Below are 56,324 nucleotides of genomic sequence, written 5' to 3' on the forward strand. Positions count from 1 at the left end.
CAACAATCGCGGCATTTTCCGCACCGGACCGGATGGTCGCTACGCCTTTCGCGGGATCAAGCCGGTCGCCTATCCGATCCCGGACGACGGGTCCGGTCGGCAAGATGTTGGCGGCGGTCGGGCGCCATCCCTGGCGCCCGGCGCACACGCATTTCATGGTCACGGCCGACGGTTTCCGCAGGGTTATCACGCATGTTTTCGTGGCGGGCGATGAATATCTCGCATCCGACGCAGTCTTCGGCGTCAAGCAGTCGCTGATCATTCCATTCGAGCGGGTCGACAGCGCAGATGAAATGTGGCGCGCCGACTTCGACTTCGTGCTGTGCGCGACCGGGGAGGCGAAGGGATAGGCAATTCCTGTGCGGCCGAATTGTCGCGGTGCGATAGTTTTGCGCTTGATAAATAGCAAATTCACGTGAACGATCACAAAAAATCGCGCAAAGCGAGGAGGGTGAACACCATGAAAATCGCGCAACCCGACAGTATTGTCGAAGAGGTGTCCGCCGAGGTGACGGCCTTTTTGGCCGCGCCCAAGGCGTTGATCGCCGGCAAGTCTCATGGGGCTGCATCGGGCGAGACCTATCCGGTCTACAACCCCGCGACCGGAGGCGTTCTGACGCATGTGCCCGCTTGTGGAGCGGTCGACATAGACCTCGCGGTCACGGCCGCGCAAGCCGCCTTCGAAGGTCCCTGGTCGAAAATGCTGCCGGTTCAGCGGCAGGGGCTGTTGCTCAGGCTCGCCGACCTGATCGAGGCTCATGGCGAGGAGCTTGCCCAGCTCGAAACTCTGAACCAGGGCAAGTCGATCATGCTGTCGCGGCTGATCGAGGTGCAGTCCTCGGCCGAGTATTTCCGCTATATGGCCGGTTGGGCGACGAAGATCGAGGGTTCCACGCTCGACGTGTCGATCCCGATCCCGCCCGGCATGAGCTACCAGGCTTTCACCCGCAAGGAGCCGGTCGGTGTCGTCGCGGCGATCACGCCCTGGAACTTCCCGCTCAACATGGCCAGCTGGAAGGTCGCCCCGGCGCTTGCCGCCGGTTGCACGGTGGTGCTCAAGCCCGCCGAGGAAACACCGCTCACCTCGATCCGCCTTGCCGAACTCTGCCTCGAGGCGGGCTTTCCGGAGGGCGTCGTCAACGTCGTCACCGGCATGGGCGAGACGGCGGGCGCCGCGCTTGTTTCCCATCCGGGCGTCGCCAAGATCACCTTCACCGGCTCGACCGAGACCGGAAAGCTGATCGGCATTCAGGCGATGAAGGATATGAAGCGCGTGACGCTGGAACTCGGCGGCAAGGCGCCGATGGTCATGTTCGATGACATGGACCTCGACCTTCTGGGCGCGGCTGCGGGTATCGGCAGCTTCTTCAACACTGGGCAGACCTGCTGCGCGGGCGTGCGCATTTATGCGCAAAAGGGCATTTACGACAAGGCGCTGGAGGTGATCGCCAACGTGACACGCAGCCTCGCTATCGGCTCTGGTCTCGATCCGCGCAACCAGATCAACCCGGTCGTCTCCGCCCGCCATCAGGCTCATGTGAAGGCCTGCATCGCGCGCGGGTTGGAGGACGGAGCAAAGCCGGTGATCGGCGCCGAGGCGCCGGCCGAAGGCTTCTTTGTCGCGCCGGAACTCTTCATCGACGTCCGCCAGGACATGGCGCTGATGCAGGATGAGGTCTTCGGCCCGGTCATCACCATGACGCCGTTCAGCGATCCGGACGAGGCGATCGCCATGGCCAACGACACCCGCTATGGTCTCGGCGCTTCCATCTGGACGAACGATCTCAACAAGATGATGCGCTATGTGCCGAAGATCCAGGCCGGTACGGTCTGGGTCAACAGCCACAACATTCCCGATCAGAACATGCCCTTCGGCGGCGTCAAGCAGTCGGGGATCGGGCGCGAACACGGGCGCGGAGCACTCGACAATTACCTTGAGACCAAATCGGTCTGCGTGGCCTATCGATAATACGAAAAGGGCGGTCCTGACGACCGCCCTTTTCGTTTCCGCTGGGGACGAGGCCTTCGCGGCATCCCGTCATGTGGGGTAGGGCTCAGGGCGCGGCGACATGATGCGCCGCGCCGACCTTGATCAGGGCTTCAGCAGAACCGACTTCGATGGATAATCGGAGGCCCAGGTTGGCGACAAGGGCGCAACGAAAACGTTTTCGGTGCGGGTGCGGGTAATCCTCCACACGCCATCGGGCTCCTTGCGGAAGGTGTTGTTGAGGCGCGAGGAGCGCAGCAGCGCCTTGCCGTCGGAGAAGAGCCAGGGCTGCATGTGCACCCACTGGCCGTCCGCCGTGGTTCCGTTCTCGTGGACGTGAATCTGTTCCGATGTCAGGTAGTGGCAGTTGAGGATCAGTGCCGGATCCTGCTTGCCGCCCCAGAATCCCTGAAAGTGCTTGCGGATCGCGGCGGCGCCTTCGGCTCGGCCGAACTGGTTGTCGTAGTATTCGCCGACACCCTCCCAGACGGCATCCTCAGTATAGAGCTGCATGATCAGGTCGATCCGCTCCATGTCGTCCTTGACGCCATATTCCGGAATCGGCGTATCGCAGAGGAACATGTAGCGGGCCTGAATGCGGCGGATATCCGCTTCGGCTTCCAGCGTTTCGATGCGGCGAACCAGGGCCGCGATGTCGGTTTCAGTCGTCATAGAAGTTCCCCCGTTCGGAAGCGTCATCAGCCACTTCCGTCGTTCTGGTCAGTGTTGCGCTTTGGTGCGGCTGCACGGTCGCGTCATGCGCGTTGCCCGGCTGTCAGGCGGATAGAAGGGTAATACCGGACCTTCTTCGGTCAAGCGGTAATATTCACGTAATTTCTCCAATACTCCCGACGGGCGCCTAAGTGCTTGTTCCGCCGCATGTCCGACTTGACGGAAAACAGTTTTGCGGACGGCGCAAAACTGATGCGTGACAATTCATGTTATAGCTCCCGCTGGTAAGTCGACCCGTCGCGAGTATGGGTCCAGCACTTCGCATCGCGAGAATTACTGTAACGGCTCCGCACCGGTTGCGAAGCCGCGATTTCCTTTTTTAAGCATTTGATTTTTAACGATAAAAATAGACGTTCTTGCGAATTCTCGATTGACAACGTCCTTTGTTACGGTAATTTTCACGTAAAAGGGGACGGGAGAAATCTCCCGCTAAGAACAAGATGACGACAGACATGCAGCCCTTGGCCGGGGATACGGCCTTTGTCTCGACATTCGCGCTTGGCGCCGAGGGCGGTCCGACCGTGGCCGTGAAGGATTGCCTCGATATCGCCGGCATGACGACGCGGTGCGGATCGGCGGCCTATGCCGGTGCCGCGCCCGCCGCAACCAATGCCGTCGTCATCGACCGGCTGCTTCAGGCCGGATGCAGGATTGTTGGCAAGACGCGCATGCACGAAATCGCTTACGGCATGACGGGCGTGAACCTGTTCGAGGGCACCCCGGTCAATCCGAAATGGCCCGATCGCATTCCCGGCGGCTCGTCCTCCGGTTCCGCCACGGCGATCGCCGCAGGTCTGGTCGATTTCGCCATCGGCACCGATACCGGTGGTTCGGTACGTCAGCCCGCCACGTGCTGCGGCGTCATTGGCCTGAAGCCGACCTTCGGCCTGGTCGATCGCACCGGCGCTCTGCCGGCCGAGAGCTCACTCGATTGCATCGGCCCCTTCGCTAACGGCATGACGATGATCGAACGCGCTATGGCGGCGATCGCTCCGGGCTTCAAGGCGGAGATCCTTGACCGCGCTCCGCGTTTCGGACGTCTGCGCATCGACGCAGGCGTCGCGCCGGAAATGGCCGAAGGGCTGATGGCGCTGAGGGTGCTCGAGAACGGCATTATCGCCGACGTTGATCTGCCGGCGCTGGACGTGGCGTTCCGGGCCGGCATGACCATTATCGCCCGCGAGACCCTTGCCGCCAACCTTCAATTGCTTGAGGAGGGCGCGCCGTTTGGCGACGATATCCGCAAACGTCTCGAGGGTGCCCGCGCGGTGAGCGATGCGGACATCGAACAGGCGGAAGACGTGCGTCGGCGCTTCACGGGCGAAGTCGATGCGCTGGTCGACGAATTCGACGCAATCATAACACCGGCCTTGCCGAGCGCCCCGCCACTGCTGAGCGAGGCGGGGGATCCGTCCAAGGTTCTGCCGCTCACACGTTTTTTGCGGCCGTTCAATCTTTCCGGCCATCCGGCGATCGTCCTGCCCACCGTCACCAGGGGTGGGTTGCCCTCCGGTGTCCAGATCGTCGCTCGCAAGGGTGACGATGCCCGGCTCTGCGCGATCGCCCGCTGGCTTTGCAAAAGCAATCCGATTTTCCAGGTAGAGGAATAACGAGATGAATTCTCATATAAATGTGATCCCGGATACAGCGCTTGAGGCGCTGAAGGCCGAGATCAGGCAACGGCAGAGCGAATTTCAGGCGCTCCGCCATATCCCCATCGACATCGTCAGAAAGTTCCAGGAGATCGGCGTCTACCGCGCCTTCGTGCCGACACGCTTCGGTGGCGACAATCTCACGCCGCAGGCCTTCTGTCGCCTGATCGAGGACATCTCGACGGCGGATGCCTCGGCGGGCTGGGTGGCAAGCTTCGGGGTTTCCGCCACCTATCTGGCGGCACTTCCGCCCGAAACCTATGCCGCGATCTATACTGCTGATTCCAATACCGTCTTTGCCGGTGCGATGTTCCCGCCGCAAATTGCCCGCAGGACGCCGGAAGGTCTAGAGGTATCCGGCCGCTGGCCTTGGGGCTCAGGCGTCATGGGGGCCTCCCTTGTTGGTGCCGGCATCAAGATCGAGGGCGAAAGCAGCCCGCTACCGCGCACCGCCGTGATGCCGCGTGAAAAGGTCATCATTGACGAGACCTGGGATACGGTCGGCCTGAGGGCGACGGGCAGCCACGACATCGTCGTCGACAAGGTGATCGTGCCTGATGAGTGGACCTTCATTCGTGGCGGCAAGCCGCAGCTCGACGACCTGATCTTCCGCTATCCGGCCATGGCGCTTGCCGCTCAGGTTCTTGCCGTGGTCGCGCTCGGCGCCGCCCGCGCCGCTCTTGACTGGCTGCGCACCGATGCTCTGGCCCGCGCCTCGATCACTGGTGCGCCGAGCCCAGCCGCCCGCGCCTATGTGCAGATCGACTATTCCCGTGCCGAAGGGTTGCTGCTTGGTGCCCGATCCGCCTTCTACGACGTGATCGAGGAAGGTTGGCGGCAGATGGAACGCCAGGGCGAGGTCGATCGTCCGACCCAGATCCGGTTGCGTCAGGTCGCCTCGAAGGCGGCCCAGGACGGGGCGGAAGCCGCTCGTATGGCCTTTGTACTTGGCGGATCGGACGCGATGACCAACGGCCACCCGCTCGGGCGTTCGATGATCGATGCCGCCTGTGTCGCCCAGCATGCCTTCGTCAACGTCGGAAGCTGGCAGGCGGCCGGCGCGGCGATGTTCGACCAGCCCACGCCTCCCGGCTTTCCGTGATTTTCCTGAGGTCTTTTTGAAAGGAACAATGATGTCAGAACCGACACCGATCCGCACTCTGCTCTGCTTCGCCATGCAGCCGGCCTTCTTCGATCTGCCGTTCGGCCAGATCGGTCCGGTGTGGAAGGCGACCCAGACCCTGATGGCGAGCATCTCCAAGCTGGAAGGTGTGGCGATCATCGGCACGCTCGACGACGATCAGACGCAGGTGGGCACGTCGCAGACGTTCCCCTGGACCTGGTACATGCTGTGCGACTTCCCTGATCGCCAGGCCGTCATCGCCGCCTGCAACCTTTTGCGCACCATCGTTGTCGACGAAGAAGACCACCGGCTTTGGAAATACATGCGTGTCGAGGCCCGTATGGGCCGGGCGCTCACCATCCCTGAACTCTGAACCCATTCGAGGAGCAGACAATGTCGCATCCTATGCCGAAATTCAGCGATCTCGACGCGCTCTATTCGCCCGAAGCGAAGGTCGCCACGTCGATGTACGAGGACCCAGAACTGTTCAAAGTGGAGATGGAGCGGATTTTCCACCGCACTTGGGTTTGGGTCGCCCATGAGAGCGAGGTGCCCGAAAAGGGTTCCTTCAAGCTCTCCAATGTCGGCCTCGAGCCGGTGATCGTGGCACGTGACCGCAAGGGCGTACTGCATGTCATGATCAACCGCTGCCGCCACCGCGCAGCGACGGTATGCGAGGTCAAGAAGGGCAAGACCTCGTCCTTCCAATGTCCTTATCACGGCTGGGGCTATGGTCTCGACGGTTCGCTCAGGGCGCTGCCTTACCCGGAACAATACGGCGACGACTTCAGCAAGGAGCAGCATGGCCTGCAGCGCCTGCGCACCGAGAGCTATCAGGGCATGGTCTTCGCCACCTTCAACGAGGAGATCGAACCGCTCGAGGACTTCCTCGGCCCGCAGGTGCGTCACTACATCGACCTGTTCATGAAGCAGGGCGGCGGCTTCCCGGTGAAGGTGCTCGGCGAGCATCAGTTCTCGGTGCCGATGAACTGGAAGGTCCAGCTCGAGAACACCACGGATGCCTACCATTTTCCGGTGGTGCACAAGAGCTTCATGCAGACGCTCGACGGAGCGACCGAGGACATGTTCGACTTCCTCGACAAGGGCAAGGGTTGGGTCGAGGATCTCGGCAACGGCCATTCGATCATGATGATGATCCCTGAGCTCGAAGATCTCGACGCCGACCTCGATGCGCCGATCCCCGATCGTTTCGCGGATCTCGCCGAGGAATTGCGCGGCGAAGGTTATCCGGAGGATCAGGTGCGCAAGATCGTGCGAGCCGTTGGCGGCGCGGGCTTCAACCTGAACCTCTTCCCCAATGTCTCCTTCTCGCTCGCCTTCTTCCGCGTGCTGACGCCGGTCGCGGTCGACCGCACTGACATCCGCCACATCGCCATCGGCATGGACGGCGGACCGGCCGCCGCCAATCGCGCACGCATACGCCTGCACGAGCATTTCCAGGGGCCGATGGGCTTCGGTTCGCCCGATGACGCCGAGGTCTGGGAGCGCGTGCAACGCGGCACGCAGGGCGGCGAACAACTGCCGATCCTCGTCAACCGTGGGATCGTCGATGAAGAACCCGGTACCAGCGGTCCGCGCGGGCATATCAGCGCCGAGACCGGCATGCGTGCCGCCTACAAGATGTGGAAGAGGATGATGTCGGTATGACCATGGCGAACACAATCGACGATCTGACGTTGCTGCAGAAGGTCAGCGCCTTCATCTGGATGGAAGCCGACCTGCTCGACGCCAAGGACTACGACACCTGGCTCGATCTGTGGTTGAGCGATGGCATGTACACCCTGCCCATCGGCGATACCGAGGACTTCGACAACGCCGTCAACCTCTGCCACGATAACGCGAAGATGCGGCGCGACCGCGTCGGCCGTTTTCAGCAGGGTTTCTCGATTTCGTCCGCGCCGCCGGCCGAAACCGTGCGCACCGTTTCCCGTTTCGTCATCACTGCCGTCGATGGCGATGAGGTGACGGTCAAGAGCGCGGAACACCTGATCGAGGACAAGTTCGGCCGCCAGCGTATCTGGGCTGGCAATGTCACGCACAAGCTGGTCGTAAGTGGCGACAGCTTCAAGATCCGCACCAAGGTCGTGCGCCTTCTGAACTCGGACGGGATGCTGAATTCGTTCAGCTATTTGTTCTGATGGCGGCGCCCTTGCCAGAGAAGATCCAGACCGCCGTGGTTACCGGTGGCGCGCGCGGTCTCGGAGCCGAGATCGCGCGGGCCCTGCACCGCGCCGGCTTCCGGGTCGTGATTTCCGACGTCGATCCAGAACCGGCCGCCGCACTCGCCTCCGAACTGGATCTCGCCGGCGAGACGGCCGTCACGGCGACGCTCGACGTTACCAAGCCGGAAGATTTCCAGAGCGTGCTCGACAAATGCGTCGAGCGCTGGGGTTCGGTCGAGGTGCTGGTCAACAACGCCGCGCGCACCGCCGTCAAGCCGGTGCTCGAGATCGACCCGGCGGACTTCAACGCCATTCTCGCCACCAACGCCGGCGGAACCTTCGCCGGCAGCCAGATCTTCGGCCGTCATTTCAAGGAACGCGGTTATGGCCGGATCGTCAATCTCGCCTCGCTGGCGGGACAGAACGGCGGCACGGCCACGGGCGCGCACTATGCAGCCTCCAAGGGCGCGATCCTGACACTGACCAAGGTCTTCGCCCGCGATCTCGCGCCCTTCGGCGTGACCTGCAACGCGATCGCGCCCGGCCCGATGGACACGCCGATGGTGCGCTCCGTCATCACGCCGGAGAAGATGGCGGCGGCGCTCGCCAACATTCCCGTCGGCGAACTCGGTGATCCCGTTTTCGTTGCTGAACTGGTTGTTCTTCTGGCCGGACCGAAGGCCGGCTTCGTCAATGGCGCCTGCTGGGACGTCAATGGCGGCATCTACATGCGGTGAGGCTGACAATGGCGGACAAGACCCTCACTCTGACAATCGCCGAACGGCATGACGAACCGGGCAATATCGTGCGCCTGCGTCTCGTCGATGCCGGCGGCGCGGTGTTGCCGGCCTTCGAAGCCGGCGCCCATCTCGACCTGCATCTTCGGGACGGTTCGACCGATCTGTGGCGGCAGTATTCGCTGTGCTCGGACCCGGCCGAGACCGGCTTCTACGAGATCGGCGTGCTGCTCGATCCGAAGACGCGCGGCGGTTCGGCGGCGGTTCACCGCCTGGCCGTTCCGGGCGCAACGTTCGAGGTCGAAGGCCCGCGCAACCACTTCCCGCTGAGCGAGGAGGCCACCACGACGGTTCTGCTCGGCGGCGGCATCGGCGTCACGCCAATGCTTGCCATGGCGCGGCGTCTCCATGCGATCGGACGTGACTTCGTGTTGCATTATTGTACCCGAGGCGAAACGGTGACGGCGTTCAGGGCGATGATCGCGGCTGAACCTTGGGCGAAAAATGTCGCCTTCCATTTCGACGATCAATCGCCGGAGCAACGGCTCGATCCGACCCGCGACCTGCCGGCGCCCTCAAGCGGCACGCATATCTATGTCTGCGGCCCGCAGGGCTTCATGGACTGGCTGATCGGCGCGGCCGAGGCGGCGGGCCATGCCAGCGCCAACGTGCATCGCGAGTATTTCTCCGCCGATGTCGATACCACCGGCGACAGCTTCGAGGTTGAGGCGCAGCGCTCCGGCATCACCGTCAACGTCGGTCCCGATGATACGATCGCCAAGGCCCTGGCGCGGGCAGGCGTGAAGATCGAGGTGAAATGCGAGGAGGGGGTCTGCGGCACCTGTGTCACCGACGTGCTCGAAGGCATGCCGGACCATCGCGACAAATTCCTGACCGACGAAGAGCGCGAGGAAGGCACGATGATCTGCGCCTGCTGTTCGCGTGCTTGCAGTTCAAAACTCGTGCTGGACATCTAAGGAGAAAACGGATGACGGTTTGCGCACCTCAAGACGCCGCACTGGCTTTTCGCGAAGGCATGAGCCGCCTTGGTGCGGCGGTTACGCTCCTGACGTCGGATGGCGTCGCCGGACGCCAGGGCATGACGGCGTCTGCCGTCGTGTCAGTCACCGATAGCCCGCCGACCCTGATCGTCTGCGTCAACCGCAATATCCGTTGCCATGACCTCTTCCTCAAAAACGGGGTGCTGGCCGTGAATGTTCTGGGCGCTCGGCATCAGGATCTGTCCGGTCGTTTCGCCGCCAAGGACCCGGGTGATCGTTTCGCTTCGCACAAATGGATCACCTTGAAGACCGGGGCGCCGGTTCTTGAAGATGCCGAAGTCGTCTTCGATTGTCGGATCGTCGACCAGCGGCCCATCGGCTCCCATTCGGTGCTGACATGCGAAGTCGACGATGTCCGCCTGCTCGGTGAAAAACCAGAAGGACTCATCTGGTTCGGACGTCAGTTCCATCATCTGCAGGTTGGTGCCAGCAGATGAATGGACAACTGCTCTCAGAGCCGATTGAGCTGACTGAAGACCTTTTCCAGAATTTCGTTCAGGGTCGCCATCTCGTCGCTGCTGACGTTCTGGAAACTGATCTCGAAAATGTCACGGGCTTCCTTGAGAGCGAGCGCCCGCAGCCGATCGCCTTCCGGCGTCAGGCAGGCTTCGGTCACCCGCGCGTCAGTGGGGCGCACGCGTGTTGTCACCAGACCGTCGCCGATCATGCGCTGGACCACCTTGGTCGTGGTGTTGAGCCGCATGGTGGAGAAGTCGGCAATCTCGGAAATCGACAGATAGGTGTCTTCATAGAGCGACATGAGCACGCGCCAGCGCGGCACGTCGATGCCGATCGGCTTCAGCCGCTTGTCGAGCACCTGGACATAGCGCGCATCGGCGCGGCTGATCCAGTAGAAGGGCCAGTTTCTTTTGAAATGCTGGTTCGTGTGCTTGGCGTTCACGGAGGTCTCACTGTGTCGTCAGTTGGTTTTCCGGGGCGTTTCTTCCGGCCGGGCGCGCCCGGTCGGCGCTATCACGGACCTCGTCCGTCTGTCTGAATCACTCAGTCCAAAAAAGGGGAATAAGGTAAAATGAACGTAATTTATAGACTATCCGGCGCGATTTTCGGTGCGATGTTGTGTGCCGGAACGGCAAGTGCCCAAACGGTACTGACACTGTCCAGCTGGGTTCCTGCGACCCATCCACAGGTCGCCAATTTCATCGTGCCGATGGCGAAAGACATCGAACGCGTCACTGACGGCCGGGTGAAGGTCAATATCCTGCCCGCGCCGCTCGGCCCGCCGTCCGCCGCGTTTGATCTGGCCAAGAACGGCGTCGCCGATATCACCTATTCCGTCCAGGGCTACACGCCCGGCCGCTTCAAGACGGCCGCCATCGGCGAGATGCCCTTGCTCAGCGACAATGCCATCGCGACCTCGGTCGCCTTCTGGCGCGTCTACGAGAAGTATCTGGCCGCCGCTCATGAATATGACGGGGTCAAGGTCATGGCGATCTACACCCATGGACCGGGCGAGATCTTCTCGTCCAAGCCGATCAAGGCATATGGCGACATCGCCGGTCAAAAGATCCGTGTTGGGGGTGTGGTGGCCCATGACATCGTCAAGAGCATCGGCGCCGTTCCGGTCGAGGGGCCGTCGTCCAAGTCCTACGAACTGCTGAGCCAGGGCGTCGCGGACGGCATCTTCTTTCCCTACGAGTCCGTCAACTTCTTCAAGCTGATCGATCTGGTCGGCAACAGCTACACGGTGCCGGGCGGGCTCTACAACACCGCCATGTTCGTCGTCATGAACCAGAAAAAGTGGGACAGCCTGCCGGCCGAGGATCAGGCTGCGATCAGCACGATCATCGGTGAACCGCTGGTCCGCAAGGCCGGTGAAATGTGGAACAAGGCCGATGCGGAGGGCCGCGAGGCCATGAAGGGCAAGGTCACCTTCCACGATGCCAGCGAGGCGGACATGGCGACCTTGCGCGAAAAACTGCAGCCGATCATCGACAACCAGATCGCGGTGGTCTCGTCCGCCGGTGTGGACGGTGAGGCTGCCTACGTGATGCTGAAGGAAGAAATTGCCAAGGTGGAAGCGGAGTCCGCACAATGAGCGGTGGTTTCCACGTTCCTGGCACGGAACCGGAAGGGGGCGGCCTAGCGGCCGCCCCGCCGATCGCCGGTCTGGTTAAACGGTCGATCGCCTGGATCAGTGCCATTCTGCTCTGCGCCATGATGCTGCTAACCGTCGTCGACGTGATCGGTCGTTACGGCTTCAACGCGCCCCTTTCCGGCGCGACGGAAATGACGGAACTCCTGCTATCGGCGATCATCTTCATCGGTCTTCCGGCCGCTACGCTCGATCGTGATCATGTGACGGTGGATTTCCTGACCGATCGTCTTTCCGGCGGCATCGAACGGATCCGCGTGCCGTTTGTCGCGCTGGCGGCGAGCGGCGTCCTGGCCGTCGTCGCCTGGAGACTCTGGGTGATCGGCGAACAGATTGCGGGCTATGGCGGGGTGACGGTCTCGTTGCAGATCCCGATTGCGCCCGTCGCCTATCTGGCGGCGTGCCTCACGGGAATTTCTGCTTGCGTCATGCTGGCCATGGCCGGCCTTGCCCTCCGGAGACGTTGAGATGCAGCATTGGGAAATTGGAATGATCGTTCTCTTCGGCCTGCTCCTGGCCGGATTGCCGATCTCGCTCGCCCTGACTGCCGTCGGTGTCCTTGGCACTGCGATGATCATCGGGTGGGAGCCGTCGCTGTCGTTGCTCGGTCAGACATTCTTCGACAACAGCCGCAGCTATTCGCTGTCGATCCTGCCGCTGTTCCTGATGATGGGCAACTTCGTTGTGCAGTCGGGCGTGGCGCGCGATCTCTATGAAGCCGCCTATGCCTGGCTCAGGCATCGCCGTGGCGGGCTTGCTGTTGCCACCATCATCGCCTGCGGCGGTTTTTCCTCGGTTTGCGGCTCGTCGCTTGCCACCGCCTCGACCATGGCCAAGATCTCGATGCCCTCGATGCGGCGCTTCGGTTACCCCGACGGTCTTTCCACCGCCTCGATCGCGGCGGGTGGCACGCTCGGCATCCTGATCCCGCCTTCCGTTATCCTGATGTTTTACGGCCTGATGACCCAACAGGACATTGGAAAACTGTTCATCGCCGGCATTCTGCCGGGTCTGATCGGCATCTGTCTGTATGTACTCGCGGTCCGGATGTCGATGGCCTTTGGCCGGATCGAACTTCCCGTGGAGCCCAAGCTGCCACTGAAAGAACGCATTGCGGCGCTGAAGAGTGTGTCGGGTGCTCTCGCGCTCTTCCTCTTCGTCATGGGTGGCATCTACCTCGGTGTATTTACCCCCACCGAAAGCGCCGGCATGGGCGCTGCCGGCGCTTTTCTGTTGGTGGTGATCCGTGGACGGATGAAACTCGATGAGGCGCTGGCCACGCTCTACGACACGGCCAAGACCACGGCGATGATGAATTTCATCCTGTTCGGGGCGCTCACCTTCGCCAATTATGTGAACCTCTCTGGCATGACGACGGACATGCAGGCGATCCTGACCGGTTTCGGTGATCATCCGCTCGGCGTGATCCTGATGATCACGCTGATCTATCTGGTACTCGGTTGCGTGCTCGAGGGTCTCTCGATGATCACGCTCACCGTGCCGATCTTCTACCCGATCGTCGCCCAATACGGCTTCGATCTCGTCTGGTTCGGGATCTATGTGGTGATCGTAACCGAGGTGAGCTACATCACTCCGCCCATGGGTCTCAACGCCTTCGTCCTGCGTTCGGTGGTCAAGGATGTGTCGCTCAGCACCATCTTCAGGGGGCTTTCCATGTTCCTGGTGGTGGATGTGGCGCGGCTGGCGCTGATCCTGCTTTTCCCGTCCATCGTGCTGCTGCTGCCAAGCCTGATGTGAGGGGCGAGGCACGGTTCCATCGCAAGTCTTCCGGTCGCCTTTCCGCCTCCGTGACCATGTGGTGGATACGGTCTGAAGAAGACGGGGGAGTGCTGTAACGTTGTGTGACTAAGGTCAACATTGAGCAGCAGGCCCACCTTTAGGCCAGCATCTCGATCTCGGCTCGCCATTCCACCATGACCTTGAGGTGATGGATATGGATGGCGAGCGTCGAGTTTTTGGCGTGCGGCGTGACCTGGCGTCTTGCCGCTCCATACGGCCCCGTCTATCCGTCATGCTGCGCTTTGGTGCAGGACCTTGCTCCCTTAAGCTCCCGATCTACAATCTCTTGGCGGCCTTGGTGTCGTGGCGGGTCTGCGCGATTTCATCGAAAACACAATCATTCCGGTCCACCAGCGCGTTTCGCCCGCCGATGGTCAGAAGGCCGTTAGAAAACGCGGAAGGCCCTGCAGAACAAACATTGGCGCAGGTCTCGAACGACGGTCAGGCCAGTTTGCGTCCCCGGTTTTCCGCTTCCGTCAGGGCATTGGTTCCGGCCAGCGCCTGCGCTCGCAACAGCGCCATGTACTCGCGGCCTTGCGCCAGAAGCGGTGCGGCTTCCGCCGGGTCAAGTCGGGGGGCCATCCACGCCTTGAACGCCCGCCAGGCGGCGTTCAGATAGGCGTTTGCGCCATAAAGCGCTCCCGGTTCACCCGCATGGGCCGCCATGGCATCGGCAAGCTCTGCGAAGGCTTCGATAATGGTGCGCGCTTCCGGCCGATTTTCGGTTTCCGCCCGCGCGCGCGTCAGAAACACGTCGAGCCCGCGCCGGTCGGCCCAAAGCCGCCGGATCAGAAGATCGAGCGCTTGCATGCCGGTGGTGCCCTCATAGATCGTCAGCACCCGCGCATCACGTACGCCCTGTTCCAGCGGCCATTCCTTGGTATAACCCGCACCGCCCAATACCTGAATTCCGATATCGGCAACCGCCGCGCCGGCGGCCGCGCCGAAATTCTTGATGAGCGGCAGCAGGAAGGCGGCCAAGGCTGCGGCATCGCTGTCACGGCCGTCGATCCGGGAAAGATCGAGTGTGATCGCCATTTCCAGAACGGCGGCGCGCAGAGCCTCTGTCTCGCTGCGCATTTCCGACAGCATGCGGGCCACATCCGGATGGTGCGCGATGACAACGGGGCCAGCGTCGGGCCTGCCGCCCTGGCGGCGCTCTTCGGCGTAGGCTTCCGCGATTTCGCAAGCCATCGTGGCGATACCGAGACCCTGACAGCCGGTCTGCAACCGCATCAGCTCGATCATGGTAAACAATTGTGGCAGACCGCGTCCGCGCTCGCCGATCAGGATCGCCTCAGATGTTTCAAATGCCATGGCGCAGGTCGGAGAGCCGTGCATGCCCATCTTTTCTTCAAGACGCTGAATGGTGATGCCGTTGGAACTGCCGCAGGCGCGGGTGGAGGGTACGAGAAACAGGCTCAGGCCTCGTGTGCCGTGGCGATCTTCGGAACGGGCCAGCACACAATGGCCGATGCGCGCGACAAGATCGTGATCGCCAAACGAAATCCAGATTTTCTCACCGGTGACGGACCAGCCGTCCCCGGTCTGTTCGGCGCGCATGCGGATGCGCCCGACATCGGAACCGGCATCGGGTTCGGAGATACAGATGGTCGCCGCCCATTCGCCACTTGCCAGCCGTGGCACCCATGTATCGGCGGTTTCCCGGTCGGCATGTTCCGCCAGGAGGTGGGCGGCCGCCCGGGTGGCTCCCGCCGCCATCATGAAGGCCGTGGCGTGGCGTTCGCAAAGCGGCAGCATGGCTGCCTGTAGGGTGAGCGGCAGGCCGGAGCCGCCGAATTCCTCAGGCAGGTCGAGCGCAAGCCAACCGCCTTCGGCGTAGGCGGTCCATGCCTGCCGGTAGCCGTCCGGCGTTTTTACCCGGCCCTCTTCGAGACGGCAGCCCTGCTCATCGGCGCGCGGACCAAGGGCTGAGAGGGTGTCTTCGGCCATCTTCCGAGCCGCGTCGAGAATTGCCCCCGCCGTTTCCAGGTCGCAATCCGGCCTTGCGGCGCAGAGGGTCGTCCAACCCGGTGTCGCTTTCAGCAGCCGTAAGGTCCGTTCTGCCTGATCCAGAGACATGGCGGCTCCTATTTCGGCTGCAGCCGGATGCCGCCGTCGAGGCGGATCATTTCGGCATTGAGATATTGTGTTTCCACGGCAAAGAGCACGGCGTCAGCAAACTCCGCCGGATCGCCGAGGCGGGCGGGGTAGGGAACCGACGCGGCGATGCTTTCGCGCGCCTCTTCCGGCAGCTCGCCGAGCAGGGGTGTATAGAAGATGCCTGGGGCGATCGTATTCACCCTTATACCGAAGCGCGAAAGTTCGCGGGCCACAGGCAGAGCCATGGCGACAATGCCGCCTTTGGATGCGGCATAGGCGGCCTGGCCGATTTGCCCGTCCTGAGCCGCCACGGAGGCGGTGTTGACGATGACGCCGCGCGCGTTGTCCTCAAGTGGCTCAAGTGTCGTCATCCGCGCCGCCGTCAGCCGCATCACGTTGAATGTGCCGATCAGGTTGACGCGGATCACCCGCTCGAAATCCTCAAGCGGCTGGGCCCCCTCGCGACCGACCATCCGTGCCGCCGTTCCGATACCAGCGCAGTTGACGAGGATACGCACAGGGCCGAGCGTTGCCTCGGTCTTATCGAGCGCGGCGATCACATCGGCTTCGCTGCTGACATCGCCAGCCAGACCGAGTCCACCGATCCGGCCTGCTTTCTCCATCGCCGCATCGCCGTTACGGTCGAAAATGGCCACTTTTGCGCCTTTGGTGGCCAGCGCCTGCGCTGTTGCTGCGCCAAGCCCAGAAGCTCCGCCCGTCACCAGCGCGGTAAGACCGTCAATCTTCATAGCGAGCTCTCCTGCATTTGCGGGGTGATGATGCGCGGACTTCCGCTTTTATGGAGCATGTCCACCAGTTCAGGCCGCTGCAACAGCACGGCGCGCTGGTTGACCGAACCCTTGTCGGTGACCTCGCCCTTGTCCATGCCAAGCGGGCGGCGCAGAACAATGGCGCGCATCACACGCGTGGCCGATCCGGTCGCGGCGGCGGCGTGGACGGCAAGCCTCTCGGCGATTGCGGCGCGGATGACCGGATGATCGATGACATCTTCGTCACTCAGCCCTTCTCCGTTTTCCGGCAACAGCGCCCGCAGCGCCGGTTGATACGGCACGAGCAGCGCACCCAGTTCGGTCTCGTTCTCGCCGGTGATCACGCAATCGCGGACGAGGCCCTGCATCTGGTCGATCAGCTGGGCGCGCAGTGGACCAACCGCGACCCAGGTGCCGGTGCGAAGCTTGAAGTTTTCAGCAATCCGCCCATCAAAATAAAACCCTTTGGTCGGGTCACCCGGCACGACGAAGCGCAGCGCATCGCCGATCTTGTAAAAACCTTCCTCGTCAAAGGCCTTCTCCGTCAGTTCGGGACTACGCCAGTAACCCGGCGTGATATTCGGACCTTTGAGCCGCAATTCCAGCTTGCCGCTGTTGGGCACCAGTTTCATCGTCACGCCGCGCGCGGGAATGCCGACGTTACCGGGCACATCCTGCTCCTCGGTGCAATAAAGTGAAAAGGGCGCGGTTTCGGTCGAGCCTAACCCGGTGGTCAGAAGCACCCGCTCGCCGACGGTCTCCTCTGCAAGGGTTTTCAATCGCCGCCAGGTGTGTAGTCCGAGCCCCGCGCCCGCATACATCATCAATCGCAGATTGCGGAAGAATGTCTCGCGTAGCGCCGTATCAACCTCCATGGCATCGACCAGAAGCTCAAAACCGGCCGGCACGTTGAAATACCAGGTGGGCGAGATTTCCTTTAGGTTGCGAATGGTCTCGGCCATGCCCTTGGGCGTAGGCTTGCCGTCGTCGATATAATAGGTGCCGCCGTGATAAAGGGCGATGTTGAACGCCTTGTTGCCGCTTGCGGTGTGGTTCCACGGTGCCCAGTCCACGAGGACCGGAGGTTCGTCCTTCATGAAGGCGTAGCAGTCGAGGATCATTTCCTGATTGGCGCACAGCATCTGCTGCGTCTGGATCACCGCCTTGGGAGAGCCCGTGGTGCCGGAGGTGAAGAGGAACTTCGCCACCGTTTCCGGCCCCACCTTGGCATGCGCCGCCGCCACGGCGGGACCCGGGCGGGTCTTGATCATCTCTTCCCAGAGGATCGCTTCATGGGGCGACGTGACGGGTTTGGAAACGCTGAGAATGGGAATATCCTGGCCGATCACTGCCTCGATCGCCTTCTGGAACGGCAAGCCCTCCTGGGCGAAAACCAGGCCGGGTGAGATGAGTTCCACAATGTCGCGCAGCTTGGCATGATCGCCCGACAGCAGCGAATAGGCGGGCGAGACCGCCGCGGACGGGACGCCGACATGCTGGGCGGCAAGCGCCAGCATGGCATGTTCTATGCTGTTGCCGGAAAGAATAAGAACCGGGCGGTCGAGTGACAGATTGAGATCCAAAAGAGCCTGTCCGATCTTCTCGATCGTCCAGGCGAGTTCGCCGTAGCGGGCCCGCCGCCACTGGCCGGACGCATCGCGCTGCGCCATCCATGGGCGGTCGGGCACCAGATGCGCCCAGTGGAACACGCGGTCGGTGATACGGTTGGCATGTGCGGGCAGAGGATCCTCACGCCAGATCACAGTGGCGCCGTCGGGACGCTCCTCCCACGCCAGGTGAGGCTCCCATAGACGTACGGCCCTAACACCGTCAGGTGTTGAATTCATTGTCATTTTTCTCCTCCAAAAAAACGCCTCTCCCAAGCGTCTGCGCTGAAGCGCCTCAAATATAGTTTGCAACAAAACATTTTTTATGGAAACAATCAACGCAGAAACAAAATATCTGCTGCCGGGTCGACCCGGCCCACGGCCTCAGGAGGAAGCTGTCCATGTCCGACGTCCCAAAAGACACCCTGGTCACCTATGACGTACGGGAGGGTGTCGCCTTTGTGGGATTGAACCGTCCGGAAAAGCGCAATGCGATCAGCGACCGGTTCGTGGAGGCGCTCGCCGCCACGGTTGTCCGCGCGGAGCAGGAAGCCAGGGCGGCGGTACTGTTCGGGCATGGCGACCATTTCTGTGCCGGACTGGATCTTTCCGAACATGTGGAAAAAACGCCGATTGAGGGCGTGCGCGGCTCGCGCCGTTGGCATCGGGTTTTCGAAGGAATCGAGCGCGGCACCATTCCATGGATCTCCGCGCTGCATGGCGCGGTGGTTGGCGGCGGATTGGAGCTGGCGTCCTCCACTCATGTGCGGGTGGCCGACGAGAGCGCCTTTTTCGCACTTCCAGAGGGGCAGCGCGGTATTTTTGTCGGCGGCGGCGGCTCGGTCCGTACCGCGAGGCTGATGGGGGTCGCGCGGATGAGCGATATGATGTTGACGGGCCGGGTCGCTTCCGCCCGCGAGGGCGAGGCGTGGAACCTGGCGCAATATGTCGTGCCAAAGGGACAGGCGCTTGCAAAGGCGGCGGAACTGGCCCGCAAGGCGGCCGGCAACGCCGAGCTGTCGAATTACGCCGTAATCAATGCGCTGCCGCGCATTCAGGACATGTCGTCCGAAGACGGGCTGTTCGTGGAGAGCTTCGTTTCCGCGTTCACCGCCACCAGCCCCGAGGCAACCGAGCGTCTGCGCGCCTTTCTTGAAAAACGCGCCGCGCGGATCAAACATCCGGGAGAGTTGTAATGCCTTATGACGATGCGCAGCAAACGCTGAGCCTGCCCGACGAACAGCGCATGACACTCGGTCCGCTGGGGCGCTCTCTGGGTTTCCTCCTCAGGATCTCCCAGGTGACGGTGTTCGAGAAATTCTACGCGACGCTTGGCGACCTGGGGCTGAAGCCCGGCGAATTTTCCGTGCTCTGGCTGATCTGTAACAATCCCGGCATCCGCCAGGGCGTGGTGGCGCGCAATCTGCACATCAAGAACGCGCGCATGACCAAGCTCATCCGCACCTTTGAGGACAAGGGGTTTGTCAGCCGCCTTGTGCCTGATGATGATCGCCGTGCCGTCGAGCTCACGCTGACTTCGGAAGGTCGCGCCTTTGTCGACGCGAACGCGGAGGATTTCTTCACCTATTCACAGAAGGGAAAGAGCCGGCTGACGCCCGAGGAGATGGGAGAGCTGATCCGGCTTCTGCAGAAATATACCGGAATGGAGGAAACCGAATGAATATCGACGATCTCGTCGCCATCGACATCCATACCCATGCCGAAGAGCCGTGTTGCACCCATCGCGATGATGGGTATAACGAGTTTCAGGCCGGCATGGCACGGTATTTCTGCAATCCGGCCGGCGCCGACGGCATGTTGCCGACGGTTCAGCAGACCGCCGACTATTTCCGCGAGCGCAGGATCGGCGCGGTGATCTTTCCGGTGGACGCCGAGCGCGAGACCGGTTTCCGTCGCTATTCCAACGAGGACGTGGCGAGGATCGCAGCGGAAAACTCCGACATTTTGATCCCCTTTGCCTCGATCGATCCGGCCAAGGGTAAGGCGGGAGCGCGGGAGGCGCGCCGGCTTGTGCGCGATTTCGGCATCAAGGGGTTCAAGTTCCACCCGACGATGCAGGGCTTTTATCCCAATGACCGATCAGCTTACGTGCTTTACGAGGCTATCGCGGAAGAGGGCGGGGTGGCGCTGTTTCACACCGGTCAGACCGGCGTTGGCGCGGGCATGCGCGGCGGTATGGGCATGCGGCTGAAATATTCGAACCCGATGTTCATTGACGACGTGGCGGTGGATTTTCCGGATATGAAGATCATTCTCGCGCACCCCTCTTTCCCCTGGCAGGAGGAGGCGCTTTCGGTCGCGACGCACAAACCCAACGTTTATATCGACCTGTCCGGCTGGTCTCCGAAATATTTCCCGGAAATCCTGATCAAATACGCAAACACGATCCTGAAGCGAAAAGTGCTGTTCGGATCGGACTGGCCTGCCATCACACCGGATCGCTGGCTTGATGACTTCGCGAAGATCGACATCAAGGAGGAGGTGCGCCCGCTCATTCTGAAGGAGAATGCCAAGGCGTTGCTGGCCCTTTAGAGAGGCCATTTACAAGGAGGAGGAAAACATGAAAACCCTATTGGTTGCCGCTATGGCTGCCGTATTGGCCGTAGGCGGAGCAGAAGCCCGCGCGCTGCGCGCCGCGCCGGGAGCGCCTCCGGCGCACCCGTCCAACGGTTATCTTTATGCGCCTTTGCCCAAGATTCTTGAGGAGGAATCCGGCGGCACGATGAGCGCGACGATCCTGGGTCCTGAAGTTGTGACCCTTGGTCAGATGAAAGACGCGCTGCAAAGTCAGCTTGTCGAAGTGGGCAATATGCTCCCGCTTTATTTCCCCGCCGATTTGCCGAACATGGCGCTTGCGGGCGAACTTGCCCTTTCCGGACGTGACCCGCAAGTGATGGCCGCCGCGATGACCGAATACATGGTTTTCTGCGACAGCTGCCAGAAGGAGTTGGGCAATTTCGGCGTGGTCTATCTCGGTTCCGGTTCGTCTGATGTTTATGCGCTGCTGACCAAAACGCCGGTAAAGACCGCCGAGGATCTCAAAGGCCTGCGCTTGCGCTCCGGCGGCGCTCCATTCTCGCGCTGGGCCGAACATTTCGGCGCGGTTCCGGCCAGTGTTTCAGTGAACGATCAGTTCGAAGCGATGAGCCAGGGCGTCATCGACGGTTCCATCGCCTCGGTTGCCGACCTTCTGTCTTTCCGTCTGATCGAGCTTGCGAAATCGGTGACGGTGCTGCCACTTGGCACCTATCATGCCACGTCGGATTTCACCGTTTCGAAGCTGGCGTGGGATCAGATGTCGGTCGACGAGCGTAAAGCTCTGGCGCGTTCCGCTAACCGTCTCAATCCGCTCTTCACCCATCGTTGGGGCAAAGAGATGCCCGCCGAAGCGAGCGATGCGGCGAAAAAGGCCGGCATCACCTTTGTCGAGCCGGATCCGGCGCTCCTTCAGGCAACCGAGGCTTTCGCTGAGGCCGACAAACAGACCGTTGGCGAAGTGTCGGTCGAACGCTTCGGCCTTGCCGACGCCCCCGCGCGGGTCGCCCGTTTCGACGGGCTAGTGGATAAGTGGGCCGGCCTTCTGGCGGGCGTCACGGATCCGGTCGACATCGCCAAGGTGCTTCAGGCCGAGATCTGGGACAAGGTGGATTTCGCCAGCTACGGCGACTGATCCGGCCAAAGGGCTTCCGGGCGGAGCGGTTTCCGCTTCGCCATTCAGCAAACATGTCAGAGACAACGAGTCAGGGCATTTCCGCATGTGAGGAGATGGACGTGCCCTGACCCCGTTGCCGGGAGGAAGAAATGCCTATTCAGATCGGCTTTGCCGACCGGGTGTTCCGTTTGATCGCCCTGCTGGCGTCCATCGGCATTATCGCGATGATGATCCACGTATGCGCGGACGTGATCTGGCGCACCGTTTCCGGCCGGCCGCTGCCGGCGACTGTGGAAATTGTATCGCGCTATTACATGGTCTTTGTCGCCTTCCTGCCACTTGCCTGGGTCGAGCAGCGACGCGCCATGATCAGCGTCGAAATCGCCGAGGGCTTCATGACCACTCCTGTCAGGGTTTTCTCCGACATCGCCGTGGCGCTGTTTTCCTGCGCCGTCTACGCGGTGATGACATGGACCACCTGGGAGATGGCGTTGAAGAATTACGCCACGGGCACTTTCGTCATGGCGCTGAACCAGCAGGTGCCCGTCTGGCCAAGCTACTTCCTGCCGCCGTTCGGTTTCGGCCTTGCCGCCTTCGCCACGGCGCTGCGCGGTGTGGACATCATACGCGGCGCATTCCGCGGCCAACCCGCGACCGGAGGTACAGAATGAGTGTCGAAGTCGGATTTTACGGCGTCGGAATTTTGATGATCCTGCTCTTGCTGCGGGTGCCCGTGGCATTGGCGCTGATCGGAGTGTCCTTCGGCGGGATCACGTGGCTTCTGGGATTGACGCCGGCATTGGGGATCGTCTCAAACACGCCTTACAGCTTCGTCGCAAGCTGGACAATGAGCGCCGTGCCGATGTTTGTGCTGATGGGGTTCGTTTCCTTCCACGCCGGGCTGACCGGTGGCCTGTTCGAAGCGGCCAAATCTGTCCTCGCCCGCGTGCCCGGCGGGCTCGCCATTTCGTCGATATTTGCCTGTTCCGGATTTGCCGCCGTTTCCGGCTCGTCGTTGGCCTGCGCTGCCGCCATGGGACGAATCGCCATTCCGGAAATGGTCGCGGCCGGATACCGTCCCTCTGTGGCGGCCGGAACAATCGCGGCGGGAGGCACGATCGGCGCATTGATCCCGCCCTCCATCCTCATGATCGTCTATGGCGTTTTCGCCGAAACCTCCGTCACAGAGGTCTTTCTCGGCGGCATTGGCATTGGCCTGCTGACGGCTGTCTCCTATTCGCTAATCGTTGTCGTGATTTGCCTTTTCAGGCCTGATATCATCCCTCGCCGGCTCGAGGGCGTAAGTGCTGGCGGCGGGCTTGCCGCCATCGCGCAGATATGGCCGACTCTTGTCCTCATCGGCCTGGTTTTTGGCGGATTGTTTTCCGGGCTGTTTACCGCCACCGAGGCTGGAGCGGTGGGCGCACTCGGAGCCATCGCGCTCTCCGCGCTGACCGGACGGCTCACCCGCAAGGTGATGCGCGACAGCCTGGTTGAGACACTCGCCACCTGCGCCTCGCTGTTCATCATTGGTATCGGGGCGGCGATGTTCACCCGTTTTCTCGGCGTCACCGGCCTGTCGTCCTTCATCAGCTATGCCGTGTCGGGAGCCGATCTCAGTTATCTGCAGCTTATGGCGATCATCGTGTTCGTATACATCGTGATCGGCACCTTCATGGAACCCTTCGGCGCGATGCTGATCACGCTGCCGGTGCTGCTGCCCGCCGTCGAGGCGCAGGGCCTCAATCTGGTGTGGTTCGGCGTGCTCGTGGTCAAGCTGCTGGAGATCGGCATGATCACGCCGCCGGTGGGACTGAACGTCTTCGTGATTCACTCCGTCGCCGGGCGTCATGTGTCGGTGGCGCAGATTTTCATGGGTGTTCTGCCGTTCCTTGTCGCCGACTTCATCGTTGTGGCTCTGGCGGTGCTTGTGCCCGGCCTGGTGTTGTTCTTCCCGATGTTGCTTCAGTAGTATGTATACATTCTAGGCGAATTCATCCATTTTTCGCCGTTTTATATTGAAAAAAGACAATTCATGTATACAATAAAAATCATTCAGGAGGATGGAGGAAACCGAAATGTCCGGACAGACGGGTGAGAAGACTTTTCCGGTCAACTGTTGGTACGCGGCCGCTTATGACGTGGAGCTGAATCGCAAGCTTCTGCCGCGGCGTATCTGCAACAAGCCGATGGTCATGTATCGCAAGCTCAATGGCGATGCCGTGGCGCTGGCCGACGCCTGCTGGCACCGGTTGCTGCCGCTTTCCAAGGGCGAGCTCAATGGCGACAATGTGATCTGCGGCTATCACGGGCTTGAATTCGATGACACCGGCCGCTGTGTATACATGCCGAGTCAGGAAACCATCAATCCATCGGCTTGTGTCACCAGTTATCCGGCGGTTGAACGCCACCGCTTTCTCTGGGTCTGGCCAGGCGATCCGGCGCTGGCAGATCCGGATCTGATCCCCGACATGCACTGGAACGACGACCCGGAATGGGCGGCCGACGGAAAGGTCATCCACGCCAAATGTGACTACCGGCTTGTGGTCGACAATCTGATGGACCTCACCCATGAGACATTCGTGCATGGCTCGTCCATCGGCAATCGCCATGTCGCCGAAGCGCCATTTGAAACCACCCACACTGACACCACGGCAAAGGTCACCCGCTGGATGGTCGACGTGGAGGCTCCGCCTTTCTGGGCCGCGCAACTGGGGCAGAAGGAGCATATCGATCGCTGGCAGATCATCAATTTCCAGGCGCCGTCGACGATCTGCATCGATGTCGGCGTGGCGCCCACAGGCACGGGCGCGCCCGAGGGGGATCGCTCCAAGGGTGTCAACGGCTATGTGCTGAACACGATGACGCCGGAAACCGACAAGACCTGTCACTATTTCTGGGCCTTCGCGCGCAATCACCATATCACCGACCAGAGCTGGACACACAGGCTGCGCGAGGGCGTGTCGGGCGTGTTCCGCGAGGATGAGGAAATCCTGGAGGCTCAGCAGAGGGTGATCGACGAGAACCCCGACCACACCTTCTACAATCTCAACATCGATTCCGGTTCGATGTGGGCGCGCAAGCTGATCGACCGCATGATTGCCCGCGATGACGGACCGGCGCGGCAGATTGCGGCGGAGTGAGCGACATGTCGTCAGACGGGATCAACCAGACACATCGGGCCATCATGGCGCTCAGGGAACGCATTCTCTCCGGCGCTGTCGAACCCGGCGGTCGTCTTTACGAGGTCCCGCTGGCGCGTGAGCTTGACCTTTCCCGCACTCCCCTGCGTGAGGCCTTGTCGCGGCTTGAACAGGAAGGTTTGCTGGAACGGGGCGTAAACGGCGGATATACCGTTCGCCGCTTTACGGTCCAGGACGCGATAGACGCCATTGAGCTCAGAGGCGTTCTGGAGGGAATGGTGGTGCGCATGGCCGCCGAGCGCGGCGTGACTGCCGCCGGGTTGTCACGGCTTCAGGGCATCGTTCTGGAGCTGGACGATGTGGTGGCCGCGGGACCGGACCTGCTCGATATCGACCGCTATGCCGACCTGAACAATGCCTTTCACGATGGCCTTCTGGACCTGGTGGAAAGCGATCTCATGAAACGGGAAGTGCAGCGGTCGCGAAGGCTTCCCTTCGCGTCTCCCAATGCGTTCCTCGTCGATGACGAGAGCGTGATGGCCTTTCGCGCCTCGCTTGCCGGAGCGCAGGCACAGCACCGCGGGATTGTCGAGGCCATTGGCGCGCGCGAAGGCACCCGTGCCGAAGCGCTGGCGCGCGAGCATACAAGGCCCGCACGTCGCAATCTTGATTGCATACTGAAGCATGATCGGCGGCTAGTGGAGACCGTCCCAGGCCTGCGGCTGGTCGTACTCTGACACTTTGAAAGTGCCATTGTTCGCGATGAGAGAAACGGAACCGTTCTTTCACCCGGCTGCCAGTGTTTCGGAAGATACCGGTCCGATGTGGACCAACACAGTTGAGGGCCTGCGGAGAGGAGCCGCCGGCAAGGGAGGAACCGATGAGATCGCAGAGTGAATGGCGGCAGGCGGCTGTCGCCAGCGTGGATAATATTGCCGAGGACGTGCGCCGGGTGGTGTTCGATGTTACCGGGGAGGTGCCGAAATTCGATGCCGGGTCGCATCTGAACATTCGTGTGACGATCAACGACCAGCCGGCGATCCGCACCTATACCGTGGTCCCGTCCGGGCCGGGGCAGCTGGCGATCGCGGTGAAACTGCATCCGCAAAGTCGGGGAGGCTCACACTTCATCTGGGGCCTGAAGCCGGGCGACGGCGTGGCGCTGACGCTTCCGGAGAACCGGTTCGAGCTTTCCTGGCGGGCCGGCCATTACCTGCTGCTCGCTGGCGGCATCGGCATCACGCCGATCTATGGCATGGCACGGGCGCTTGCCGCGCATGGGACATCACTGAAAATGTGCTATGGCGCGCTGAACCGAGCATCGATGCCATATCTCTCCGAACTTGAGACGCTTCTGGGCGATCGTCTTGCCGTGTTCGAGGCCGAGCGCGACGAGACCATCGACCTTCAGGCCGAAATCGACGACTTGCCCGAAGACGGCGAGCTTTATGTCTGTGGCCCGCTGGGCATGCTGGAAGCCGTCAAGCGCGTCTGGGCCGCCTCTGGCCGTCCCGTTTCGCGGCTGCGCTACGAGGTGTTCGGCGACAACGGCAAGTTTGCCGAGGCAACCTTTGAAGTCGAGGTGCGCAACCGGAATATCACCGTCACCGTTCCACCGGACAAGACCCTGCTTGACGCGCTTGAGGAGGCCGGCGTCGAGACGATTTCCGACTGTCGGCGGGGCGAATGCGGCCTTTGCGCAGTCGGTATCGACAGGCTCGACGGTGAGGTGGATCACCGTGACGTGTTTTTCAGCGATGAGGAAAAGGCTGGAAACAAGGCGATGTGCGCCTGCGTATCGCGGCTCGTTTCGGGCCGCGCCGTGATCGACATCGGGTACCGGGCCTGAAGCGCCGGAACACGAAAATTCTGCGAGATTGAAAGATTGGAGCGCCGGGACGGCGTCTAGCGCTCCACGCTGCGTTGTATAGGAAAAACGGGAGGATATCTTGAACGCACGTCTCTTCTCCATGGCCGCTCTTGCCGCCATGACCTTTTCTCTGGCGACCGGCGCATCGGCCGAGGAGCATCTGAAATTCGCCCATTGGGCGGCGCCGAACCACACATTGCAGCCGGCGATCATCGAGCCGTTCTCGAAAGCCGTTTCGCAAGCGACCGGTGGCGAACTCGTCGTCGATGTCTATCCCGGCGGTGAGCTGGGCAAGGGGCCGGCGGAGCAATATATCCGCGCTGTCAAGGGTGTTGCCGATCTGGTCTGGGGTCTGCCTGGCTACACCTCGACGCAATTTCCGTTGTCGATGATCGTGGAACTTCCGGGCGTGGTGGACGAGGCAGGGTCCGGCTATGACGCCATCTGGCGCGCTTATGACGATTATCTCACCGGCGAATATCCGGGCACGGTACCGATCGCGCTCTGGGCGGCCGAGCCGAACCTGCTGATCATGGGGTCGAAATCCGTAAGAACTCTCAATGACATGGCAGGCCTTAAGATCCGTGTTTCCGGTGAGGTGGCGGGCAAGCTGATCGAGGCGCTGGGGGCAACGCCGGTGCAGATGCCGGCCACGGAAATGTACACCGCGCTGCAGACCGGGCTGATTGACGGTGTGCTGACCGGGGCCTCGGCAATCCGCGATTTCCGCCTCGACGAGATCGCCAATGTCTATGTGCAGGGCCCGCAGCTCGGCAATATCTCGTTTTACGTGGTGATGAACGAAAAGAAGCTGAACGGCCTGCCCGAGAATATGCGCGCGGCCGTGCTGGCCGAGGCCGGGCCGGCGCTTTCAAAAAGCGGCGAGGACAACTGGAATCGTGTGGCCGAAGAGGTTCTGGCTGAGCTCGAGGCCAATCCAAACAAGACCGTCATCACGTTGAACCCGGAGGAAAGCGCGCCATTTGACGCGATCACGCTCAAGGTGCGCGATGAGGCGATTGCCGATCTCGACGCCAAGGGCCTGCCGGCAAGCAAAGTCCTGAGCGCAATGACCACGGCCGCCCAATGACGATGCTGCGGTTCTTCGCAAAAGGCGCCGACCTTCTGGCCGGCGCCGCAGCCATCCTGGCGGGCATTTCGCTGCTGTTCATCACCGCTGTCATTCTGATCGATGTCATCGGCCGCTATTTCGGCTCACCATTTTATGGCGCCCGCGACCTGGTGCAGATGGCGGCCGTCATCGTTGTATTCGGCGGCATGGCCTATGCCGACCGCAACGGTGGACATATTCAGGTCGATATACTCGAACAGGTCTTTTCGCCCGGGCTGAACCGGGTTCTGACCGCAGCCGGTTATATGATCGGGGCTGTCGTTTTCGCGCTGATCGGCTGGAATATGTGGGCGGCGGCGGAAATGTCGGCGCTCTTGAACATGTCCACCAATCTCCTCAACCTGCCACGCGGGCCATTTGAACAGATCACCTCGATTCTGGCATGGGCCACCGCGCTCTGTCTGGTGGAGCGGGTTCTTGACCGCGTCTTCGGCGCGAAGGGGGCAAAATGAGCGGCGTCGGTATCGGTGTTGCCGGGCTGGCGGTCCTGTTCGTGCTTCTGGCGCTCAGGGTGCCGGTGGCCTTCGCCATGTTTCTCGTCGGCCTTGGCGGCATGGCTATCCTCAATGATCTCCCCTCGGCACTGAGCCTGCTGGCGAGCGAGAGCTTTTCAGTTGCCAGTTCGGCGGAACTGATCATTATTCCCATGTTCATTCTGATGGGCAATGTCGCCACCGAATCCGGCATGAGCCGCAAGCTCTATGACAGCGCCTATGCCTGGATCGGCTCGATCCGCGGCGGACTGGCCTCGGCGACGATCCTCGGCTGCGCGGGCTTTGCGGCGCTCTCGGGGTCTTCCGTGGCCTCCGCGCTGACCATGGGGCGGGTGTCGCTGTCGCAGATGAACCGTTTCGGCTATTCGCACCGTCTTTCCACCGGAGCGGTGGCGGCAGGCGGAACGCTCGGCATTCTGATCCCGCCTTCCACGGGTTTCGTGATCTATGCCATCCTGACACGCGAATCCATCGGCAGGCTGTTCATGGCGGGCATTCTTCCGGGCATCATGCTGGTGGCACTGTTTGTGCTCACGATCTGGCTCATTGCCATCTTTCGCCCCGCCGACGCGCCCGCCGGCGAGCGCACGACCTGGCGGCAGAAGTGGCAGGCGACCATCGGTGCGGCCCCCATCACCCTCATCGTCATTCTGACCATCGGCGGTATCTATCTCGGCGTGTTCTCGCCGGTGGAAGCCGCAGCCGTCGGCGCCGGGCTTTCCGTGCTGTTCGGTTTCACGCTCGGGGAAATGACCGTGTCCAAACTGGCCAGTGCGGTCATGGATACGGTCGCGACATCCTCAACCGTGTTGCTGATCCTGATCGCCGCCTCCGTTATGGGACCTTTTCTGGCGCTGAGCCATATCCCCGCGGCGGTGGGCGATTTTCTGACCGGTCTTGATATCGGCCGCTATGGGGTCCTGATGCTGATCCTGCTCAGCTATCTGGTGCTCGGCTGTTTCCTTGAAGGTTTCGCCATGCTGGTGCTGACCATGCCGATCTTTTTTCCGGTGATCGTCAGCCTTGGCTTCGATCCGATCTGGTTCGGCGTTGTGGTCGTGCTGACACTGGAGATGGGATTGATCACCCCACCGGTCGGGATCAATGTCTTCATTGTGAAATCCGTGGCTCGGGATGTGGCGCTGATCGACATCTTCCGCGGCGTCTTTCCGTTTCTGCTGGCCATGCTGGCGGCGGTCGCGCTGCTGATCCTGTTTCCGTCCATCGCGCTTTTGATCCCGCAGACGATGTTCGGATAACGTGGTGATGGCCGACAGGGCATCACTCGACGCCCTCTATCAAAGCCCGGCTAAAAGGCTCGTGGAGATTTGATCGTGAGGGGAGGTGCATGATCCCAGCCATTCAGAGACCGAGAGGAACACGGAAATAGAGCCAGCCGCCGTGGGTGGTGGGTGATTACGTCGGCTGGCAATCAGTGGCGACGAGGCGTTGGATCAGCGCGGCAGAGCCAACCCCGGTCTTCCAGGACCTCTCTCGACAATCGTTGCGTTGGCACCGCCATCAGCGCATCTGAAAGAGTTCCTGGTGGAAACGCTGTTTGACGTTCATGCCCTTGGCCGCAAAATCGGCCCGCAAGGCGTCACCGAAGCCGGGAGGGCCGCAGAACCATATGCTTGCTTCCTGCCAATCGGGCACGGCTTCGCGAATCCGGTCGGCGGTCAGGCGCCCATGCTTGCTCTCGATCAGGACATGGAAGCGCACATTTGAAGCTTTGGCATCCTCCGCCAGCTTCCGCAGCGCTTCCGAATCTTCGTCCCTGGTGCTGTGGAAGAGGTCGATCTCTATCTTGCGTGCGTCCTGCGGATGCTGCGCCAGATATTTCATCCGCGCGATAAACGGCGTGATGCCGATGCCGCCGCCGATCCAGATTTGCCGTGAACAGTCGTCGTCGAAGGTGAAACAGCCGTAGGGCCCTTCGATCCGCACTCTCTGCCCGATCTTGAGTTTCTGCACCAGGCCAGTCGTATGGTCTCCGAGTTCCTTGGTGACGAAGGAGATCTTCGGGTCTTTCGCATCCCAGGCGGAGGCAATCGTATATGGATGCGCGCCCTCCCGAGGGTCGGAAACGACGAAGGCGAACTGGCCGGGCTTATGTCCTCTCCAGCCAGTTTCCATGGTGATTGCCGTCTCGAGCGAACGCACGCCGGGATAGTGCTGCATGCTTGCTATCGTACCATCGACACGGCGGCGCGCGCCGATCCGGCGAAACAGCGAGACGATCGCGGCATAGCTGCCGGCAGCGACCATGATGACCGTCACCGCGCCAAGCGGCGTTAGCCAGTCGCTGAAGTCCAGCAAGACGATGGTATGGAAGGCCAGGATGAGATAAAGAACCGGGAACAGGCGGTGGATCTGATAGAACCACCGATAGGGGATCTTCTCGATCAGCGCGATTGAGATCAGCAGCACGGACAGATAGAAGGCCCATTCTCCGAGCCCTTCCGCGGTACCGCGCATACTCATCAGGAAAGCCTGTACCGGATCTTCGATCTGGGGACGCTCGCCGCGCGTTCTCTGCGCCATAAGGCCCAAGCTTACGGCCCATTTGGGGAGCTGGGTCCAGATCCAGTGCACGAGCGAAAGCACCAGAGCGCCGATGCCTGCCCATTTGTGCAGGCGGTACATCTTGTCGACGCCCCCTAACCACGGCTCCACCAACGGAGACCGCAGGGCGAGTATGATCGCCAGCGTCATGCACCCGAATGCCAGAACGCCGCTATACTGGATGAAGGCGTTACGCAGCGTAATGAAGGTTTGCGGCTGAAAAACATCCGGTGAAGCCGCCAGCCATAGAATTGTCAGCAGGGCGAGATAGCCCCAAAATACCGCTTTCAGACGAGACATGCCAACAACCTTCCTTCCCCCACAGACCAAAACCCTTGCTGGTTTGTAGCGCGAACACCAATGTCGCAATTTGACTTATCGCAAACCTACCGCATCGAAATGGCAGCGTCACCTTGAGTCGAGTAGGGCGCGGCTCAGGCGTGATGGGGCCTGTTCATATCAGCCTTTCGCAGCTTGCGGTGTTCGACAGTGGTCATCGGGCTGCGGTGGAAGATGGCGGACGTTGGCAATCAGGCCAATCCCACACTGCCATGAGCAAGGGCCGCCGCAGGCGTCGACATTATCGACGTCTGCGAGGTCCGCAAAAGTGTTTGCGGCATGCCCGGTGCCTCATCCCTCGTTGGATCGGCGCAATACCGCTGCGGACGGTGAACCAACCGCGAAATTCGCGTCAGAACCCTCTTTGCTCCAAGCGACGATTTTCGGACTGAAGACCTGCACGAGTTCACCATCCTGATTGACGGTCTCGCAACGCAGCGTGACCATGCCGCGTTCCGGGCGGGACCGGGACGGGGTCACAGCGGTGACTTCGCTGCGCAGGCGGATCGCGTCGCCGGGGCGGGTGGCGCGCGGCCAGGAAATCTCGCCGCCGGCGCCGACCAGCCCCCGCGCGAAGGGCACGCTTTGAACGAGAAGCCGCATGGTCGTGGCGGCCGTGTGCCAGCCACTGGCGGCAAGCCCGCCGAACAGGCTCTCCACCGCCAGTTCCTCGTCGAGATGGAAGAATTGCGGGTCATAGCGGCCCGCAAATTCCTTGATTTCCTCAATCGTCAGGACATGAGACGAACTTTCGAAAGTCTGGCCGACTTCGATGTCCTCGAGATAGAGTGCGATCGCTTTCTCCATCATGCCGTTCCCTAGCCGATGATGCTGTCGTCGGGCGTGACGCTGGCATATTCCTTGAGAACGATGTCGCGGATCGCGGTTTTCAGCAGCTTGCCGGTTGCCGTGTGGGGCAGTTCGTCAACGACGATGACATCGTCGGGAATGCTCCATTTCGAGATCTTGCCGGCATAGTGCTCGATCATGTCGTGGCGGCTGAAGGCTGCGCCGGGCTTGAGGATGACGACGAGAACTGGACGCTCGCCCCAACGCTGATCGGGCTTGGCGACGACAGCAGCCTCCTTGATCGCCGGATGAGCCTGGGCGATGTTCTCCAACTCAATCGAGCTGATCCACTCGCCGCCCGATTTCACCACGTCCTTGGTGCGGTCGACGATCTGCACGAAGCCGTCCTCGTCCATGGTGACGACGTCGCCCGTGTTGAACCAGCCGGGGACCTCATGGGCGGGGCTCTCCGGCGTGTTGTAATATCCGGCCGCGACCCAGGGGCCGCGCACCATCATCGCTCCAAAGGCCTTGCCGTCGCGGGCGATCGGCTTGCCGTCTGCGCCATCGACCCGGAATTCCATGCCGTAAACCGGGCGCCCCTGCTTGGCTTCCAGCATCAGCCTCTGTTCGGCGGAGATCGAGGCATGCTTCGGCATCAGGCAGGCGGCAAGTCCGATAGGGCTCGTTTCGGTCATGCCCCAGGCATGGCGAACCATGACGCCCATGTTATGGAAACGGCTGATCATGATCGGCGGGGAGGCCGAACCGCCGATGGCGACGCGCTTGAGGCTGGTGAAGTGCTGTCCGTGCGCATCCATCCAGTCGAGCAATCCGAGCCAGACGGTGGGGACACCGGCGGTGACGGTCACGCCTTCGGCCTCAAACAGGGCGTGGAGACTGGCGCCATCGAGGTTCGGGCCCGGCAGGACAAGCTTGGCGCCGGCCATCGGGCCGGAGAACGGCACACCCCAGGCATTGACGTGGAACATCGGCACGATCGGCGAAAGCACGTCGTTGGCGGACAGGCCGAGCACGTCGGGCATGCTGCTCGACATGGCATGGAGCACGCTGGAGCGATGGCTGTAGAGGACGCCCTTCGGATCGCCGGTGGTGCCGGAGGTGTAGCACAGACCGGAAGCGGTGTTTTCATCGAAGACGGGCCAATCGAACTCGTCGGACTCGCCTGCGATCAGCGTCTCGTAGCAGGTCAGGTTCGGCAGCACCTCCGACGTGGGCATATGGGCCTCGTCGGTCATGACGACGATCGCCTTCATGCCCGTCAGACGGTCGGCGATGCCTTCGAGAAGCGGGAGGAAGGTCAGGTCGGAGAAGATCACACTGTCGCCAGCATGTTCGACGATATAGCCGATTTGCTCCTTGAACAGACGAGGGTTGATCGTGTGGCAGACAAGACCAGAACCGGACACGCCATAATAGAGTTCCAGGTGGCGATAGCCGTTCCAGGCCAGCGTCCCCACGCGATCGCCAAATTCGAGACCCAATCGCTTCAAGGCATTGGCGAGCTTCTGGCTGCGCTTCGAGAGGTCCGTGTAGGTATAGCGGTGGATCGGCCCCTCGACCGTCTTCGAGACGATTTCGGTCTTGCCGTGATAGGTCGCCGCGTGACGCAGGATCGTCGACACCAGCAGCGGTGAATCCATCATCATTCCGAGCATGTTACTTCCTCCCTTGGAGTATCCGATTCAGAAAAGGTCTGGGTTCAGGGCAATAATGGATGCGCCGCCGTTGGCGATCATTGCCTCCAGACCGAGGGTCTGCGGCAGCATGCGATCGGCGAAGAAACCCGCGACCGCAAGCTTGCGCACCTTCAGCGGTGTATCCGCGTCCGTCGCCTTGGCTGCCATCTTGGCCCACATCCAGCCGAAGGCGGTGAGTGCGAAGAGGCGCAGGTAGTCGGTCGCGGCGGCGCCGGCGGCGGTGGGATCGCTCTGCCCGGTGAGAATGGAACGCGTCGAGCGCTCCAGGCGGTCGAGCGCCGCCGCCGTGGCGGCCGTGATTTTCTCGGCGGCGGGGACGAGCGATGCCGCCTGCAGGTCCTGCTTTATGAGGTCGAAGAAGCGGTTGGCGAGATCGCCATTCTCCAGCGGCAGCTTGCGGCCGACCAGATCCATCGCCTGCACGCCGTTCGTGCCTTCATAGATCTGGGTGATGCGGGCATCGCGGACGAACTGCTCCATGCCCCATTCGCGGATGTAGCCGTGGCCGCCGAAGACCTGCTGAGAGATGACGGCGGTTTCAAAACCGAAATCGGTGAAGGCAGCCTTCACGACGGGGGTGAGCAGGGCCACGAAGCCATCGGCGCGCTTGCGTGCCTCGGCATCGGGGTGGCGGGTCGCGATGTCCATCTGCATTGCGGTCCAGATGGCAAGGGCGCGGGCGGGCTCGATGAAGGCGCGGCCCGTCAGCAGCATCTTGCGGACGTCCGGGTGCTCGATGATCGGAACCGGACCACGGCTGCCGTCGAGGGAGCGGCCCTGCAGGCGTTCGCGGGCGTAGTTGGCGGCTTTCTGATTGGCCGCCTCGGCGATGCCGAGGCCCTGGATGCCGACGAAAAGACGCTCGGCGTTCATCATGGTGAACATGGCATTCAGTCCGCGGCCGGGCTCACCGACCAGCCAGCCGATGGCACCATCATAGTTCATGACGCAGGTCGGCTGACCGTGAATGCCCATCTTGTGCTCCAGCGAGCCGACGGACATGCCGTTGCGTTCGCCGAGCGAGCCGTCCTCGTTGACGAGGAATTTCGGCGACAGGAACAGGCTGATGCCCTTCACGCCCTTCGGCGCGTCGGGCAGGCGCGCGAGCACCAGATGGATGATGTTGCCGCCGAAGTCCTGGTCACCGGAGGAGATGAAGATCTTGGTGCCCTTGATCTTGTAGGAGCCGTCACCGACGGGCTCGGCGCGGGTCGACAGCAGGCCAAGATCGGTACCGGCGGAGGATTCGGTCAGCGCCATGGCGCCGGTCCATTCGCCGGAAATCATCTTCGGCAGGTATTTCGCCTTCAGTTCCTCGCTGGCGTGATGCTCGATCGCTTCCACGGCGCCACGCGTCAGGCCAGGGAAGAGACCGAAGGAGAGATTGGCGGAGGAGAGCATTTCGTCGAGCAGGATCTGCGTTACGCGCGGCAGACCCTGGCCGTCGAATTCAGGCGAGCCGGAAAGCCCGCCCCAACCGGCCGCGACGAAGGCTTTGTAGGCGTCGGCGATGCCCTTCGGTGTCGAGACGACGCCGTTTTCGAGCTTGCAGCCCTCCTCATCGGCCGGGCGGTTCAGGGGTTCCAACTCGCCGGCGCAGAACTTGCCGGCCTCTTCGAGAACGGAAACCGCAAGTTCGGCGTTGACCTCCTCGTAGCCGGGAAGCGTCTGCACCTGCCCATCGAAATCCAGCACCTCGTTAAGGAGGAAAGCGATGTCGTCGATCGGGGGATTGTAGGATGCCATTTGTCGTTTTTCCTTCGCTATCAGTTGCGCAGCGGCTTGCCGGTGGCGAGCATGTGCTTCACCCGATCCACGGTTGCCGGCGTCTCAAAAAGGGTGATGAAGGCCTGGCGTTCGAGCGCGAGAATCTCGTCCTCGGTCGTCGGCTTCAGCGGATCGGCCTTCGGGCCGCCGCTCAAAACGGTGATCAGCGCTTCGCCGACGACCTTGTCATGAGCGGTGGCGCGACCAGCGAGGGCCTCGCCCTCGATGATGTTGCGCATCGCCGAGGCGCCCGACGGACCCGAAAGAGCCAGTTGCGGCGGTTCGGGCGCGACATAACCGTCGACCAACGACAACGCTTTCCGTTTGGCATCGGCCAGAAGACGGTCGCGGTTCATGGTGACGCCGTCGGCCGGGCGCAGGAAGCCGAGGCTTTGCGCCTCGAAGGCGCTGCCCGAGACCCTGGCGGGCGCGATCAGATTGAAGGTGGCGATGGCAGGAGCGACCGGACCTCTGGTGGCACCGGCGAGGCCATATTGGCGGATCAGCATTTCCTTGCAGCCGCCCCAGCCCGGCACGACGCCGATGCGGGTTTCGACGAGGCCGATCGAGAGTTCGGCATGGGCCTGGATCGCATCGCAATGCAGCAGGATTTCGCAGCCGCCGCCGAAGGCGAGGCCGGACGGAGCGCCGACCACGGGGAAGGGGGCGTATTTGACCGCCTTGAAAGTCTGGTGGCCTTTGTCGATAAACTTGCCGAGCGCTTCCGAACCGCCCTTCTCGACGGTATCGAGGAAGACACGGAGGTCGGCGCCGGCGCTATAGACGGCTGCGTCGGAGCCGATCACCAGAGCCTTGAAACTCTTGGCCACTTCGCCGAGTGCTGCATTGATCGCGTCCAGCAGGGCTTCGGAGAAGGTGTTCATCTTGGTGCGGAATTCCAGGCAGGCAACGCCGTCGCCGAGATCCCAGAGCGCTGCACAGCCGTAATCGGCCACCGGCCTGGTCGCGAGCTTCAGGTCGGCGATGGTGATGACGCCCTCGCCGCGCATGACCGGGCGGACGGAGCCGTCCGGCAGCATGCAGCTCAGCTTGCCGTCGACGACGCTGTAGAACCCGCCCTTTTCGGCGGCGAGTGCCAGATAGGCGGGCACGGCCAGGCCACGAGCCTTAAGCCGGTCCACCAGCCAGCTGGCGCCGAGGCGGTCGATCAGTTCGAACGGCCCCTGCTTCCAGCCATAGCCGGTGCGCATGGCGTCATCCACCGCGTCGGGGCCGTCGGCGATTTCCGGAACGAGGGCGGCAGCATAGGCGAGCGACTTTTCCATGACGACGGAGGCGTAGCGCCCGCCGAGGCTGGAATGCTCCATCAAGGTCCGCGCGTCACCCTTGGCGGCGTCCAGGCTTTCGGACTCGACCTTCTTCATCGGCCGGTAATCGCCGGTCTTCAGGTCCGTGATGTCACGGGTCTTGCGGTCGGCGGAGAGACGGACGAAGCCGGCGCCGCTTTTGCGGCCGAGGCGGTTTTCCGCGATCATCCTGGCGATCAGCGCCGGTTCGGCGTCGTAATCGTGGATCGCGTCGGTCTTCGGCAGGGCGTTTTGCAGACTGCGCAGGATGGTCGGCATCAGGTCGATGCCAACGAGGTCGAGCAGGCCGAAAATGCCGGTCGAAGGGATGCCGAAGGGCTTGCCAATGATGGCGTCGGCTTCCTCGACGTCGAGGCCCATGTCGATCGCCTCGTTCTGGGCGACGACCATCCAGTAATTGCCGATGCGGTTGCCGATGAAGCCGGGGGTGTCCTTGCAAACGACGACCGTCTTGCCGAGACTGCGATCGGCGAAGTCATGGATCTTTGCCGTCACTTCCGGATTGGTCTTCGGCCCGGAGACGAGCTCCAGAAGCCGCATGATGCGCGGCGGGTTGAAGAAATGGGTGATGAGGAAATCGGCGACGAAGCTCTCCGGCAGGCTGTCCGTGAGGGCGGCGAGCGGGATGGTCGATGTATTGGACGAGACGATCGATCCGGGTTTACGAACAGCGTCGATGGCCTTGTAGAGGTTCTGCTTGATGTCGAGCCGTTCGGCGACCGCCTCGACGATCCAGTCGGCATCGGCGAGCAGGCCCATGTCGTCGCCGGTCGATCCGGTGGTGATCCGGCCGGCGAAGCTCTTGTCCATGAAGCCGTTGGCCTTCAGCTGGCGGGCGACGCCGCCGTCGGCGAATTTCTTCTCGATGTCGAGCAGGACGACTTCGACGCCGGCATTGGCAAGATGGGCGGCGATACCGGAGCCCATGACACCGGCGCCGATGACTGCTGCCTTGGTGATCGTCGTCATGTTATGCGGCCTCCACGACCATGGCGATACCCTGACCGCCGCCGATGCACTGGGTGGCGAGGCCATAGCGGCCACCGTCACGCTTCAGAAGAGTGGACGCCTTGCCGGCGAGGCGGGCGCCGGTGGCGCCGAGCGGATGGCCGAGCGCGATCGCGCCGCCGTCGCGGTTGAGGCTCGCCGGGTCGATGTCGAGATCCCTGCAGCAGGCCAGAACCTGGACAGCGAAGGCCTCGTTCATCTCGATCACGTCGAGATCGGTATTCTTGATACCCGCGCGCGAAAGCGCCTTGCGGGTCGCCTCGACCGGGCCGATGCCCATGATCTCGGGTGCGCAGCCGGCGATCGCGTAACCGGCGACGCGGGCAAGCGGCTGCAAGTTGTGCTTCTTGACGAAGGCCTCGGAGCAGACCAGCGTCGCCGAGGCGCCATCGGTGAGCGGCGAGGAATTGCCGGCGGTGACGGAGCCTCCGGCCTTGAAGGCGGTCTTAAGGCCGGCGAGCTTTGCTTCATCGGTTTCGCGCGGGCAGCCGTCGGCGGTTGCGTTGCCAACAGTGATGATCTCGGCGGCGAGACGGCCATCAGCGCGGGCGGCAAGCGTTTTGCGCTGGCTTTCGAGCGAATAGGCGTCCTGCTCCTCACGCGAGATATTGTACCGGTCGGCGAGGTTTTCCGCCGTCAGGCCCATGTTGAGGAAAGCGGTGCGCTGGTCGGCGCTCCAATCGGGATTGGGCATGGGGTTGAAGCCCATCATCGGCACGCGGCTCATGGATTCGACGCCACCGGCGACGAAAACGTCGCCCGCGCCCATGGCGATCGCGCCGGCGGCCATCTGGATCGCCTGCATGGAGGAACCGCACCAGCGGTTGACGGTGGAACCGCCGACCGATTGGGGCAGGCCGGCGATGAGGGCGGCGCAGCGGGCAATGTTGAGGCCGTGCTCGCCCTCAGGGAAGGCGCAGCCGAGGTTCACGTCCTCGATTTCAGCCGGATCTATGCCGGACCGGTCGACGAGCGCCTTGATGACGCCGGCGATCAGGTCATCGGGCCGGGTACCGGCCAGGGCGCCACGATAGGCGGGGGCAAAGGGGCTTCTGAGGTAATCGACGATATAGGCCGTGCTCATTCGGGTTTCCTTTCGGCGACGATGGTTGTCACATGTTCGGATAGTTCGGTCCGCCGCCCCCTTCGGGCGGGACCCAGGTGATGTTCTGCGCGGGGTCCTTGATGTCGCAGGTCTTGCAGTGGACACAGTTCTGCGCGTTGATGACGAAGCGCGGCGAGGCCTGGTTTTCCTCGTCGTCATAGACCACCTCGTAGACGCCGGCCGGACAGTAAAGCCGGGCGGGTTCGCCGTAGAGGGGCAGGTTCTTGCCGATCGGAATAGACGGATCGGTGAGGCGCAAATGAACCGGCTGATCCTCAACGTGGTTCGTGTTCGACAGGAACACGGAGGACAGCCGGTCGAAGGTCAGGACACCGTCCGGCTTGGGATAACGGATCGGGGTGACCTCCGAAATCGGCTTCAGGCTTTCGAAATCGGCTTTCTTGTGACGGAGCGTGCCGAAGGGTGAGACGCCGGTCAGCGTTTGCAGCCACATGTCGATTCCGCCGAGACCAACGCCGATCGCCGTGCCGAAGCGCGACCAGAGCGGCTTGACGTTGCGCACCGGCTTCAGATCTCGGCCGATGACCGACGAGCGCCAGCCCGTTTCGTAGGCGATCAAAGTATCGGCGGCACGATCCTCCGAAAGGGCGGCGAAGGCGGCTTCGGCCGCCTGGATGCCGGAATGCATGGCGTTGTGATTGCCCTTGATGCGGGGCACGTTCATAAAACCTGCGGCGCAACCGACCAGCGCGCCGCCCGGAAAAGCCAGTTTCGGCACGGATTGCCAGCCGCCTTCGGTCAGGGCGCGGGCGCCATAGGCGATGCGCTTGCCGCCCTCGAAGGTTTCGCGGATCAACGGATGTGTCTTGAAACGCTGGAACTCCTCGAAGGGGGAGAGCGTCGGGTTATCGTAGTCGAGATGCAGCACGAAGCCGACAGTCACGAGATTGTCTTCGAAATGATAAAGGAAGGAGCCGCCGCCGGTCTTCAGGCCGAGCGGCCAGCCAAAGGAATGCTGGACGAGGCCCGGCCGGAACTTCTCCGGATTGACCTGCCAGAGTTCCTTGATGCCGATGCCGAATTTCTGCGGTGAGCGGCCTTCCATCAGGTCGAAACGGGCCAGAAGCTGCTTGGTCAGACTGCCGCGCGCGCCCTCGGCGAAAATCGTATATTTCGCCCGCAATTCCATACCGGGCGTATAATCGTCCTTCGGCTTGCCGTCGCGTCCGATACCCATGTCGCCGGTGGCGATGCCGGCGACGGCGCCGTTGTCGTCATAGAGAACTTCGGTCGCGGCGAACCCCGGATAGATTTCGACGCCGAGAGCTTCGGCGCGTGCCGCGAGATAGCGGGTGACATTGCCAAGCGAACCGATGAAGTTGCCGTGATTGCTCATCAACGGCGGCATGAAGGCGTTCGGCAGCCGCAGGCACCCCGCCGGCCCGAGGAAATAGAAACGGTCGTCGGAAACCTCGGTCTTCAGCGGGCGGTCAGCATCGGTCCGCCAGTCCGGCAGAAGTCGGTCAAGACCCGAAGGATCGATGACCGCACCGGAGAGGATGTGCGCGCCAACCTCGGAGCCTTTTTCGACAATGACGACAGAAACGTCCCGACCGTGTTCCTCGGCCAATTGCTTGATCCGGATGGCGGTCGCCAGTCCGGCGGGACCGGCGCCGACAATGACGATATCAAAATCCATCGCTTCGCGGGTTGTCTCGCTCACTGTAACCTCCTCTTGTCTGTCTTCGTGTACCAAACGATTGTTACAGTTTGCAAGACCGTTTTTTGCCATCTCGACCTTACCGGAGGAACAGGCTATTGCCGGGGGAGGGTGTCGTATCGGGAGGGCGCCGGTCGGGAGCCAGATCCGGAAATGGAGCTTCGATGACGCAAAAAGACGCGGACAAAAAAAACGACCAAACGAATGAGCGCTTTGCGGGTGCGCTTGCGAACAGCGATTTGAGCGAACGGCATCGCGATATCCTCGAGGCGGCGGCATCGCTCTTTGCCGAACGCGGCTATGCGGCGACGTCTGTGCGGGACATCGGCGAGAAGGTCGGGCTGCTTGGCGGTTCGCTTTATCACTATATCAAATCCAAGGAAGCGCTGTTCGTGCGCATCCATGATATTGCCTTGCAGGTTGCCGAAGACCGTATTCGGGCCGCTGTCGCGGGTATCACCGACCCGTGGAAACGCCTGGAAGCGGCATGCATCACCATGCTGGAAATCCAACTCGATCCGCACTCGCTGACCATGCCGCTGATGAACGACTTCGCCTCGGCGCCACCGGAGATCCGCGCCCGGCTGGTGGCAAAGCGCGATGCCTTCGAGCGCATATTCCGAGAACTGATCGCCGACCTGCCGCTCGACCCGTCGCTCAACAGGGGCGTCTATCGTCTGTTGCTATTAACGCTGCTCAACAATGTCAGCAGCTGGTATCGGCAGGGGCAGATGAGCCCGGAAGACATCGGCCTGCAGATCGTCAAGATCTTTCATCACGACGACACTTCTATGCCGAGGCAATGACAACAACCGGCCTTGTCGCAATTTTCCGTTCTGTCACAGACCTTTCACCACATTTGCGAACGTGACGCTCATACCGTGGATCTAGGCCGACGACGAGCAGGGCAGGTTGAGTTCGCCGATCATCGTCGATTACAAAAGCAGTCATCATCCGAAAGGCATGATTTTGTACACGGTGCCTTTCTATCGTCATCGGCAAGAGGGGGCTGACCTGGCCTGACTGCAGAACATCTGCTGCCCACCGCGATAGCAGCGATGGTTCTGTCTGATCGAGATCCTGCAGGCCAATTCTCAACAACATCATTGACCAATCGACTTTCCGGCCGTTCGCTGCACCCGCCGCTTAGCCGTGTCCGGCCAAAAAATGGCTTCGGCCACCCTTTCAGCAGCCTGTGGAACCGGATGTGGCACCAGGATCAGTCTCTGGTCGTGCTGTTTCTCGTCAACGCCCGGCGCGCCACTTCGATCCAGTATTGCACGCCGACGGTAAGCGCCTCGTCGTTGAAATCGTAGTTCGGGTTGTGCAGGTTGCGGCCGCCTTCGGCGCTGCCATTGCCCATCCAGATGTAGGCGCCCGGGATTTTTTCCAGCATGAAGGAAAAATCCTCCGCTCCCATGCTTGCCGGCATGTCCTGGCGAATGGCGTCCTCGCCGACCACCGCTTCGGCCGCGGCACGCGCAATGTCGGTTTCCGGCTGCGTGTTGATGGTGGCCGGGTAACGCCGCTGATAGTCGAGTTCCGCCCGGGCGCCGAAGGTTTCGGCAACCAGCCTTGCCCGGTGCTCCATCTCGGCCTCCAGGCGATCGCGAACGTCGGGCGACAGAGACCGCGCAGTGCCCCTGATCAGCACGCTCTCGGGGATGATATTCCAAGTGTCGCCGGCGTGAATCTGCGTGATGCTGATCACCCCTGCGTCGGCCGGGCTCAATGTGCGGCTGACGATCGCCTGCCAGGCCGTGTTGATCTGTCCGGCCACCAGGATCGGATCGATGCCCTGATGCGGCATGCCGGCATGGGATCCCTTGCCGATGATCTTCAGCTCGAAATTATCCTGTGCCGCCATCATGGCGCCGCCGTGCAGGGCGAACTGCCCGACCGGCAGGCCCGGCCAGTTGTGCATGCCGAAAACGCAGTCGACAGGGAAGCGATCGAACAGGCCATCCTCCACCATCACCCGGGCACCACCCTCGTTTTCCTCGGCCGGCTGGAAAATGAAGACCACGGTGCCACGGCTCGGTGGATTGACCGCCATATGGCAGGCCGCGCCCAAAAGCATGGCTGTATGGCCGTCATGGCCGCAGGCGTGCATCTTGCCGGGCGTCGTCGACGCATAAGGCACACCCGTCGTCTCGGTTATATCGAGGGCGTCCATATCGGCGCGCAGGCCGACCGAAGGTCCATCGCCATTGCGCAGTACGGCAACGACGCCGGTTCTGCCGATACCTTCATGAACCTCGAGACCGGCGGCCCGCAACTCGCGGGCGACAAAGGCCGCGGTACGGTGCTCCTCGAACGCCGTTTCCGGATTGGCATGCAGGTCGTGACGCCATTCGATCAGCCGCGGTTCAAGCGCCTTGACAGTGTCGGAAACGTTCATCGCTATGCTCCAAACAACAGTGTGCCAGCCACGCCCAGCGCCGTTCCGACGAGCAGCCACGCGACCCGATCGATCAGCGCAATATGTCCGCCTCCGGCCACTGGTATGCCGCTCCCCCGGGTAGTCGGAGCGCCGGCGCCTGGCTGTTGTGCCTCAGCCGGGATCGCCCCGCCGGTCACCACGTTGGAAAAGGCCGAGAAGAAATCGTCGGCGTTCTTCCTGGCAACGCTCTGGATCAGTCGCCCGCCAACGCTTGCGAGCTTGCCGCCAATATCGACATCGGCGACATAGGCCAGCCGTGTGCCTTCGCCTTCCGGCGTCAGGCGGATCCTCGCCGAGCCCTTGGCAAAGCCAGCTGGGCCGCCCTGTCCCCGCCCTGACAGGGTGTAGCCGTGCGGCGGATTGAGCTCGCTCAACTCCACCTTGCCTTTGAAGGTGGCGGAAACCGGGCCCACCTTCACAACCACGGAGGCTGTGAATTCACTCTCTCCGGTCTGCAGCATCTCAGTGCAGCCTGGAATGCTGCGCCTGAGGACTTCCGGGTCGTTGAGCCCCGACCAGACCTTGTCGATGGGGGCTGGGACCAAGTGTTCGCCAGTAAATTCCATTGCCGTCTTCCCCGTTGCCGGTCTAGTTTCCGTAAACCCTGAAGATCGCTTGGGTTCCCTCTTCGCCAAATCCGCCCGCCGCCAGCTTTTCATAAAGCCGCTTGGCCAGCGCCAGCGCCGGCAGGTCGAGCTTCATGCGCTCGGCTTCGGCAATGGCGATCGACATGTCCTTGATGAAGTGGTGGACATAGAAACCCGGCGCATAGTCATCATCGAGCATTTTCGGGCCGAGATTGTTGAGCAGGAAGCTCGATGCCGCCCCGGTGCCGATCGACGACAGGACGCGTTTCGCGTCAAGCCCGGAAGCTTTTGCGTAGGCAAGGCTTTCACTGACGGCGAGCATGGTCGCGGCGATGGCGATCTGGTTGCACATCTTGACGTGCTGCCCTGCACCCGGACCGCCATGGTGGACAATGTTCTCGCCCATGAGTTGGAACAGCGGCAGCGCGGCCTTGAACGTCTCTTCATCTCCGCCAACCATGATCGACAGCTTGGCAGCCCTTGCTCCGACATCGCCGCCGGAAACCGGCGCGTCGAGCACGGCGACGCCTTTTTCCATCGCCTTGGCGGCAATCGTGCCGGCAAGGGTCGGGCTCGAGGTCGTCATATCGATGAGGATCGTGCCGGATTTTGCCCGCTCCACGATGCCGTCCGCGCCGAGATAGGTTTCCTCGACGTCCTTCGGATAGCCGACGATCGTGATTACAACGTCGGATACCGCCGCGAGGTCGCCCGCCGTATCGTGCCAGATGGCACCCCGGGCGACCAGTTCGTCCGCCTTGCTCCGGGTGCGGTTGTAGACATGCAATTCATGGCCGCCGTCGAGGATATGGCCGGCCATGCCGCGTCCCATGATCCCCAGCCCGATGAAGCCGATCTTTTTCCTGCCGCTCATAATGCTCATATCCGTTCCTGTTCTTCTTGCGGGGCCGTGCAGTTGTGCTCGCGCAGCAACGACCGCAGATATTGGGGAGAAAGCGGCTGGCGATCCGCCACCACGCCAAAGGGAGCCAGCGCGTCATTGACGGCGTTGATCACCGCACCGATCGCTCCCATCACGCCGCCCTCGGCCATGCCCTTGATGCCGGCGGGCGTGCGCTTGTTCGGCGTGTGATGGTGCAGGATCTCGAAATTCGGCGTTTCGCAGGCCGTGGCCACGAGATATTCCGCGAATGTCGCCGACAGGTTCTGCCCGTTCTCGTCGTAGACGACCTCCTCCAGCAGCGCACCACTCAGGCCCATGGCGATCGCGCCTTGTTGCTGGCCGCGCACGACGATCGGATTGATGACGGTGCCGCAATCCTCCGAAACCACGTAGCGGGCGATGCTGAGCGCGCCGGTGGCGATATCGACCTCCACTTCGCAGGCATGGGACGAATTGGAATAAGTCATCGGCGGCGGGTCATAGGTCAGCGAGAAATCGAGCCCCGGCGCCACCCCTTCGGGCAAGGTCGTGGGATCGAGATAGGCGGTCCTGGCGATATCGGCGAGCGACAGCCCGGTCGCGTTCCACTCGCCGTTGATCAGGCGCTCGACCTGCCCGTCGAGCAGGCGCATCTCCTGCGCTGAATTGAGACCAAGCTTGTGGGCGGCGATTCGTAACACCTGTTCGCGGGCCTTCCGCGCGCAGAGATACAGCGAGCCGCCACCCGCCGTAGCGCCGCGCGCGCCGCGGCTTCCCATGCCATAGGGGGCCACATCGGTATTGCCGATCTGGATCCTGACGCAGGACGGGTCCACCCCAAGACCCTCGGCCACGGCCTGAGACATCGCCGTCTCATAGCCCTGTCCCGTCGCACCGAGCCCGACCGAAGCATTGACCACCCCGCTCGGCTCGATCCGTACCCATGCCGCCTCGTGCCCCGAGCCGGCAATGCCGGTCGACTTGTAGAAAGCCGATCCATAGGTCGTGGATTCCACCACGGTACAAAGCCCGAGCCCGATATACCGCCCTTCGGCGCGCAGGGCCTGCTGGCGCTTGCGGAAAGCCTCATAGTCGATAGCTTCGACCACGCTTTCGAGCGTCTCCGCCGGCGTGATGTCTTCCAGCACTTCACCGGTCGCCATGCGATAGGGCAGATCGTCGGACCGCAGCATATTGACTCGCCGCACCTCCAGCGGATCAAGGTCCAACTGGCGGGCAATGGCGTCGATTGTCCCATCCATCACCCAACTGGTGATCGCCATCGGCGCCCGCATCGGCCCGTTGCCGCATTTGTTCGTGAGCGCTATCTTCACCTCGAAGGCATAGTCCTCGATCAGGTAAGGGCCGGTCAGGATCATTGCGACGACGCGCGACATATAATTGGCCGGATAGAAGCAGTAGGCGCCGAAATCCTCGGTGAGATCGAGTTCGAGCCCGAGGATCCGCCCGTCCGGGGCGACGGAGGTGCGGGTGCGGCACAGGTTCTCCCGCGCATGGCTTGCCGCCATCAGGTTTTCCGTGCGGTCCTCGCGCCAGCGCACCGGGCGATTGAGTTGGCGCGCGAGCGCGGCAACGGTCAGTTCCTCGCGATAGAGCGCGATCTTCTGGCCAAATCCGCCGCCCACGTCGGGCGAAATGACCGTAACCTGGCTTTCCGACAGCCCAAGCCGCCCGGACAGTTGGCTCCTGAGCGGATGCGGCACCTGGTTGCCGATATGGAAGGTCAAGTGTTCGCGTCCCGCGTCCCATACGGCGGCGCAGCCGCGCGTCTCCATCGGTACGTGGGTCTGGCGATGCTGGTAGAAGGAAGCCTCTACCACGGCATGAGCTTCGCCACGGCGCTGAGCGACGTTTCCTGCGGAAAATGTCTGGTGCGAAACGAGGTTCGACGGCAACGTCTCGTCGACAAGCGCCGCATCCGGCGCGAAGGCGCCTTCCAGCGAGGTGATCGCCGGTAGCACCTCGTATTCGACCTCGACCAGTTCGATCGCATCCTCCGCGACATAACGGTCTTGCGCCACCACGACAGCTACCGGATCACCGTGAAACCGCACCTTGTCGATCGGCAAGGTCGCTATTTCGGTCGGATGAAGCCCTTCGATCGGCGGCGCCAGTCGCAGGCGGTTGGTCCATTTGTCGAGGTCCTCGCCGGTGAAGACACCGGTAACGCCGGGCAGTGCCCGCGCCGCATCCGCCGAAACACTCAGGATGCGGGCATGGGCATGCGGCGACCTGACGAAACAGGCATGCAACACGCCCGGCACGACGATGTCGTCCAGATAACGCCCCTGTCCGGTGATGAGGCGCTTGTCCTCTTTTCGCGCCAACGGCTTGCCGATGTAATGGAAGTCATTGCTCTCGCTCACGACCGGTCCTCCCGCATCGCCGCCGCCGCTTTCATGACGGCGGCAACGATGTTCTGGTAACCCGTGCAGCGGCAGAGATTGCCCGAAAGAACATCGCGCACCTCCTCCTCTGTGGGATCGGGCGTATCGCGCAGAAAGGCCTCGAAGGTCATGACGACGCCCGGCGTGCAGAAGCCGCATTGCAGTCCGTGTTCCTCGTGCATGGCCTGCTGCAGCGGGCTCAGGCCTATTCCACCCACCGCCTCGATCGTCGTGATCTCGTGCCCTTCCATCTGGACGGCATAGGTCAGGCAGGCCCGTGCCGGCTGGTCGTCTATCAGGACGGTGCAAGCCCCGCAGACTCCATGCTCGCAGCCGACATGCGTTCCAGTCAGGCCGAAATCCTCACGCAGAACGTCGGCGAGCAGTTTGCGCGGTTCCACCATCGCCTCGCGGGTTTCGCCGTTTACGGTCAGATATATCAATCGGGCGTCGCTCATGCTGTCTCTCCACGTGCCCGCGCCAGCGCCGCCGCCAGCGCCTTTTCCATGAGCGATGCGGCCACTTCCCGGCGAAAAACCGCCGGGATCGACACGCTGTCCTCAGGGGAGAGGGATTGCGCAGCGAAGGTGGAAACGCCGGCGATCCACTTTTCGGTTGGTATCGCCCCGGCTTCTGCCACCGCCGACACATCAAGCCGTAGCGGCACGGAGCCGACGCCGCCAAACGCCATCTCCAGAGATGCCAGCCTGTGGTCGCTGTCCAACAGCAGCGTCACCGCAACTGCGACTATGGCGAAATCGCCACGCCGACGGCTGAAAAGCTCGAAGGCCCAACCCGAATTCGCCGCCAAGCGGGGAAAGCGGACAGAGGTAACCATCTCGCCATCCCGGACATCGACCGTCATCACGGACCGGAAAAAATCGGCGGCATCGATCTCGCGCTGTCCGGCAAGCCCGCGTACCACGATCTTGGCCCCGCCCAGAACCGCGATCAGCGGCAATTGCGCGGCGGGATCCGCATGAACCAGACTGCCCCCCAGCGTGCCGCGCTGGCGGATCGCATAGTGCCCGATCGTCGCCGCTGCGGCAGCCAGCAAAGGATGAACCCGGCGGACTTCCAGTGCTGTCGCCACCCGCTGATGCCGGGTTAGCGCACCGATTTCCAGCACACCGTCCGAGACACGTATGAAGTCGAGCTCCACGAGGTCGTTCAGGTCGACCAGATGCTCTGGCCGGGCGAGCCGCATGTTCAGCATCGGGCCAAGGCTCTGCCCACCCGCGATTGGCTTGGCATGGTCGCCGTACCGCGCGAGCAGGCCAAGCGCCGCCTCCAGAGTTTGCGGTCGATGGTAGTCGAATGACGCCGGTTTCATCCCGCTATCCGATCAGGCTCATCTCGCTGTCGGCGTCGAAGACGTGCAATCTGCTCGTATTCGCCGACAGCTTGATCTGGTCGCCATAGTTGTGACGCAGGTCCTTGTTGATCCGGAAGAACAGCTCCTCGCCCTCAACCTTCAGGCCGAGGAACTGGTCGGAGCCGACCGGAAGCACCGAGGTCACCGTGCCGGCGATCACTTCACCAGCCGCAGGCTCGGCGCGCTCATCAACGTCTTCCGCACGAATGCCAAGCTTCACCTTGCGACCGTCGCAATTCAAAAGCTCCTTGCTACGCTCGGGCGCGATATCGAGCCGCGTTTCCCCGCGCACGAATGTCACCTTGTCGCCCTTCACGCTCAGCACGCCATCAAGATAATTGATCGGCGGATTGCCGAGGAACGACGCGACGAAGGTGTTTGCCGGATGTTCATAGATTTCGTCCGGTGTGCCGATCTGCTGCACGCGCCCGTTCCGCATCACCACGATTCGGTCCGCGAGCGTAAGCGCCTCCGCCTGGTCATGGGTGACGTAGACGAAGGTGGTCTGCATGCTGCGGTGCAGTTCCTTGATCTCGGCGCGCATGGAAATGCGCAGCGCCGCATCCAGGTTCGACAGCGGTTCATCCATGAGGAAAACCGCCGGCTTGCGCACCATCGCGCGTCCAAGCGCGACGCGCTGCCGCTGTCCGCCGGAAAGCTGGCTCGGTCGCCGATCGAGCAAATGGGTGATCTCCAGCCGCTGCGCCGCGTCACGCACCCGACGGTCGATGTCGTCCTTCGGGTGTTTGCGCATCAATAGGCCGAAAGCGATGTTCTCGTAGACCGTCTTGTGCGGGTAGAGCGCGTAGCTCTGGAACACCATCGCCACGTCGCGATGATGCGGTGGTGTGTAGTTCACCGTCTCCTCGTCGAAGAAGAGGTTGCCTTCGGTGACTTCTTCAAGTCCGGCGATCATGTTGAGGGTCGTCGACTTGCCGCAACCGGAAGGGCCGAGCAGGACGACGAACTCCTTGTCCTTGATCTCGAGATTGAGATTCTCGAGCGCGACAAACCCGTTCGGATAGCGCTTGGATGCGTTTTCAAAAAGAATGCGGGCCACTGGCGAACTCCCTGTTAACCCTTCACCGCGCCGGCTGTCAGGCCGGAGACGATGTAGCGTTCGAAGATGATAGCGACGATCACCGGCGGCACGATCGCGAGAAGACCCGCCGCGTTGATGAATGAGAAGCTGATGGTGAAGTCGGACGTGAATGATGCCAGGACGATCGGCAGCGTCTGGGACTGCGCCGTCTGGGTGAACATCAGCGCCAGAAGGAACTCGTTCCAGCTGGTCAGGAAGGCAAACAGGATCACGGCGACCAGCGAAGGAAGGGCGAGTGGCAAATACACTTTGGTCATCGCCTGGAAACGCGAGCAGCCGTCGACGCGCGCCGCCTTGTCCAGCTCATCCGGAAGCCCCTCGAAGTACTGGATCAGGATGAACACCGTGAACGGCACGGTGATTGCCAGATAGGTGACGACGAGCGACATTATGTTGTCGAGCAGGCCGAGATTCTTGATGACCAGGAAGAACGGCACGACCAGCGCGATATCGGGAATTACCCGCGTCGTCAGAATGAAATAGACAGACCCGGATCGTCCCAGGAAGCGGATCTTCGCCATGGCATAGGCCGCAGGAACGCCGACCAGCAGATTCATGATGACCACCAAGGTCGCCACAACAAAGCTGTTGAGCATGGCCGGCAACAGGTTGCGCGCCGTCGAGGGAATATAGTTGCCCGAGGCAGGATCCTGCTTGTTGCGGGTCTCATAAGTCACCTCCTCGGCGCCAGCCGAGAAGATCGCCCTGAAGTTCTTCAGCGTCGGCTGGTCGGGCAGCCAATGCGGAGGCACAGACACGATCTCGGCCTCGGTCTGAAGTGAAGAGGATACGAGCCAGCCGACAGGCGCCAGGACGACGAACAGGATGACCAGCGAACCGAGCAGGATAACGCCGCGATGCAACCATCTGAAGATCTCGCCGCGCCGCTTGTAGTCGATGCCGCTCGGCCGGACCGGCTTGCTGGCAGGATTTTGCTGAATGGTTCCCATGCTAGACGCTCCTGCCGAGGGTTCTGATGATGAAATAGGCGAGCGCGAACGTCACCAGCGCCAGCAGGTAGGACATCGCGGCGCCCGTGCCGAAGGACAGGTTGCGGAATGTCTGGACGTAGATCTCCCAGGACAGGACATGCGACGCCGTGCCCGGGCCGCCTTCGGTCAGAATGAAGAAGAGATCGAAGTGCCGGATCGCCATCATCGTCTCGTAGATCATGACGAGCATGAACCCGGTCCGCATCGAGGGAAGCGTCACATGGATGAAGCGCTGCCACAATGGTGCGCCATCGACGCGGGCGGCTTGGTAGAGGTCCTGCGGAATGGATTTCAGCGACACCAGCAGCAGGATCGTCGCCAGCGGCACTTCCTTCCAGACGAAGGCATTGGCAATCAGCGGCAGGGTCTTGTGCTGGTCGCCGAGCCAGATCATGTACTTGTCGATAAAATCCAGCTGATAAAGCAGGCCGTTGAGAGCGCCGTAGCCGGAATCGTAGATCCATTTCCACATCAGCGCGTCGGCGACATAGGGAATAGCCCACGGGATCAGCAGCACCGTGCTGACCAGCCTGCGGCCTCGGAAGGTCTCGTTCAGCAGCAGAGCAGCCAGAAGCGCCAGCACCGTGATGGCCGTCACCGAGATGACGGTGAAGGATACCGTGCGCAATACGGCGGTCCAGAACAAATCGTCGCCGAAGAGTTCCAGATAGTTGTCGAACCAGACAAAGGGCGTGCGATTGGGACGGGTCAGCTTGATCTGAAAGAAGCTGAGATAGAACGAGTATGCGATCGGGAAGACTGCGACGAGCCCGAGAACGGCCATGACCGGTGCTATGAAGAGATACGCCGTGCGTTCCTCATAGCCGAAATGCCGTCGCAAGCTTGTGGCCATTCCCGCTGTTGTCTTCATCATGATCCGGAGATCCCCCGTCAACTTACGGCCGCGAACAGATGGCCGAGTTCGATTTCACGCGCCCGCAGAAGGCACGCGATACGTCTGATAAAATCCAATGAGTTCGACCCTTTGCCCGCCTGGCGGGATAATGCGTCGCTCGCGGCATCGAAGACCGGCAACCGCCGGCCGAGCTGAAGTGAGCGGCCCGTCCTCGTCACGGGCCACTCCGGTCCGCCCCTTAAGATTGAGACTTAAGGTCGTCCCATTCCTCGCCCGCTTTCTTCAGGGCATCCGCGGGAGTGGCATTGCCAAGGATCGCCGACTGCCATGCCGCGCCGTTGACTTCGCTCCAGTCGCCGAACCAGGGCGTAATGACGTCCTTCTTCTGGGCCAGAGTCTGCTGCTTCTGGATCATCTCCACGTCGCCATACTTGTTGTAGGCGGCGCGCACATCGGCGTCCTCGAACAACGGCTTGACGCCGAAACCGGAGCCGAGGTCGAGGAAAAGCAGCTTCTGGAACATGTACTGGCCGTTCGCCTTGCCACCGAACCACTCGATCAGCTTGGCTGCATTGTCGGAGCGCGCCTTGTCGGCGGCAGCCTGCGCGGACATGCCGTGGAAGCGCATCCAGCCGACCGTCGCATGCGAGCCGTTGGCGCCCATCGGCATCAACGCCTGTTTTGCGCGGCCGGCGATCTGCGACTGGCCAGGGTCATTCAGCATCGCAAGGCGATACTTCGGCAGCATCGCAAAGGCGTGATTGCCGGCGGCGAAGGCCTTCAGCCCATTGAGTTCGCCGGTTTCGACGCAACCCGGCGAAACGATCTTGTGCTTGCTGACGGCATCGACGACCCACTGGAGGGCGGAAAGGGCCCCGCCCTTCTCCTCCTGCATGATCGAATCTCCCTTGTCGTCGGTGAAACGGCCGCCATGCGAGAAGACCATCGCCGACATGAACTCGATCAGCCAGCTTTCCTTGGCCATGGCGAGCATCATCGGGAATTCGGCAATACCCTTTTCCTTCATCACCAGCGCCTGCTCGACGAGCTCGTCCCAACTTGCGGGAGGAGCCGAGAAACCGGCGGCGGAGAGCTTTTCCGCATCGTAGATGAAGCCCATATAGTCGGTATAATAGGTGAGGCCGTACTGCTCACCCTTGTAGGTCATGGAGTCGGTGCAGAAGGCCTCCGCATCGCTGTTATAGGCCATCAGGTTGTCGTAGGCGTTGATCGGAGCGATCCACTTGGCTTCCGCCCATTCCGGCAGCCAGGCGTCGGATACCCACAGGACGTCCATCGGCGCGGCGCCGACGAACTTGGTGACCATCGCGTCGCGATACTGTGCCCAGGGCGCATTCGCGTAGTCGACAGTCAGACCGCTGGCCTTTTCGAAAGCGGCGATGTGGCTCTTCACCAGATCCACTGCCGCCGACCATGTTTGGTAGTTGATCGAATTGCCTGCGGCAAACGCGCCCATGCCCGGCAACGCCAGCGCAGCGCCTCCGGCCAGGGCCGAAGTCTTGAGAAACTCGCGCCGTCCGATCGCGCGTCCAAACCCAGTTTTCATCCGTGTCTTCCCCTTTTTATATCGAAACCGCGCCTGCCACCGCCCAGAACCGTGGAGGCATTTCCAATCTCGATAAAAAAGCTAACAGCGATTTAGTTTGTCGTCAATTGACGACTTTCGTTTAAGTCACGGCTTTCCAGAGGGCGTTTCACACAACCAAAACCAGGTCCAAATTCACTCGAACTGCGCGACCATGGCGTCAAAGCCGCTGAGAAACGAACGGACATGCATGTCGACGACCTGAGCCTGCGGTGTGGTCAGGCTCGCGCGGTAAATATGGCGACGGATGCCGTAGTGCGAGAGCGCGCCGTGGATGGTCCAGCCGATTTCATGGATCGCCTCCGGTTCCATGCCGAGCCGAATGCCGCGCTCGCGCGCTGTTTCGGTGACGATCGTCTCCGTCAGCTTGGTGATGATCGAGGAGATATAGTTCGGCGCCATATCGGCTTCGGCGAGCGAAGAGTAGAGGAAAAGCCGCAGCCACCGTCGTCCGAGCACCGTATCGAGGTAATCATTGTAGAAATCGTTGAGGCGATCACGCATTGGCCGAGAGCGATCACTCAGTTCGGCGAACCAGACTGCCTGGAAAGGTCCCAGGATTGCGGTGTCATAGACCTCCCTCAGCAGATCTTCCTTTGTCGGGAAAAAGCGGTAGAGCAGCCGTTGCGAGATACCGCATTCGGCCGCGAGTGCCCGCGTTTGCGCCGTCAGACCGTATTCGGCAAACAGTTCGGTCGCCTTTTCCAGGATCTGCGCGCGCCGCTCGGCATAGGGCATGCGCTTTTCCTTCTTCTTGCCCTTGGCCACGCCTGTCTGTCCCGCGCCGGTTTGACTTCCTCGCAAATTGGTGGATTTCGCCTTCAAGTTATCCTCGCTCCCGACGTCAAGCGCCTTTAGGTCCTTGTCGACTCATATCATCGAACCGCCTCCAACTATCAATACAGCACAATATGTCGTCAATTGACGAACTAATGTGCGATGTGCATGCTGCCGTCATTGGAGCCGGTATCGCCGGACGTTCAAGTGACAATCGTTGAGGGAAGTCCAGATGATCTATGAGCAGCGCATTTACGAGATGAAGCCGGGCTCGGTCGGCGCGTTTTTGAAGGTCTATGAAGAGGAGGGCCTTGCCATAATCACCACATACGCAAAGCTCATCGGCTGTTGGACAAGCGAAAGCGGTACCTTGAACTCGGTCGTCTTCATCTGGGCCTATGAGGATTTCGGCCATCGCACCGCTCAGCGCGCCAAGATGGGCGCCGACCCGGCGTGGCAGGCCTTTGTACCGAAGATCCTGCCTTTCCTGGTCCATCAGGAGAGCCGCTTCCTGCTGCCCGCCGCATTTTCTCCACAGAACTGAAGCCTGGCACATTGCTGGTTGTCGCACGCGCGGATCGGCATAAGGGCTTGAAGGACCAAGTGAAGGTTTTCATCCGGCTGTTTGATGATGATAGCAAGGCATGATCCGGCTCAAGTCGGCAGGATAATGCCAGCACCTGATTTCCCTCCGCCGAGCAACCACCAGCCTCCTCCATTTTCACCGCAAAAATCAATGGCCGGTACCGAGACACCGGCCAATCCATTCCTGTCGCGCTTCAAGGCTTCGGCACAACCGTCGCGAGCTTGCGGAAGGTCGAAAGGATTTCGAGTTGGCTGGCGACGCCCTTGGCGACGTGTACGATGGAGCCGGGGCCGATCTTCACCGGTTCGGATCCAGTCTGCGAATAGAGAGCTTCGCCCTCCGCCACGATGAAGGTTTCCTCCAGATCGCGGCCCGGATAGCTGTAGATGCCGGGTTCAGCCTTCCAAATTGCGACGATCGTACCGTTCTCGATGTCATCCTGCCAGATGGACCGCCTGTAGGAGCCGCTGTCGCGGCCCTCTGCCGGCACGCCGCGCGTCATATCGATGTCGTCGGAAATGTTGAAAATCGGCATGTTCATATGGGGTCTCCGTGGTTGAAAGTGGTCGGCACCGCGGGCGAAAGCCTTGGCTTCCGCCGGCGTCATCGGCGCGTTGATGGGAATGGTCAGGCGTGCGGCGGAAGCGGCGCGCCGGAAAGCCGCGCGGTAATATTGTCCCGTATCCTGTAGTAGCGCAGCGTCATGGCCGGACCGAAACTCATGTAGAAGGGCGCGGCCGTCAGCGGTTCGAGTTTCAGGGCGAGTTCGCTTTCCGGTTTGTCCAATGCCCATTCCGACAGGATGGAGCCGAGCATGGAGCCGGTCGGAACGCCACGTCCGGAAAGACCCGTCAGCGCTACCACGCCGGCGGCAAGGGAGTAGAAGCGAGGCACGGTGCGGTACTGCATGTCGAGTTCGCCGAACCAGAAATAGTCCCAACGTAAATCGCCCTTGATCTGCGGATGCAGCCATTTCAGCCGGTCGCTCATGACCTGCCGGGTATAGGCCATGTCGCGGCCGCGCCGGCCCATGGGGAACATCGAGGCGACGATGCGGCCTTCGGCATTGTATTTGTAGACATAGATGTCCCCACGACCATCGTGGATCGTGGTGTTTTTCGGCAGCACCGTCCGGCGCGTCTCCTCATCCAGTGGCTGGGTCGCCGCCACAAAGACCTTCTGGATCTTGAAGGTACGGTCGAGCTTCGGCCATCCGCCCACGGTATAGGCTCCAGTGGAGAAGATCACCTTGTCCGCGACCACTTCGCCCTTCTCGGTCTTCACCGACCAGCCGCCGGTCGCATTGCGGTCGCAGGCGATGACCGCCGAGCCGGTGTGAATGACGCCACCCTCCTGCATGACGGCGCGGGCAAGCCCGCGCGCATAACCGAGTGGATTGAGGTGCCCACCTTCCTCGTGCAGCCAGCCTCCGTGAAAGCGCGGACTGCCGGTGATGGCCTCCACCTCGTCCCGGTCGAGAACCCGGGTGTGGGCACCGATGGCATTATAGCTTGCGGCCTTTTTCTTGATTTCGGCGAGCGCCCCTTTGTGGGGTGCACCCATGACATAGCCGTTCTGCACCCATTCGCAGTCGATCTGGTAGTCCCGGATCATGCTGGAAACGCGATCGTTTGCCCGCGTCTGGCGTTCGATCAGGCGCTCGGCCCAGGGCTCTCCCAGCATCGTGCGGAGTTCCGGCAGGCTGTAATGCGTGAATGTCGGCGTGCAGTGCCCGGCATTGCGGCCGGAGCCGCCGAAGCCGGCTTCCGCCCGCTCCAATAGCACGACTCTGACGCCGGACCGGGCTAGATCGAGGGCTGTCGTCAGACCGGTATAGCCGGCTCCGACGATGCAGATATCCACCTGCACCTTGCCTTCCAGCGGCTCTGTCTTCGGCGCCGCGGCGGCCGTCGCATACCACAGCGTCACGTCGAAGGGGGAAAACGTAACCATGGAGGCACCTCAGTTCAGGTCACTGCGGGCGTCGAGGGCGTCTCGCAGCCCGTCGCCGATGAAGTTGAAGCTGGTTACGGCAAGTGTGATCGCAATGCCGGGAACAATGGCGAGCCATGGGGCGCTGTCGAGATATTGCTGAGCGCCGTTCAGCATGTTGCCCCAGCTCGGCAGCGGCGGCTGGATGCCATAGCCGAGGAAACTGACATAGGCCTCGAGCAGGATGGCGCGAGCGACCGTCAGCGTCGCGGCGACGATGATCGGGCCGATGGC

General features: G+C 61.9%; 52 protein-coding genes and 1 pseudogene (2 of these 53 cut by a window edge). 27 read left to right on the forward strand and 26 right to left on the reverse strand.

Annotated features, from left to right (window positions below):
* Both RNA01_RS08305 and RNA01_RS08310 read left to right on the forward strand, forming a co-directional pair.
* A pseudogene (locus RNA01_RS08305) lies at window positions 1-350 on the forward strand (intradiol ring-cleavage dioxygenase) (it extends 503 nt beyond the left edge of the window).
* 110 nt (window positions 351-460) lie between these two features.
* Window positions 461-1,969, forward strand: coding sequence for an aldehyde dehydrogenase family protein (locus RNA01_RS08310; protein WP_147179506.1), 1,509 nt, complete (start codon window positions 461-463; stop codon window positions 1,967-1,969).
* Between the two features lie 123 nt (window positions 1,970-2,092).
* Here RNA01_RS08310 and RNA01_RS08315 read toward each other — a convergent pair whose 3' ends face one another.
* On the reverse strand, window positions 2,093-2,659 hold the full coding sequence (locus RNA01_RS08315; RefSeq protein ID WP_147179507.1) for a nuclear transport factor 2 family protein: 567 nt from the start codon (window positions 2,657-2,659) through the stop codon (window positions 2,093-2,095).
* A gap of 500 nt (window positions 2,660-3,159) precedes the next feature.
* Here RNA01_RS08315 and RNA01_RS08320 point away from each other — a divergent pair, with 500 nt between their 5' ends.
* The 8 genes from RNA01_RS08320 to RNA01_RS08355 are packed head-to-tail and all read left to right on the forward strand — an operon-like array spanning window position 3,160 to window position 9,912.
* Window positions 3,160-4,329 (forward strand): amidase, encoded by a 1,170-nt coding sequence (locus RNA01_RS08320; RefSeq protein WP_147179508.1) that lies wholly within the window; start codon window positions 3,160-3,162, stop codon window positions 4,327-4,329.
* A gap of 4 nt (window positions 4,330-4,333) precedes the next feature.
* Entirely contained in the window at window positions 4,334-5,473 is a 1,140-nt protein-coding gene (locus RNA01_RS08325; protein ID WP_147179509.1) for an acyl-CoA dehydrogenase family protein, read from the forward strand.
* 31 nt (window positions 5,474-5,504) lie between these two features.
* Entirely contained in the window at window positions 5,505-5,867 is a 363-nt protein-coding gene (locus tag RNA01_RS08330) for a hypothetical protein (protein ID WP_174824542.1), read from the forward strand.
* A 20-nt stretch (window positions 5,868-5,887) separates the two neighbouring features.
* Window positions 5,888-7,162 (forward strand): aromatic ring-hydroxylating oxygenase subunit alpha, encoded by a 1,275-nt coding sequence (locus RNA01_RS08335; protein WP_147179511.1) that lies wholly within the window; start codon window positions 5,888-5,890, stop codon window positions 7,160-7,162.
* Window positions 7,159-7,653 (forward strand): aromatic-ring-hydroxylating dioxygenase subunit beta, encoded by a 495-nt coding sequence (locus RNA01_RS08340; RefSeq protein ID WP_147179512.1) that lies wholly within the window; start codon window positions 7,159-7,161, stop codon window positions 7,651-7,653. Before RNA01_RS08335 ends, RNA01_RS08340 begins: the two co-directional genes overlap by 4 nt.
* Before the next feature lie 11 nt (window positions 7,654-7,664).
* Window positions 7,665-8,414, forward strand: coding sequence for an SDR family NAD(P)-dependent oxidoreductase (locus tag RNA01_RS08345; protein WP_235916520.1), 750 nt, complete (start codon window positions 7,665-7,667; stop codon window positions 8,412-8,414).
* A gap of 8 nt (window positions 8,415-8,422) precedes the next feature.
* The gene (locus tag RNA01_RS08350) at window positions 8,423-9,391 is read left to right on the forward strand and encodes a PDR/VanB family oxidoreductase (protein WP_147179514.1); all 969 of its coding nucleotides are present in this window, start codon (window positions 8,423-8,425) and stop codon (window positions 9,389-9,391) included.
* 11 nt (window positions 9,392-9,402) lie between these two features.
* Window positions 9,403-9,912, forward strand: coding sequence for a flavin reductase family protein (locus RNA01_RS08355; RefSeq protein WP_147179515.1), 510 nt, complete (start codon window positions 9,403-9,405; stop codon window positions 9,910-9,912).
* Between the two features lie 14 nt (window positions 9,913-9,926).
* On the opposite strand, the gene RNA01_RS08360 is transcribed toward RNA01_RS08355, so the two are convergent.
* On the reverse strand, window positions 9,927-10,376 hold the full coding sequence (locus RNA01_RS08360) for a MarR family winged helix-turn-helix transcriptional regulator (protein WP_147179516.1): 450 nt from the start codon (window positions 10,374-10,376) through the stop codon (window positions 9,927-9,929).
* 129 nt (window positions 10,377-10,505) lie between these two features.
* Here RNA01_RS08360 and RNA01_RS08365 point away from each other — a divergent pair, with 129 nt between their 5' ends.
* The 3 genes from RNA01_RS08365 to RNA01_RS08375 are packed head-to-tail and all read left to right on the forward strand — an operon-like array spanning window position 10,506 to window position 13,346.
* Window positions 10,506-11,531 carry a TRAP transporter substrate-binding protein gene (locus tag RNA01_RS08365; protein WP_147179517.1) on the forward strand — a complete coding sequence of 342 codons (1,026 nt, stop codon included), beginning with the start codon at window positions 10,506-10,508 and terminating at the stop codon, window positions 11,529-11,531.
* Window positions 11,528-12,055, forward strand: coding sequence for a TRAP transporter small permease (locus RNA01_RS08370; protein ID WP_147179518.1), 528 nt, complete (start codon window positions 11,528-11,530; stop codon window positions 12,053-12,055). Before RNA01_RS08365 ends, RNA01_RS08370 begins: the two co-directional genes overlap by 4 nt.
* A gap of 1 nt (window position 12,056) precedes the next feature.
* Window positions 12,057-13,346, forward strand: coding sequence for a TRAP transporter large permease (locus RNA01_RS08375; RefSeq protein ID WP_147179519.1), 1,290 nt, complete (start codon window positions 12,057-12,059; stop codon window positions 13,344-13,346).
* Window positions 13,347-13,829: 483 nt separating this feature from the next.
* Here the strand turns inward: RNA01_RS08375 and RNA01_RS08380 are convergent, their stop codons facing one another.
* From RNA01_RS08380 to RNA01_RS08390, 3 genes are read right to left on the reverse strand one after another with little or no spacing between them, the layout of a single operon-like run.
* Complete coding sequence (locus tag RNA01_RS08380; protein WP_147179520.1) at window positions 13,830-15,470, reverse strand: acyl-CoA dehydrogenase family protein; 1,641 nt, start codon at window positions 15,468-15,470, stop codon at window positions 13,830-13,832.
* A gap of 8 nt (window positions 15,471-15,478) precedes the next feature.
* Window positions 15,479-16,240 (reverse strand): SDR family NAD(P)-dependent oxidoreductase, encoded by a 762-nt coding sequence (locus RNA01_RS08385; protein WP_147179521.1) that lies wholly within the window; start codon window positions 16,238-16,240, stop codon window positions 15,479-15,481.
* On the reverse strand, window positions 16,237-18,108 hold the full coding sequence (locus tag RNA01_RS08390) for a feruloyl-CoA synthase (protein ID WP_147179522.1): 1,872 nt from the start codon (window positions 18,106-18,108) through the stop codon (window positions 16,237-16,239). Before RNA01_RS08390 ends, RNA01_RS08385 begins: the two co-directional genes overlap by 4 nt.
* 161 nt (window positions 18,109-18,269) lie before the next feature.
* Between RNA01_RS08390 and RNA01_RS08395 the strand changes: the two genes are divergently transcribed.
* The 12 genes from RNA01_RS08395 to RNA01_RS08450 all read left to right on the forward strand — a co-directional run bounded on the left by RNA01_RS08395 (window position 18,270) and on the right by RNA01_RS08450 (window position 29,439).
* Window positions 18,270-19,064, forward strand: a complete 795-nt coding sequence (locus tag RNA01_RS08395) for a crotonase/enoyl-CoA hydratase family protein (RefSeq protein ID WP_147179523.1) — start codon at window positions 18,270-18,272, stop codon at window positions 19,062-19,064.
* The gene (locus RNA01_RS08400) at window positions 19,064-19,549 is read left to right on the forward strand and encodes a MarR family winged helix-turn-helix transcriptional regulator (RefSeq protein WP_147179524.1); all 486 of its coding nucleotides are present in this window, start codon (window positions 19,064-19,066) and stop codon (window positions 19,547-19,549) included. Before RNA01_RS08395 ends, RNA01_RS08400 begins: the two co-directional genes overlap by 1 nt.
* Window positions 19,546-20,421 (forward strand): amidohydrolase family protein, encoded by an 876-nt coding sequence (locus RNA01_RS08405; RefSeq protein ID WP_147179525.1) that lies wholly within the window; start codon window positions 19,546-19,548, stop codon window positions 20,419-20,421. The genes RNA01_RS08400 and RNA01_RS08405 overlap by 4 nt, the downstream gene beginning before the upstream one ends.
* 28 nt (window positions 20,422-20,449) lie before the next feature.
* Complete coding sequence (dctP, locus tag RNA01_RS08410; protein ID WP_147179526.1) at window positions 20,450-21,559, forward strand: TRAP transporter substrate-binding protein DctP; 1,110 nt, start codon at window positions 20,450-20,452, stop codon at window positions 21,557-21,559.
* A gap of 131 nt (window positions 21,560-21,690) precedes the next feature.
* Window positions 21,691-22,212 (forward strand): TRAP transporter small permease, encoded by a 522-nt coding sequence (locus tag RNA01_RS08415; protein WP_147179527.1) that lies wholly within the window; start codon window positions 21,691-21,693, stop codon window positions 22,210-22,212.
* Window positions 22,209-23,513, forward strand: coding sequence for a TRAP transporter large permease (locus RNA01_RS08420; protein WP_147179528.1), 1,305 nt, complete (start codon window positions 22,209-22,211; stop codon window positions 23,511-23,513). Before RNA01_RS08415 ends, RNA01_RS08420 begins: the two co-directional genes overlap by 4 nt.
* A gap of 106 nt (window positions 23,514-23,619) precedes the next feature.
* Entirely contained in the window at window positions 23,620-24,684 is a 1,065-nt protein-coding gene (locus RNA01_RS08425) for an aromatic ring-hydroxylating dioxygenase subunit alpha (RefSeq protein WP_147179529.1), read from the forward strand.
* 5 nt (window positions 24,685-24,689) lie between these two features.
* The gene (locus RNA01_RS08430; RefSeq protein ID WP_147179530.1) at window positions 24,690-25,421 is read left to right on the forward strand and encodes a GntR family transcriptional regulator; all 732 of its coding nucleotides are present in this window, start codon (window positions 24,690-24,692) and stop codon (window positions 25,419-25,421) included.
* Between the two features lie 143 nt (window positions 25,422-25,564).
* Window positions 25,565-26,533 carry a PDR/VanB family oxidoreductase gene (locus RNA01_RS08435; protein ID WP_147179531.1) on the forward strand — a complete coding sequence of 323 codons (969 nt, stop codon included), beginning with the start codon at window positions 25,565-25,567 and terminating at the stop codon, window positions 26,531-26,533.
* A gap of 100 nt (window positions 26,534-26,633) precedes the next feature.
* A complete protein-coding gene (locus RNA01_RS08440; RefSeq protein ID WP_210245747.1) occupies window positions 26,634-27,644 on the forward strand; it encodes a TRAP transporter substrate-binding protein in 1,011 nt (336 codons plus the stop codon).
* The gene (locus RNA01_RS08445) at window positions 27,641-28,138 is read left to right on the forward strand and encodes a TRAP transporter small permease (RefSeq protein WP_147179532.1); all 498 of its coding nucleotides are present in this window, start codon (window positions 27,641-27,643) and stop codon (window positions 28,136-28,138) included. The genes RNA01_RS08440 and RNA01_RS08445 overlap by 4 nt, the downstream gene beginning before the upstream one ends.
* Window positions 28,135-29,439 carry a TRAP transporter large permease gene (locus RNA01_RS08450; RefSeq protein ID WP_147179533.1) on the forward strand — a complete coding sequence of 435 codons (1,305 nt, stop codon included), beginning with the start codon at window positions 28,135-28,137 and terminating at the stop codon, window positions 29,437-29,439. The genes RNA01_RS08445 and RNA01_RS08450 overlap by 4 nt, the downstream gene beginning before the upstream one ends.
* A gap of 262 nt (window positions 29,440-29,701) precedes the next feature.
* Here the strand turns inward: RNA01_RS08450 and RNA01_RS08455 are convergent, their stop codons facing one another.
* The 7 genes from RNA01_RS08455 to RNA01_RS08485 form a co-directional block, all read right to left on the reverse strand.
* Window positions 29,702-31,045: a ferredoxin reductase family protein gene (locus tag RNA01_RS08455; protein ID WP_147179534.1), complete on the reverse strand. Its 1,344-nt coding sequence runs from the start codon at window positions 31,043-31,045 to the stop codon at window positions 29,702-29,704.
* A 330-nt stretch (window positions 31,046-31,375) separates the two neighbouring features.
* Window positions 31,376-31,894 carry a MaoC family dehydratase gene (locus RNA01_RS08460; protein ID WP_147179535.1) on the reverse strand — a complete coding sequence of 173 codons (519 nt, stop codon included), beginning with the start codon at window positions 31,892-31,894 and terminating at the stop codon, window positions 31,376-31,378.
* Window positions 31,895-31,902: 8 nt separating this feature from the next.
* Window positions 31,903-33,552, reverse strand: coding sequence for a long-chain-fatty-acid--CoA ligase (locus RNA01_RS08465; RefSeq protein ID WP_147179536.1), 1,650 nt, complete (start codon window positions 33,550-33,552; stop codon window positions 31,903-31,905).
* A 27-nt stretch (window positions 33,553-33,579) separates the two neighbouring features.
* A complete protein-coding gene (locus RNA01_RS08470) occupies window positions 33,580-35,340 on the reverse strand; it encodes an acyl-CoA dehydrogenase C-terminal domain-containing protein (protein ID WP_147179537.1) in 1,761 nt (586 codons plus the stop codon).
* Between the two features lie 20 nt (window positions 35,341-35,360).
* A complete protein-coding gene (locus RNA01_RS08475) occupies window positions 35,361-37,658 on the reverse strand; it encodes a 3-hydroxyacyl-CoA dehydrogenase/enoyl-CoA hydratase family protein (RefSeq protein ID WP_147179538.1) in 2,298 nt (765 codons plus the stop codon).
* A 1-nt stretch (window position 37,659) separates the two neighbouring features.
* On the reverse strand, window positions 37,660-38,781 hold the full coding sequence (locus RNA01_RS08480) for a thiolase family protein (protein WP_147179539.1): 1,122 nt from the start codon (window positions 38,779-38,781) through the stop codon (window positions 37,660-37,662).
* A gap of 28 nt (window positions 38,782-38,809) precedes the next feature.
* Window positions 38,810-40,462: an electron transfer flavoprotein-ubiquinone oxidoreductase gene (locus RNA01_RS08485; RefSeq protein WP_147179611.1), complete on the reverse strand. Its 1,653-nt coding sequence runs from the start codon at window positions 40,460-40,462 to the stop codon at window positions 38,810-38,812.
* A 185-nt stretch (window positions 40,463-40,647) separates the two neighbouring features.
* Between RNA01_RS08485 and RNA01_RS08490 the strand changes: the two genes are divergently transcribed.
* Complete coding sequence (locus RNA01_RS08490) at window positions 40,648-41,289, forward strand: TetR/AcrR family transcriptional regulator (protein WP_147179540.1); 642 nt, start codon at window positions 40,648-40,650, stop codon at window positions 41,287-41,289.
* Between the two features lie 413 nt (window positions 41,290-41,702).
* Here the strand turns inward: RNA01_RS08490 and RNA01_RS08495 are convergent, their stop codons facing one another.
* The 11 genes from RNA01_RS08495 to RNA01_RS08545 form a co-directional block, all read right to left on the reverse strand.
* Window positions 41,703-42,884 carry a M20 aminoacylase family protein gene (locus tag RNA01_RS08495; RefSeq protein ID WP_147179541.1) on the reverse strand — a complete coding sequence of 394 codons (1,182 nt, stop codon included), beginning with the start codon at window positions 42,882-42,884 and terminating at the stop codon, window positions 41,703-41,705.
* A gap of 2 nt (window positions 42,885-42,886) precedes the next feature.
* A complete protein-coding gene (locus RNA01_RS08500; RefSeq protein ID WP_147179542.1) occupies window positions 42,887-43,492 on the reverse strand; it encodes an SRPBCC family protein in 606 nt (201 codons plus the stop codon).
* Between the two features lie 22 nt (window positions 43,493-43,514).
* On the reverse strand, window positions 43,515-44,396 hold the full coding sequence (locus RNA01_RS08505) for an NAD(P)-dependent oxidoreductase (protein ID WP_147179543.1): 882 nt from the start codon (window positions 44,394-44,396) through the stop codon (window positions 43,515-43,517).
* Window positions 44,393-46,783: a xanthine dehydrogenase family protein molybdopterin-binding subunit gene (locus RNA01_RS08510; RefSeq protein WP_147179544.1), complete on the reverse strand. Its 2,391-nt coding sequence runs from the start codon at window positions 46,781-46,783 to the stop codon at window positions 44,393-44,395. The genes RNA01_RS08505 and RNA01_RS08510 overlap by 4 nt, the downstream gene beginning before the upstream one ends.
* Complete coding sequence (locus RNA01_RS08515; RefSeq protein ID WP_147179545.1) at window positions 46,780-47,262, reverse strand: (2Fe-2S)-binding protein; 483 nt, start codon at window positions 47,260-47,262, stop codon at window positions 46,780-46,782. The genes RNA01_RS08510 and RNA01_RS08515 overlap by 4 nt, the downstream gene beginning before the upstream one ends.
* On the reverse strand, window positions 47,259-48,137 hold the full coding sequence (locus RNA01_RS08520) for an FAD binding domain-containing protein (RefSeq protein WP_147179546.1): 879 nt from the start codon (window positions 48,135-48,137) through the stop codon (window positions 47,259-47,261). The genes RNA01_RS08515 and RNA01_RS08520 overlap by 4 nt, the downstream gene beginning before the upstream one ends.
* Before the next feature lie 4 nt (window positions 48,138-48,141).
* Window positions 48,142-49,239 carry an ABC transporter ATP-binding protein gene (locus RNA01_RS08525; protein ID WP_147179547.1) on the reverse strand — a complete coding sequence of 366 codons (1,098 nt, stop codon included), beginning with the start codon at window positions 49,237-49,239 and terminating at the stop codon, window positions 48,142-48,144.
* Between the two features lie 14 nt (window positions 49,240-49,253).
* Entirely contained in the window at window positions 49,254-50,231 is a 978-nt protein-coding gene (locus tag RNA01_RS08530) for a carbohydrate ABC transporter permease (protein WP_147179548.1), read from the reverse strand.
* Between the two features lies 1 nt (window position 50,232).
* Window positions 50,233-51,147: a carbohydrate ABC transporter permease gene (locus RNA01_RS08535; RefSeq protein ID WP_147179549.1), complete on the reverse strand. Its 915-nt coding sequence runs from the start codon at window positions 51,145-51,147 to the stop codon at window positions 50,233-50,235.
* Between the two features lie 220 nt (window positions 51,148-51,367).
* On the reverse strand, window positions 51,368-52,696 hold the full coding sequence (locus tag RNA01_RS08540) for an extracellular solute-binding protein (RefSeq protein WP_147179550.1): 1,329 nt from the start codon (window positions 52,694-52,696) through the stop codon (window positions 51,368-51,370).
* A 174-nt stretch (window positions 52,697-52,870) separates the two neighbouring features.
* The gene (locus RNA01_RS08545) at window positions 52,871-53,503 is read right to left on the reverse strand and encodes a TetR/AcrR family transcriptional regulator (protein WP_210245748.1); all 633 of its coding nucleotides are present in this window, start codon (window positions 53,501-53,503) and stop codon (window positions 52,871-52,873) included.
* 241 nt (window positions 53,504-53,744) lie between these two features.
* Here RNA01_RS08545 and RNA01_RS08550 point away from each other — a divergent pair, with 241 nt between their 5' ends.
* Entirely contained in the window at window positions 53,745-54,056 is a 312-nt protein-coding gene (locus RNA01_RS08550) for an NIPSNAP family protein (RefSeq protein WP_147179552.1), read from the forward strand.
* 235 nt (window positions 54,057-54,291) lie between these two features.
* Here RNA01_RS08550 and RNA01_RS08555 read toward each other — a convergent pair whose 3' ends face one another.
* From RNA01_RS08555 to RNA01_RS08565, 3 genes are all read right to left on the reverse strand, one after another.
* Complete coding sequence (locus RNA01_RS08555) at window positions 54,292-54,639, reverse strand: cupin domain-containing protein (RefSeq protein ID WP_147179553.1); 348 nt, start codon at window positions 54,637-54,639, stop codon at window positions 54,292-54,294.
* 86 nt (window positions 54,640-54,725) lie between these two features.
* Window positions 54,726-56,051: an NAD(P)/FAD-dependent oxidoreductase gene (locus tag RNA01_RS08560; RefSeq protein WP_147179554.1), complete on the reverse strand. Its 1,326-nt coding sequence runs from the start codon at window positions 56,049-56,051 to the stop codon at window positions 54,726-54,728.
* 9 nt (window positions 56,052-56,060) lie between these two features.
* Window positions 56,061-56,324 carry the final stretch of an ABC transporter permease gene (locus tag RNA01_RS08565; protein WP_147179555.1) on the reverse strand. 627 nt of this gene lie beyond the right edge of the window, so 264 of the gene's 891 nt are visible here — the last part of the coding sequence; the start codon falls outside the window, past its right edge — the gene reads right to left on this strand; it ends in the stop codon at window positions 56,061-56,063.

The organism is Paenirhizobium naphthalenivorans, from assembly GCF_007992095.1.
In the GTDB taxonomy this organism is placed as follows: Bacteria; Pseudomonadota; Alphaproteobacteria; order Rhizobiales; family Rhizobiaceae; genus Allorhizobium; species Allorhizobium naphthalenivorans.

What these genes read in the sequence shown, in the direction of transcription:
- RNA01_RS08310 (WP_147179506.1), top strand. Translation starts at nt 461, where the DNA reads ATGAAAATCGCGCAACCCGACAGTATTGTCGAAGAGGTGTCCGCCGAG.
- RNA01_RS08315 (WP_147179507.1), bottom strand. Translation starts at nt 2,659, where the DNA reads ATGACGACTGAAACCGACATCGCGGCCCTGGTTCGCCGCATCGAAACG.
- RNA01_RS08320 (WP_147179508.1), top strand. Translation starts at nt 3,160, where the DNA reads ATGACGACAGACATGCAGCCCTTGGCCGGGGATACGGCCTTTGTCTCG.
- RNA01_RS08325 (WP_147179509.1), top strand. Translation starts at nt 4,334, where the DNA reads ATGAATTCTCATATAAATGTGATCCCGGATACAGCGCTTGAGGCGCTG.
- RNA01_RS08330 (WP_174824542.1), top strand. Translation starts at nt 5,505, where the DNA reads ATGTCAGAACCGACACCGATCCGCACTCTGCTCTGCTTCGCCATGCAG.
- RNA01_RS08335 (WP_147179511.1), top strand. Translation starts at nt 5,888, where the DNA reads ATGTCGCATCCTATGCCGAAATTCAGCGATCTCGACGCGCTCTATTCG.
- RNA01_RS08340 (WP_147179512.1), top strand. Translation starts at nt 7,159, where the DNA reads ATGACCATGGCGAACACAATCGACGATCTGACGTTGCTGCAGAAGGTC.
- RNA01_RS08350 (WP_147179514.1), top strand. Translation starts at nt 8,423, where the DNA reads ATGGCGGACAAGACCCTCACTCTGACAATCGCCGAACGGCATGACGAA.
- RNA01_RS08355 (WP_147179515.1), top strand. Translation starts at nt 9,403, where the DNA reads ATGACGGTTTGCGCACCTCAAGACGCCGCACTGGCTTTTCGCGAAGGC.
- RNA01_RS08365 (WP_147179517.1), top strand. Translation starts at nt 10,506, where the DNA reads ATGAACGTAATTTATAGACTATCCGGCGCGATTTTCGGTGCGATGTTG.
- RNA01_RS08370 (WP_147179518.1), top strand. Translation starts at nt 11,528, where the DNA reads ATGAGCGGTGGTTTCCACGTTCCTGGCACGGAACCGGAAGGGGGCGGC.
- RNA01_RS08375 (WP_147179519.1), top strand. Translation starts at nt 12,057, where the DNA reads ATGCAGCATTGGGAAATTGGAATGATCGTTCTCTTCGGCCTGCTCCTG.
- RNA01_RS08380 (WP_147179520.1), bottom strand. Translation starts at nt 15,470, where the DNA reads ATGTCTCTGGATCAGGCAGAACGGACCTTACGGCTGCTGAAAGCGACA.
- RNA01_RS08385 (WP_147179521.1), bottom strand. Translation starts at nt 16,240, where the DNA reads ATGAAGATTGACGGTCTTACCGCGCTGGTGACGGGCGGAGCTTCTGGG.
- RNA01_RS08390 (WP_147179522.1), bottom strand. Translation starts at nt 18,108, where the DNA reads ATGAATTCAACACCTGACGGTGTTAGGGCCGTACGTCTATGGGAGCCT.
- RNA01_RS08395 (WP_147179523.1), top strand. Translation starts at nt 18,270, where the DNA reads ATGTCCGACGTCCCAAAAGACACCCTGGTCACCTATGACGTACGGGAG.
- RNA01_RS08400 (WP_147179524.1), top strand. Translation starts at nt 19,064, where the DNA reads ATGCCTTATGACGATGCGCAGCAAACGCTGAGCCTGCCCGACGAACAG.
- RNA01_RS08405 (WP_147179525.1), top strand. Translation starts at nt 19,546, where the DNA reads ATGAATATCGACGATCTCGTCGCCATCGACATCCATACCCATGCCGAA.
- dctP (WP_147179526.1), top strand. Translation starts at nt 20,450, where the DNA reads ATGAAAACCCTATTGGTTGCCGCTATGGCTGCCGTATTGGCCGTAGGC.
- RNA01_RS08415 (WP_147179527.1), top strand. Translation starts at nt 21,691, where the DNA reads ATGCCTATTCAGATCGGCTTTGCCGACCGGGTGTTCCGTTTGATCGCC.
- RNA01_RS08420 (WP_147179528.1), top strand. Translation starts at nt 22,209, where the DNA reads ATGAGTGTCGAAGTCGGATTTTACGGCGTCGGAATTTTGATGATCCTG.
- RNA01_RS08425 (WP_147179529.1), top strand. Translation starts at nt 23,620, where the DNA reads ATGTCCGGACAGACGGGTGAGAAGACTTTTCCGGTCAACTGTTGGTAC.
- RNA01_RS08430 (WP_147179530.1), top strand. Translation starts at nt 24,690, where the DNA reads ATGTCGTCAGACGGGATCAACCAGACACATCGGGCCATCATGGCGCTC.
- RNA01_RS08435 (WP_147179531.1), top strand. Translation starts at nt 25,565, where the DNA reads ATGAGATCGCAGAGTGAATGGCGGCAGGCGGCTGTCGCCAGCGTGGAT.
- RNA01_RS08445 (WP_147179532.1), top strand. Translation starts at nt 27,641, where the DNA reads ATGACGATGCTGCGGTTCTTCGCAAAAGGCGCCGACCTTCTGGCCGGC.
- RNA01_RS08450 (WP_147179533.1), top strand. Translation starts at nt 28,135, where the DNA reads ATGAGCGGCGTCGGTATCGGTGTTGCCGGGCTGGCGGTCCTGTTCGTG.
- RNA01_RS08455 (WP_147179534.1), bottom strand. Translation starts at nt 31,045, where the DNA reads ATGTCTCGTCTGAAAGCGGTATTTTGGGGCTATCTCGCCCTGCTGACA.
- RNA01_RS08460 (WP_147179535.1), bottom strand. Translation starts at nt 31,894, where the DNA reads ATGATGGAGAAAGCGATCGCACTCTATCTCGAGGACATCGAAGTCGGC.
- RNA01_RS08465 (WP_147179536.1), bottom strand. Translation starts at nt 33,552, where the DNA reads ATGCTCGGAATGATGATGGATTCACCGCTGCTGGTGTCGACGATCCTG.
- RNA01_RS08470 (WP_147179537.1), bottom strand. Translation starts at nt 35,340, where the DNA reads ATGGCATCCTACAATCCCCCGATCGACGACATCGCTTTCCTCCTTAAC.
- RNA01_RS08475 (WP_147179538.1), bottom strand. Translation starts at nt 37,658, where the DNA reads ATGACGACGATCACCAAGGCAGCAGTCATCGGCGCCGGTGTCATGGGC.
- RNA01_RS08480 (WP_147179539.1), bottom strand. Translation starts at nt 38,781, where the DNA reads ATGAGCACGGCCTATATCGTCGATTACCTCAGAAGCCCCTTTGCCCCC.
- RNA01_RS08485 (WP_147179611.1), bottom strand. Translation starts at nt 40,462, where the DNA reads ATGGATTTTGATATCGTCATTGTCGGCGCCGGTCCCGCCGGACTGGCG.
- RNA01_RS08490 (WP_147179540.1), top strand. Translation starts at nt 40,648, where the DNA reads ATGACGCAAAAAGACGCGGACAAAAAAAACGACCAAACGAATGAGCGC.
- RNA01_RS08495 (WP_147179541.1), bottom strand. Translation starts at nt 42,884, where the DNA reads ATGAACGTTTCCGACACTGTCAAGGCGCTTGAACCGCGGCTGATCGAA.
- RNA01_RS08500 (WP_147179542.1), bottom strand. Translation starts at nt 43,492, where the DNA reads ATGGAATTTACTGGCGAACACTTGGTCCCAGCCCCCATCGACAAGGTC.
- RNA01_RS08505 (WP_147179543.1), bottom strand. Translation starts at nt 44,396, where the DNA reads ATGAGCATTATGAGCGGCAGGAAAAAGATCGGCTTCATCGGGCTGGGG.
- RNA01_RS08515 (WP_147179545.1), bottom strand. Translation starts at nt 47,262, where the DNA reads ATGAGCGACGCCCGATTGATATATCTGACCGTAAACGGCGAAACCCGC.
- RNA01_RS08520 (WP_147179546.1), bottom strand. Translation starts at nt 48,137, where the DNA reads ATGAAACCGGCGTCATTCGACTACCATCGACCGCAAACTCTGGAGGCG.
- RNA01_RS08530 (WP_147179548.1), bottom strand. Translation starts at nt 50,231, where the DNA reads ATGGGAACCATTCAGCAAAATCCTGCCAGCAAGCCGGTCCGGCCGAGC.
- RNA01_RS08535 (WP_147179549.1), bottom strand. Translation starts at nt 51,147, where the DNA reads ATGATGAAGACAACAGCGGGAATGGCCACAAGCTTGCGACGGCATTTC.
- RNA01_RS08540 (WP_147179550.1), bottom strand. Translation starts at nt 52,696, where the DNA reads ATGAAAACTGGGTTTGGACGCGCGATCGGACGGCGCGAGTTTCTCAAG.
- RNA01_RS08550 (WP_147179552.1), top strand. Translation starts at nt 53,745, where the DNA reads ATGATCTATGAGCAGCGCATTTACGAGATGAAGCCGGGCTCGGTCGGC.
- RNA01_RS08555 (WP_147179553.1), bottom strand. Translation starts at nt 54,639, where the DNA reads ATGAACATGCCGATTTTCAACATTTCCGACGACATCGATATGACGCGC.
- RNA01_RS08560 (WP_147179554.1), bottom strand. Translation starts at nt 56,051, where the DNA reads ATGGTTACGTTTTCCCCCTTCGACGTGACGCTGTGGTATGCGACGGCC.